General features: G+C 54.2%; 56 protein-coding genes and 1 pseudogene (2 of these 57 running past the window's edge). 38 read left to right on the forward strand and 19 right to left on the reverse strand.

The genetic code is table 11. The features are described 5' to 3' along the window. Positions 1-3,641 carry the 3' portion of a phage tail tip fiber protein gene (locus tag GM298_RS03150; RefSeq protein WP_266153577.1) on the forward strand. Its footprint begins 322 nt before the window's first position, so the window shows 3,641 of its 3,963 coding nt (coding positions 323-3,963); its start codon lies off the left edge, out of view; the stop codon is at positions 3,639-3,641. A gap of 34 nt (positions 3,642-3,675) precedes the next feature. On the opposite strand, the gene GM298_RS03155 is transcribed toward GM298_RS03150, so the two are convergent. After that, positions 3,676-3,945: a hypothetical protein gene (locus tag GM298_RS03155; protein WP_266153578.1), complete on the reverse strand. Its 270-nt coding sequence runs from the start codon at positions 3,943-3,945 to the stop codon at positions 3,676-3,678. Between the two features lie 128 nt (positions 3,946-4,073). On the opposite strand from GM298_RS03155, the gene GM298_RS03160 reads away from it, so the two are divergent. Further along, positions 4,074-5,342 carry a phage tail protein gene (locus GM298_RS03160; RefSeq protein ID WP_266153579.1) on the forward strand — a complete coding sequence of 423 codons (1,269 nt, stop codon included), beginning with the start codon at positions 4,074-4,076 and terminating at the stop codon, positions 5,340-5,342. Here the strand turns inward: GM298_RS03160 and GM298_RS03165 are convergent. Further along, the gene (locus GM298_RS03165; RefSeq protein ID WP_266153580.1) at positions 5,308-6,012 is read right to left on the reverse strand and encodes a hypothetical protein; all 705 of its coding nucleotides are present in this window, start codon (positions 6,010-6,012) and stop codon (positions 5,308-5,310) included. The two genes, GM298_RS03160 and GM298_RS03165, sit on opposite strands and share 35 nt — an antisense overlap. Before the next feature lie 157 nt (positions 6,013-6,169). Here GM298_RS03165 and GM298_RS03170 point away from each other — a divergent pair, with 157 nt between their 5' ends. The 3 genes from GM298_RS03170 to GM298_RS03180 all read left to right on the forward strand — a co-directional run bounded on the left by GM298_RS03170 (position 6,170) and on the right by GM298_RS03180 (position 8,821). Further along, positions 6,170-6,718 carry a recombinase family protein gene (locus GM298_RS03170; RefSeq protein WP_058680218.1) on the forward strand — a complete coding sequence of 183 codons (549 nt, stop codon included), beginning with the start codon at positions 6,170-6,172 and terminating at the stop codon, positions 6,716-6,718. 115 nt (positions 6,719-6,833) lie between these two features. Then, positions 6,834-7,256 carry a hypothetical protein gene (locus tag GM298_RS03175; RefSeq protein WP_045617088.1) on the forward strand — a complete coding sequence of 141 codons (423 nt, stop codon included), beginning with the start codon at positions 6,834-6,836 and terminating at the stop codon, positions 7,254-7,256. A gap of 444 nt (positions 7,257-7,700) precedes the next feature. Beyond that, positions 7,701-8,821 (forward strand): IS3-like element ISSen4 family transposase gene (locus GM298_RS03180; RefSeq protein ID WP_266153581.1). Its coding sequence is split into 2 segments (ribosomal slippage): positions 7,701-7,959 and positions 7,959-8,821, totalling 1,122 coding nucleotides; the frame shifts between segments, so codons are not numbered across the junction. Between the two features lie 61 nt (positions 8,822-8,882). Here GM298_RS03180 and GM298_RS03185 read toward each other — a convergent pair. After that, a complete protein-coding gene (locus GM298_RS03185) occupies positions 8,883-9,122 on the reverse strand; it encodes a DinI family protein (protein ID WP_266153642.1) in 240 nt (79 codons plus the stop codon). 85 nt (positions 9,123-9,207) lie between these two features. Between GM298_RS03185 and GM298_RS03190 the strand changes: the two genes are divergently transcribed. The 3 genes from GM298_RS03190 to GM298_RS03200 all read left to right on the forward strand — a co-directional run bounded on the left by GM298_RS03190 (position 9,208) and on the right by GM298_RS03200 (position 10,977). After that, complete coding sequence (locus tag GM298_RS03190; RefSeq protein WP_058680214.1) at positions 9,208-9,447, forward strand: hypothetical protein; 240 nt, start codon at positions 9,208-9,210, stop codon at positions 9,445-9,447. Then, on the forward strand, positions 9,447-9,767 hold the full coding sequence (locus GM298_RS03195) for a hypothetical protein (protein WP_058680213.1): 321 nt from the start codon (positions 9,447-9,449) through the stop codon (positions 9,765-9,767). Before GM298_RS03190 ends, GM298_RS03195 begins: the two co-directional genes overlap by 1 nt. A gap of 532 nt (positions 9,768-10,299) precedes the next feature. Then, entirely contained in the window at positions 10,300-10,977 is a 678-nt protein-coding gene (locus GM298_RS03200; protein WP_262766038.1) for a DUF2076 domain-containing protein, read from the forward strand. Between the two features lie 118 nt (positions 10,978-11,095). On the opposite strand, the gene GM298_RS03205 is transcribed toward GM298_RS03200, so the two are convergent. The 8 genes from GM298_RS03205 to GM298_RS03240 form a co-directional block, all read right to left on the reverse strand. Next, positions 11,096-11,335: a hypothetical protein gene (locus GM298_RS03205; protein WP_023325544.1), complete on the reverse strand. Its 240-nt coding sequence runs from the start codon at positions 11,333-11,335 to the stop codon at positions 11,096-11,098. After that, on the reverse strand, positions 11,332-11,811 hold the full coding sequence (locus GM298_RS03210) for a DUF2778 domain-containing protein (RefSeq protein WP_047074080.1): 480 nt from the start codon (positions 11,809-11,811) through the stop codon (positions 11,332-11,334). Before GM298_RS03210 ends, GM298_RS03205 begins: the two co-directional genes overlap by 4 nt. Continuing rightward, positions 11,808-12,299: an Hcp family type VI secretion system effector gene (locus GM298_RS03215; protein WP_008500392.1), complete on the reverse strand. Its 492-nt coding sequence runs from the start codon at positions 12,297-12,299 to the stop codon at positions 11,808-11,810. The genes GM298_RS03210 and GM298_RS03215 overlap by 4 nt, the downstream gene beginning before the upstream one ends. Positions 12,300-12,452: 153 nt before the next feature. After that, positions 12,453-13,169, reverse strand: coding sequence for an ABC transporter ATP-binding protein (locus GM298_RS03220; protein WP_266153582.1), 717 nt, complete (start codon positions 13,167-13,169; stop codon positions 12,453-12,455). After that, positions 13,166-14,041: an ABC transporter ATP-binding protein gene (locus GM298_RS03225; protein WP_025760169.1), complete on the reverse strand. Its 876-nt coding sequence runs from the start codon at positions 14,039-14,041 to the stop codon at positions 13,166-13,168. The genes GM298_RS03220 and GM298_RS03225 overlap by 4 nt, the downstream gene beginning before the upstream one ends. Next, positions 14,038-15,312 carry a high-affinity branched-chain amino acid ABC transporter permease LivM gene (gene livM / locus GM298_RS03230; RefSeq protein WP_059385032.1) on the reverse strand — a complete coding sequence of 425 codons (1,275 nt, stop codon included), beginning with the start codon at positions 15,310-15,312 and terminating at the stop codon, positions 14,038-14,040. Before livM ends, GM298_RS03225 begins: the two co-directional genes overlap by 4 nt. An 11-nt stretch (positions 15,313-15,323) precedes the next feature. Beyond that, the gene (locus GM298_RS03235; protein WP_025760171.1) at positions 15,324-16,238 is read right to left on the reverse strand and encodes an ABC transporter permease subunit; all 915 of its coding nucleotides are present in this window, start codon (positions 16,236-16,238) and stop codon (positions 15,324-15,326) included. A 99-nt stretch (positions 16,239-16,337) separates the two neighbouring features. Continuing rightward, entirely contained in the window at positions 16,338-17,459 is a 1,122-nt protein-coding gene (locus tag GM298_RS03240; RefSeq protein ID WP_023312277.1) for a branched-chain amino acid ABC transporter substrate-binding protein, read from the reverse strand. A gap of 425 nt (positions 17,460-17,884) precedes the next feature. On the opposite strand from GM298_RS03240, the gene GM298_RS03245 reads away from it, so the two are divergent. Continuing rightward, positions 17,885-18,553, forward strand: a complete 669-nt coding sequence (locus GM298_RS03245) for a YecA family protein (protein ID WP_266153584.1) — start codon at positions 17,885-17,887, stop codon at positions 18,551-18,553. A gap of 32 nt (positions 18,554-18,585) precedes the next feature. Here the strand turns inward: GM298_RS03245 and tyrP are convergent, their stop codons facing one another. The 3 genes from tyrP to yecR form a co-directional block, all read right to left on the reverse strand. Beyond that, positions 18,586-19,737 carry a tyrosine transporter TyrP gene (tyrP, locus tag GM298_RS03250; RefSeq protein ID WP_323138411.1) on the reverse strand — a complete coding sequence of 384 codons (1,152 nt, stop codon included), beginning with the start codon at positions 19,735-19,737 and terminating at the stop codon, positions 18,586-18,588. A gap of 238 nt (positions 19,738-19,975) precedes the next feature. Next, positions 19,976-20,473 (reverse strand): non-heme ferritin, encoded by a 498-nt coding sequence (gene ftnA / locus GM298_RS03255; protein WP_025760175.1) that lies wholly within the window; start codon positions 20,471-20,473, stop codon positions 19,976-19,978. Between the two features lie 202 nt (positions 20,474-20,675). Beyond that, positions 20,676-21,014, reverse strand: coding sequence for a YecR family lipoprotein (gene yecR / locus GM298_RS03260; RefSeq protein WP_045285646.1), 339 nt, complete (start codon positions 21,012-21,014; stop codon positions 20,676-20,678). A 225-nt stretch (positions 21,015-21,239) separates the two neighbouring features. Between yecR and azuC the strand changes: the two genes are divergently transcribed. Beyond that, complete coding sequence (gene azuC / locus GM298_RS03265) at positions 21,240-21,323, forward strand: stress response protein AzuC (RefSeq protein ID WP_088244265.1); 84 nt, start codon at positions 21,240-21,242, stop codon at positions 21,321-21,323. Positions 21,324-21,420: 97 nt separating this feature from the next. Beyond that, positions 21,421-21,672, forward strand: coding sequence for a DUF2766 family protein (locus GM298_RS03270; protein ID WP_014832436.1), 252 nt, complete (start codon positions 21,421-21,423; stop codon positions 21,670-21,672). A gap of 40 nt (positions 21,673-21,712) precedes the next feature. On the opposite strand, the gene GM298_RS03275 is transcribed toward GM298_RS03270, so the two are convergent. Both GM298_RS03275 and GM298_RS03280 read right to left on the reverse strand, forming a co-directional pair. Beyond that, positions 21,713-23,056, reverse strand: a complete 1,344-nt coding sequence (locus tag GM298_RS03275; RefSeq protein ID WP_266153586.1) for an anaerobic C4-dicarboxylate transporter — start codon at positions 23,054-23,056, stop codon at positions 21,713-21,715. 156 nt (positions 23,057-23,212) lie between these two features. Beyond that, entirely contained in the window at positions 23,213-23,716 is a 504-nt protein-coding gene (locus GM298_RS03280) for a non-heme ferritin-like protein (protein ID WP_266153587.1), read from the reverse strand. A gap of 787 nt (positions 23,717-24,503) precedes the next feature. On the opposite strand from GM298_RS03280, the gene araF reads away from it, so the two are divergent. From araF to otsA, 5 genes are all read left to right on the forward strand, one after another. Then, complete coding sequence (araF, locus tag GM298_RS03285; protein ID WP_014832433.1) at positions 24,504-25,493, forward strand: arabinose ABC transporter substrate-binding protein AraF; 990 nt, start codon at positions 24,504-24,506, stop codon at positions 25,491-25,493. 71 nt (positions 25,494-25,564) lie between these two features. Continuing rightward, entirely contained in the window at positions 25,565-27,079 is a 1,515-nt protein-coding gene (araG, locus tag GM298_RS03290) for an L-arabinose ABC transporter ATP-binding protein AraG (protein WP_025760331.1), read from the forward strand. Between the two features lie 11 nt (positions 27,080-27,090). Then, a complete protein-coding gene (gene araH, locus GM298_RS03295) occupies positions 27,091-28,080 on the forward strand; it encodes an L-arabinose ABC transporter permease AraH (RefSeq protein ID WP_200895910.1) in 990 nt (329 codons plus the stop codon). Between the two features lie 176 nt (positions 28,081-28,256). Continuing rightward, positions 28,257-29,060: a trehalose-phosphatase gene (gene otsB, locus GM298_RS03300; RefSeq protein ID WP_059385026.1), complete on the forward strand. Its 804-nt coding sequence runs from the start codon at positions 28,257-28,259 to the stop codon at positions 29,058-29,060. Then, positions 29,035-30,459 carry an alpha,alpha-trehalose-phosphate synthase gene (gene otsA, locus GM298_RS03305; protein ID WP_266153588.1) on the forward strand — a complete coding sequence of 475 codons (1,425 nt, stop codon included), beginning with the start codon at positions 29,035-29,037 and terminating at the stop codon, positions 30,457-30,459. Before otsB ends, otsA begins: the two co-directional genes overlap by 26 nt. Before the next feature lie 15 nt (positions 30,460-30,474). On the opposite strand, the gene uspC is transcribed toward otsA, so the two are convergent. Beyond that, a complete protein-coding gene (gene uspC, locus GM298_RS03310) occupies positions 30,475-30,903 on the reverse strand; it encodes a universal stress protein UspC (protein WP_025760335.1) in 429 nt (142 codons plus the stop codon). Between the two features lie 795 nt (positions 30,904-31,698). On the opposite strand from uspC, the gene flhD reads away from it, so the two are divergent. The 6 genes from flhD (at position 31,699) to cheW (ending at position 37,131) form a co-directional block, all read left to right on the forward strand. Beyond that, positions 31,699-32,049, forward strand: coding sequence for a flagellar transcriptional regulator FlhD (gene flhD / locus GM298_RS03315; RefSeq protein WP_025760368.1), 351 nt, complete (start codon positions 31,699-31,701; stop codon positions 32,047-32,049). Positions 32,050-32,051: 2 nt separating this feature from the next. Further along, on the forward strand, positions 32,052-32,630 hold the full coding sequence (gene flhC, locus GM298_RS03320) for a flagellar transcriptional regulator FlhC (RefSeq protein WP_013096051.1): 579 nt from the start codon (positions 32,052-32,054) through the stop codon (positions 32,628-32,630). A gap of 123 nt (positions 32,631-32,753) precedes the next feature. Then, a complete protein-coding gene (gene motA / locus GM298_RS03325; protein ID WP_008500417.1) occupies positions 32,754-33,641 on the forward strand; it encodes a flagellar motor stator protein MotA in 888 nt (295 codons plus the stop codon). Continuing rightward, positions 33,638-34,567, forward strand: coding sequence for a flagellar motor protein MotB (gene motB / locus GM298_RS03330; RefSeq protein ID WP_025760369.1), 930 nt, complete (start codon positions 33,638-33,640; stop codon positions 34,565-34,567). Before motA ends, motB begins: the two co-directional genes overlap by 4 nt. Before the next feature lie 4 nt (positions 34,568-34,571). Beyond that, a complete protein-coding gene (gene cheA, locus GM298_RS03335; RefSeq protein ID WP_025760370.1) occupies positions 34,572-36,608 on the forward strand; it encodes a chemotaxis protein CheA in 2,037 nt (678 codons plus the stop codon). Between the two features lie 19 nt (positions 36,609-36,627). Beyond that, positions 36,628-37,131, forward strand: coding sequence for a chemotaxis protein CheW (cheW, locus tag GM298_RS03340; protein ID WP_266153589.1), 504 nt, complete (start codon positions 36,628-36,630; stop codon positions 37,129-37,131). Between the two features lie 539 nt (positions 37,132-37,670). Here the strand turns inward: cheW and GM298_RS03345 are convergent. Further along, entirely contained in the window at positions 37,671-38,930 is a 1,260-nt protein-coding gene (locus tag GM298_RS03345; protein WP_104557111.1) for a dicarboxylate/amino acid:cation symporter, read from the reverse strand. 429 nt (positions 38,931-39,359) lie between these two features. Here GM298_RS03345 and GM298_RS03350 point away from each other — a divergent pair, with 429 nt between their 5' ends. The 14 genes and pseudogenes from GM298_RS03350 (at position 39,360) to flhE (ending at position 54,734) form a co-directional block, all read left to right on the forward strand. Beyond that, positions 39,360-39,932, forward strand: coding sequence for a spore coat U domain-containing protein (locus GM298_RS03350; protein WP_094919678.1), 573 nt, complete (start codon positions 39,360-39,362; stop codon positions 39,930-39,932). A 12-nt stretch (positions 39,933-39,944) separates the two neighbouring features. Beyond that, positions 39,945-40,493, forward strand: coding sequence for a spore coat U domain-containing protein (locus GM298_RS03355; RefSeq protein ID WP_252086710.1), 549 nt, complete (start codon positions 39,945-39,947; stop codon positions 40,491-40,493). Positions 40,494-40,509: 16 nt separating this feature from the next. Then, on the forward strand, positions 40,510-41,265 hold the full coding sequence (locus GM298_RS03360) for a molecular chaperone (protein WP_025756942.1): 756 nt from the start codon (positions 40,510-40,512) through the stop codon (positions 41,263-41,265). After that, positions 41,241-43,620 (forward strand): annotated as a pseudogene (locus GM298_RS03365) (fimbria/pilus outer membrane usher protein). Before GM298_RS03360 ends, GM298_RS03365 begins: the two are co-directional and overlap by 25 nt. Further along, entirely contained in the window at positions 43,617-44,582 is a 966-nt protein-coding gene (locus GM298_RS03370) for a spore coat U domain-containing protein (protein WP_266153591.1), read from the forward strand. The pseudogene GM298_RS03365 and the gene GM298_RS03370 overlap by 4 nt, the downstream one beginning before the upstream one ends. Before the next feature lie 85 nt (positions 44,583-44,667). Then, positions 44,668-46,335, forward strand: a complete 1,668-nt coding sequence (gene tar, locus GM298_RS03375) for a methyl-accepting chemotaxis protein II (RefSeq protein ID WP_025756939.1) — start codon at positions 44,668-44,670, stop codon at positions 46,333-46,335. Positions 46,336-46,379: 44 nt separating this feature from the next. Next, positions 46,380-47,981 carry a methyl-accepting chemotaxis protein IV gene (gene tap / locus GM298_RS03380; protein ID WP_266153592.1) on the forward strand — a complete coding sequence of 534 codons (1,602 nt, stop codon included), beginning with the start codon at positions 46,380-46,382 and terminating at the stop codon, positions 47,979-47,981. A 19-nt stretch (positions 47,982-48,000) separates the two neighbouring features. Continuing rightward, positions 48,001-48,867 carry a protein-glutamate O-methyltransferase CheR gene (cheR, locus tag GM298_RS03385; protein ID WP_008500429.1) on the forward strand — a complete coding sequence of 289 codons (867 nt, stop codon included), beginning with the start codon at positions 48,001-48,003 and terminating at the stop codon, positions 48,865-48,867. Beyond that, on the forward strand, positions 48,864-49,913 hold the full coding sequence (locus GM298_RS03390) for a protein-glutamate methylesterase/protein-glutamine glutaminase (protein ID WP_014884341.1): 1,050 nt from the start codon (positions 48,864-48,866) through the stop codon (positions 49,911-49,913). The genes cheR and GM298_RS03390 overlap by 4 nt, the downstream gene beginning before the upstream one ends. 17 nt (positions 49,914-49,930) lie before the next feature. Next, on the forward strand, positions 49,931-50,320 hold the full coding sequence (gene cheY, locus GM298_RS03395) for a chemotaxis response regulator CheY (RefSeq protein WP_008500431.1): 390 nt from the start codon (positions 49,931-49,933) through the stop codon (positions 50,318-50,320). 10 nt (positions 50,321-50,330) lie between these two features. Beyond that, positions 50,331-50,975, forward strand: coding sequence for a protein phosphatase CheZ (gene cheZ, locus GM298_RS03400; protein WP_008500432.1), 645 nt, complete (start codon positions 50,331-50,333; stop codon positions 50,973-50,975). 147 nt (positions 50,976-51,122) lie between these two features. Continuing rightward, complete coding sequence (gene flhB, locus GM298_RS03405) at positions 51,123-52,271, forward strand: flagellar biosynthesis protein FlhB (protein ID WP_025756937.1); 1,149 nt, start codon at positions 51,123-51,125, stop codon at positions 52,269-52,271. Beyond that, positions 52,264-54,342: a flagellar biosynthesis protein FlhA gene (flhA, locus tag GM298_RS03410; RefSeq protein WP_045285655.1), complete on the forward strand. Its 2,079-nt coding sequence runs from the start codon at positions 52,264-52,266 to the stop codon at positions 54,340-54,342. Before flhB ends, flhA begins: the two co-directional genes overlap by 8 nt. Then, the gene (gene flhE, locus GM298_RS03415) at positions 54,342-54,734 is read left to right on the forward strand and encodes a flagellar protein FlhE (protein WP_025756936.1); all 393 of its coding nucleotides are present in this window, start codon (positions 54,342-54,344) and stop codon (positions 54,732-54,734) included. The genes flhA and flhE overlap by 1 nt, the downstream gene beginning before the upstream one ends. 53 nt (positions 54,735-54,787) lie before the next feature. Here the strand turns inward: flhE and argS are convergent, their stop codons facing one another. Beyond that, positions 54,788-56,521, reverse strand: coding sequence for an arginine--tRNA ligase (gene argS, locus GM298_RS03420; RefSeq protein WP_045285656.1), 1,734 nt, complete (start codon positions 56,519-56,521; stop codon positions 54,788-54,790). Positions 56,522-56,760: 239 nt separating this feature from the next. Here argS and GM298_RS03425 point away from each other — a divergent pair, with 239 nt between their 5' ends. Continuing rightward, positions 56,761-57,321 carry a VOC family protein gene (locus GM298_RS03425; RefSeq protein ID WP_025756934.1) on the forward strand — a complete coding sequence of 187 codons (561 nt, stop codon included), beginning with the start codon at positions 56,761-56,763 and terminating at the stop codon, positions 57,319-57,321. 78 nt (positions 57,322-57,399) lie between these two features. Then, on the forward strand, positions 57,400-57,671 hold the 5' end (the start) of the coding sequence (gene cutC, locus GM298_RS03430; protein WP_266153594.1) for a copper homeostasis protein CutC. It continues 472 nt past the right edge of the window; 272 of the gene's 744 nt are visible here — the first part of the coding sequence; the start codon lies at positions 57,400-57,402; the stop codon falls past the right edge of the window.

The raw sequence follows: 57,671 nt of genomic DNA on the forward strand, positions 1-57,671 counted from the left end.
GGACGCACACCTTTACCAACACGCAGCTGTCAGCCGTTCGCCTGCGCCTGAAATGGCCATCGCTTTTTAAACAGGAGAACGATGGCGATCTGGTTGGCTATTCAATTAACTACGCCATTGATCTGCAGACTGATGGTGGCACCTGGCAGACGGTACTTAATACCAGCGTAACCGGCAAGACAACTTCCGGCTACGAACGCAGCCATCGCATCGACTTACCACAGGCAGGCAGCACATGGACGGTGCGCCTGCGTAAGTTCACGGCGGATGCCAACAGCGCGAAAATTGGCGACACAATGACGCTGCAGAGCTACACAGAGGTTATCGACGCCAAACTGCGTTATCCAAATACCGCGCTGCTCTACATCGAATTTGACTCAAGCCAGTTTAACGGCTCTATCCCGCAAATAGCCTGCGAACCGCGAGGCCGTGTAATCCGCGTTCCGGATACGTATGACCCGGAGACCCGCACCTATAGCGGCACATGGACGGGGGTGTTTAAGTGGGCGTGGACGGATAATCCGGCCTGGATTTTTTACGATCTGGTGGTGAGCGACCGCTTTGGGCTGGGCAATCGCCTGACGGCAGCCAATATTGATAAATGGACGCTTTACCAGGTCGCACAATATTGCGATCAGCCGGTTCCCGATGGTAAAGGCGGTAGCGGCACCGAGCCTCGTTATACCTGCAACGTGTACGTGCAGGAGAGGAATGACGCCTATACCGTGTTACGTGATTTTGCGGCGATATTCCGGGGCATGACGTACTGGGGTGGCGATCAAATCGTTGCGCTTGCGGATATGCCCCGCGATGTGGATTACAGCTACACGCGTGCAAACGTGGTTAATGGCCGCTTTACCTATTCGGGCAGCACCACCAAAACCCGATATACCACGGCACTGGTTTCCTGGTCCGATCCGGGTAATGCCTACGCAGACGCGATGGAGCCGGTTTTTGAACAGGATCTCGTCGCTCGCTTTGGTACAAACCAGCTCGAAATGACAGCCATTGGCTGCACCCGGCAGTCAGAGGCAAACCGGAAGGGGCGCTGGGGTATCCTGACCAATAACAAGGATCGCCTCGTGTCGTTCGATGTGGGTCTGGACGGCAAGATCCCACAGCCTGGCTATATCATCGCGGTTGCCGATGAGCTGCTTTCCGGCAAGGTGATGGGAGGGCGTATCAGCGCGGTTAACGGTCGCGTTATCACGCTTGATCGTGAGTCTGCAGCCGCTCCCGGAAGCCGCCTTATGGTTAACCTTCCGTCCGGCGCATCGCAGAGCAGAACGATACAAAGCGTAAACGGCCGGGCCGTCACCGTGACAACGGCATACAGCGAAACACCTGCAGTGGAATCGGTGTGGATTGTCGAGTCCGAGGAGCTTTATGCGCAGCAATATCGCGTTATCAGCGTCACGGATAATAATGACGGAACGTATTCGATTTCTGGTGCTTTGCACGATCCGGATAAATATGCGCGTATCGATACCGGTGCCATTATCGACCAGCGGCCAATAAGTGTTATTCCGCCAGGTAATCAGTCCCCGCCAGCCAACATCGTCATCAATTCATTCTCTGTGGTTCAGCAGAACGTGAACGTTCAGACCATGCGCGTCAGCTGGGACCAGGCGAAGAACGCCATCTCCTATGAAGCGCAATGGCGCCGCAATGACGGGAACTGGGTTAACGTGCCGCGCAGCTCCACCACGTCATTCGACGTTCCGGGGATTTATGCGGGACGATACCTGGTGCGCGTGCGTGCCATCAATGCCGCTGAAATTTCGTCCGGATGGGGCTATTCAGAAGAGAAAACGCTGACGGGCAAGGACGGGAATCCTCCGAAGCCGGTGGGTTTCATCGCGTCTGAAAACGTGGTGTTCGGTATCGAGCTGAACTGGGGGTTCCCTGCAAATACGGACGATACGCTGAAGACGGAAATTCAGTACAGCCTGACCGGAACAGAGGGCGATGCGATGTTGCTGGCTGATGTGCCATACCCGCAGCGTAAATATCAGCAGATGGGCCTTAAAGCGGGGCAGGTATTCTGGTACCGGGCGCAGCTGGTTGACCGAACCGGTAACGAGTCCGGCTATACCGGCTGGGTTCGTGGGCAGGCCAGTATCGATGTTTCCGATATCACTGATGTGATCCTGGAGGACATCAAAGGGTCTGAGACGTTCAAGGATCTGATTGAGAATGCCGTTGATACAAACGAAAAAATTGCTGGTATGGCTGAAGATATCCTGCAGGCGAATAATGAGCTCGAACAGCAGGCGCTGAAGATAGCCAAAAACGCCCAGGACATCGGGCAGGTTCAGACCGATGTGAAGGAACTTACAAGTAACGTTGGAGATGTGTCGTCATCTCTGTCTCAACTTGAGCAGACCGTAGCAACGGCAGATACCGCCCTTGGCCAGCGAATCGACAGCATCAGCGTGACTATGGACGGCATGACGGGCGGGGTGAAAAACTCGGCCATTGCCATTATTCAGAACGGGCTGGCGCAGGTGGCCGCGCGTAAAACCCTGTCCGCAACGGTCGCCGGTAACAGTGCGCAGCTGCACCGTCTCGACGAAGTGATCGTCAGCGAGAAGGAAGCCACAGCACGTTCATTGCTGAGCCTGCAGACGGACGTTAACGGCAACAAGGCATCCATCAACAGCCTCAACCAGACGTTCTCTGATTACCGGCAGGCGACGGCCACCCAGATAAACGGTATTACGGCAAAAGTCGACGGACATACTGCGGCAATCACCACCAACGCGCAGGCTATCGCGAGCATGGATGGTGATCTCAGTGCCATGTACAACATCAAGGTAGCAGTCGATGCTAACGGTAGGCAATACGCTGCCGGAATGGGGATCGGCGTAGAGAATACGCCAGAGGGCATGCAGTCACAGGTAATGTTCCTGGCTGACCGTTTTGCTGTCATGACCCAGGCAGGCGGTAATGTTACGCTCCCGTTCGTTATCCAGAATGGCCAAACCATTATCAGGGATACGGTCATCGGTGACGGGACAATCGGCAACCTTAAACTCGGTAACTATATCCAGTCCTCAACATGGGACGGAACCGGTAATGTTGGCTGGCATATCAACAAATCGGGTTATGCCGTTTTCAATAACGTAACCGTGAGAGGAACGGTTTACGCCACAAACGGTGAGTTCACCGGGAAGGTAACTGCAACGAGTGGTTCGTTCAAAGGCACAGTGGAGGCTGATAGCTTTGTAGGGGATGTGGTTAACGCTGGCGTTGGTGTGGATAAATCCAAATTAGGGGCAGGTGGTGTAACTACCAGTCTGACCTATACGGATACAACCGGAACAAGCAAACCCAAGACTGCAATAGTGTCGGCTGTAGTGATGATATATGGCGTCTCAGCAGGCGATGCTACTGCACGGATATCTGTGACCATTGACGGCACAACAAAAGATTATCAGTGGGTAACTTGTCCAAGTAGAAACACCACCAATGCTATTGCGGTCCCGGTATTTTTTGCGAAAAGTGGAATTACAAAGCAAGTAGTCACCGCATCAATAAGTGTTAATGATATGTCGGGAGGAACAAATGCCTCAAGGAAAGATATTCTTTCACCTGTATTGCAGATAGCTCGAGGGTCGGGCTCTTTTTCTTCCTCATAAAAATAAAGCCCCTTCAGGGGCTTTATTTGCTTGTTTATTTAAAAGGAGCTTTATATTTTTGGTCCGGGAGTTTTTGTCTCTTGTAAGATGCGCCGCCTACGCATGGCTTAACATGAGAGCCATTGTCGTAAGAAGCGACACTGGACGTGTTTGCGTTTACGCAGGCATCAATCTGACGCTTTTGCGCGGTTCCGCCATTGCCATAACCAGGGTCTGATTTTTGCCCCTGTTCAGAAGCAAAAGATACAGAAGACAGGGTCAGGAAAGTCACGCCAAGTAACACCGATAAATAGTTCTTTTTCATTCTATATATTCCATTTGTTAGTGGGATATCCATATTCACAAATAAACTCCCATTATTCAGATCGTTTATACGAATCAATATTCATTTATTGATCGTTTCTGGCGATCGATAAATTCATGGAGCGCAAAATGCTTTATAACACTGGCACAATCGCTATCAATGGAAATACCGCAACCGGCACTGGAACTAACTGGACAGCACCCGCCAGCCAGGTCCGCGCTGGCCAGACGATTATTGTCATGTCTAACCCGGTTCAGATGTTCCAGATTTCATCCGTGAACAGCGCCACGTCAATGACGGTCACACCTGCTGCATCACCGGCGCTGAGCGGCCAGAAGTATGGAATCCTTGTGTCGGACAATATCTCGGTCGACGGGCTGGCGCAGGCCATGTCACAGCTCATCAAAGAGTATGACGAGAATATTGGTGCCTGGGAGACGTTCGCCACTACCTCGGCAAACCAGAGCATTACCGTTACCATCAACGGCACCCCTGTAATCATTCCTGGCATCGGTAAACTGGCGCAGAAAGGGGCCAACGGTGCGCTCCCGATTGACCAGGGCGGGACCGGGGCAACAACGGCAGAAGGCAGTCGCACAAACCTCGGTTTGGGAAGTAGCGCCACGAGGAACTCACTGGATTCTGAGATTGTTACCAATAGTGATACGAGTCAGATTCCCTCGCTAAAAGCTCTTGGCTTGGGATACGCTCGTCATATTGACAACTTTTCAAACACAAACATGCTTGGATTTGGTCGCTTCACAAGTCAAACAGCTAATAATCCTGCAAATACCAACGGTGTAGGGGTGCAGCTACAATATGATGGTGGTCCATCCACGTCATGGTTCGTTTGGACGAACGATGGACAGGCATATATACAGACAAGCCATATGCAGGGCACTACGTATCTATGGAAAAAGGTTTACACGACTGCAAATACTACAGTTGCATCAGATGGCAGCATTAAAGCAGCATCGCCTGTGGTCAAAGTGTTTACAGATGGCGCATACCAGACCAATGACGAATCTGAAGGCTGCACCGTAACCCGTCTGGCCATCGGTGAATATCTGATTGAAGGATGTGAAGGGCTTAACTCTGACGCTGCATGGGGCGGTATTGACGGCGGTTTTGATATTCCCACCGACCGCAACAAACAGCCCCTGATCTGGCTGGATTATGAGGTTCATGCTGACGGTTCGGTGTTAGTGAAAACCTATCACCGCACACATCCTGCCGCGCCAGAGTTCGCCAGGAATGAACTGCAGGATATTAGCAATGGTGACCCGATAGACATCCCTTCTGACCAATTTGTCTCTGTACGTATTCAGATGCCGCAGGACAGTATCTGGAATCAGCGCAAGGCTATGGCTGAAGTTCCTGATTCATCCGCTGGTTAAACAGCGAATCAGATGGCATATCCAGGCGAACATCGATCCAACTGTTCGCCGGGACATCCATCAGTTCTCCTTTCGTTTTGATGATTTCTCCATCATCACCCAGCATGTATTTGCGCTTAAACAGGCGGATAGTTAGTCCGCCGCTTTCTGTTTGCTCGGCCTCAACCACGCCCAGTTCCCCCATGCCGCCAGGGTCCATTGGGGGCAGCAACTGCCATCCCTCAGAGGCCAGGCCCGCTGAACCACTAAGCGCATAAACGCCGATATCGAGGCGAGAAAGGGTTACTCCCTCCGCCTCAGCGTTCGCTGTGCCGCACCCACACCAGACAAAACCTTCCTCGGCTATATCAGCACGCTGGCACGCATCCTGGCTCGCTACAACCCGGGCAACTGGTGAGGCCGCTTTCAGTGTGCCATCACTGGCTTTGGTGGTATTTGCTGTAGAATATACTTCATACCAGTCGGCCCCCTGATAACTGGCATATGTTCTAAAAAATGCTCTGGGCTTTCCTCCGGCTGCAATTGCCAGGTCTGCCCCATATGAGCCCTGTGGTATATGGAGTAATGCTGCGCCCGTATTACCTGCCGGATTATGCGAAACACCAGCCTGAATTGAAAAAAAACCGGACACTGGGTTACCTGCGGCGTCTAAGTAGGTTGGGGTTTGCATGCCAAGCCCAAAAGCTCCTACCTGCATAACGTTACCGGAAGCCGTTCCAGCGTCCTTTGTAGCGCTACTTCCTAAACCGAGGTTTTATAGATTGCCCTTCGCCAGCCATGCCGATAACTTCACCTGATTTTTTCGTAGCAAAAGGTGGATAAAAAAAATGCAATATGGGTACGCAAGGGTATCAACTTTTGACCAAAATCTTGAATTACAGTTAGAAGCACTTAATCGATTAGAATGTGACCGAATTTTTGAAGATAAAATATCCGGTTCAAAATCAAAACGCCCAGGGCTGGATAAGATGATGAAGCTACTACGACCAGGCGATACCGTTATCGTCTGGAAGCTTGATCGGCTTGGGCGGTCCCTCATTCACCTTGTGGATTTATTGCGTTATTTCCGTGCGAACAAGATTGAATTTGTTTCAATCACTGAAGGGATAAGAATCAGCACTTCAATAGGCCGTTTCGCATACACCATGCTGAGTGCAGCAGCTGAAATGGAAAGGGAAAACATTATTGAAAGAACGCGTGCAGGTTTAGCTGTGGCGAGGGCAAAGGGGAGAATCGGAGGCAGGCGACCAAAGCTTACTCCAGAGCAATGGGCGCAGGCGGGGCGTTTGATCGCAAACGGAGTAGACAGAAAGCAAGTAGCGATTATTTACGACGTTGCGGTGTGCACCTTGTATAAGAAATTTCCGGCGCGGTAGGGGCAGAGGAAAAAATATTGAACATTTAATACAATTTTCGTAATAAAGTATTGAAAGAATGTAATAAAGTTGTTGAAATTTTGGTGAGCGGTGGGGTTGAGCATTGGGGGTATTCATGGCAAAAACAGATTCTATTACACCAGAAGAGTTCAGGGCTATTCACGTTGAATTGTCTAAAATCTCATCAACTTGGGCAGACTTATGGTTAACATTGTTTTCTCTCCGTGCTGAAGGCAGCAGGGTGATTACTATTAGATATTCCGATATCGAAGATGACATGCTGCACTTGGCTGGAACTCCAAAATTTGAGCCACGAACAATTAGATTAAATTTATTGCTTTCTAAGTTAATTGCGTGCAGAAAGGATTGCAATTCTTCTGATATTTATGTTTTCCAGAGTAGATCAAATCGAGTTAAAGGATTAGCTAGGCCTGTGACTGTAATAGCAATGAATAATGCCTTAAAACAAGCATCCAAATATGTAACAAGGAAAAACATCACCATGAAAAGTGCTTTAAGGGTAATCGTAAGGAACTAGTTGGACGGGGGTTCATACACAACATACCCACCTGTGTATGGAAGATTAGGACGATGGTCTATGATCACGTCCTTTATCAAGTCATTATTCTCCCTGATGATTGTCGATTTACTACTCGATTGGATATAAAATATGTACTTGCATAAATCTTGGGAGGGATTTTAAGTAAGTGAAATGAGAACCTGATCAGAATAAATCAAACCGAGCATTGAGTAGAGTAAATAATAAAGCAGCGCATGCAAGATTTAAGAGTATAACAAAACGGGCGGAAACATTCACTGAACAAATCTCCTGATCATGTATTAGACAAAGAATGACTGTAATGTAAAACCATCTTACACACACCTACTAAAAAAGACAGATAAACCAAGGTTGACCTGCTCCCCGTTGATTAGTACACCCCGATGTTAGTAATGTCTTCATAAGCCACATGAGGACATCCCCATGAAGAAGCGTTTTTCCGACGAACAGATCATCAGTATTCTCCGCGAAGCCGAAGCTGGGGTACCCGCCCGTGAACTCTGCCGCAAGCATGCCATTTCCGATGCCACGTTTTACACCTGGCGTAAGAAGTATGGCGGTATGGAGGTGCCTGAAGTTAAGCGCCTGAAGTCGCTTGAGGAAGAGAACGCCAGACTCAAGAAGCTGCTTGCCGAAGCCATGCTGGATAAAGAGGCGCTTCAGGTGGCTTTTGGGCGAAAGTACTGACGACAGACCAGAAGCGGGAAGCCGTGATGTTGATGTGTGATGCGACCGGTCTGTCGCAACGTTGTGCCTGCAGGCTTACAGGTTTATCCCTGTCGACCTGCCGCTATGAGGCTCACCGTCCGGCTGCTGATGCGCATTTATCAGGGCGCATCACTGAGCTGGCACTGGAGGGCAGGCGTTTTGGCTACCGTCGTATTTGGCAGTTGCTGCGCCGTGAAGGGCTTCATGTTAATCATAAGCGCGTGTACCGGCTTTATCACCTCAGTGGCCTGGGCGTAAAACGCAGAAGACGTCGTAAAGGGCTGGCAACAGAACGTCTGCCGCTGCTCCGTCCGGCGGCGCCCAATCTGACCTGGTCGATGGATTTCGTCATGGACGCACTTTCCACCGGTCGCAGGATCAAGTGTCTTACCTGCGTCGATGATTTCACAAAGGAATGCCTGACGGTCACTGTTGCCTTTGGGATTTCAGGCGTTCAGGTCACGCGTATTCTGGACAGCATTGCACTGTTTCGAGGCTATCCGGCGACGATAAGAACTGACCAGGGGCCGGAGTTCACTTGCCGTGCACTGGATCAATGGGCCTTTGAGCATGGTGTTGAGTTGCGCTTAATCCAGCCGGGCAAGCCAACGCAGAACGGATTTATTGAGAGCTTTAACGGGCGATTTCGCGATGAATGTTTGAATGAGCACTGGTTCAGCGATATCGTTCATGCCAGGAAAATTATTAATGACTGGCGGCAGGATTATAACGAATGCCGCCCGCACTCCACGCTGAATTATCAGACACCGTCTGAATTTGCAGCGGGCTGGAGAAAGGGTCATTCTGAGAATGAAGATTCCGACGTTACTAACTGAGTGTTGTATCTAATCGTGGGGGCAGGTCATGTTATCTACGGAACGGTAGATAATCGGTTTGTTAATCTTTGACCAGCCACATATCGGACTCTTCAAACATTTCCTCCAGCATACGGTTCAGCTTTTCCCGATCACCTTTGCTGGCGTCACTGTTTAAGGCGTTTGCCTGCATCGGCTTCACCTTCACTTCAGCGCTAGGGAAAATCTGGTGCACCCGCTTCGTCAGTTCTGCCAGGATAATCTCTCTCGCCCCTTCGAGCCCCTCAACATTACGCTTGTCACAAACCAGTTCAACGAACATCACTCTCCCTCCTGACTGACTTGATCTCTTGATATAAAAATACTACTGTATATGCATACAGTCAATGAGCAAGTGAGGGTGCTGTATGCCTCGCCAATATGATATTCACGCAGCTTTTTTAGCCTCTATAGAACAGAATCCAAAGGGTTACCTTTGTCTCAATACAAACAAATTCATCAATAAATTGCGCGAGAAGAACTGGCATTTCAGCCAGGCAGACGCTAACGCATGGATTGAGAGATACCAGCCAGATTTTGCTGATAAGACGACGGACGGCAGTGATAACCGTTACTGGATCTTGCGTAATATGGGGAGGGTATTCTGATGGGCTTTCCTTCACCAGCTATGGATTACCAGGAACAGCGGTTAACCATAGATCTGTTATGCGGAGTTGATGGGAACTGCAGGGTAATAGAAACGTCTTGCGGTTGGGCTGTCATTAACGTTGCCATGATGCCAGAGCAGGGAGATACGCTACTGGTAAGAATGGATAACAGAAACGAGTTTGCAAAGCTATATGGGGCGGCATTGATAACTGAAGATGGTGAAGCGATAGAAGGCGACGCGCTGGATGACGTGGAGGTTTTTGGCGTGCTAACGCATAGTCTTAACAGAGTAGGTAACGAAGATTGCCCAACCATTTAAGTTAGGGGTTTAACCCCCATTCTCCCTATACCCAATGTCGGTTCGCAGAACGAAAAAGTTTCGCCATTGTGAATTTTTGATATGCGTAAGCTGTTGATTCATTTGATCTAAAAATTATGAATTAATGGCGAAAAATAAACGTATGTATTTGATTATTATAGATAACACGCGTGATTTAAAATCCCTCGGCGTTCGCGCTGTGTGGGTTCAAGTCCCACTCCGGGTACCATGGGAATAAGCAGAATAATCAAAGCAATAAGCAGTGTCGTGAAACCACCGAAAGGTGGTTTTTTTGTGCCTCTGGCTTAGCGCGAAGTGATCATATCTCATCATCAACCCGATCCTGCTCTGCCCGAGAATTCGCTGCCATACCAGAATGTTAAGCCTAACTCTCTAATAACAAGCCCGGAAAGCAGGGCGATTTTCAGCTAACCTGCAACCAATCTTAAACAAACATTTCACTCGCCAGACACAGGTTGCCGCCGCTGATAAACTGGTTGGTATCCACCCCGGAGAGCGGAAGGTTATTGTCATGCAATATGAAGAACAGCAGCTTATCAACGGCCTTTTCGAGCGTCTTAAACAGGCCGGACAACAAAACAGCCAACGGGATGCAGATGCGGAGCGTCAGATCGCTGAATTCGTCAGACAGCAACCTGCGGCCCCCTACTATATGGCGCAGTCGATTTTGATTCAGGAAGCGGCGCTGAAACGTCTGCAGGCCCGAGTTCAGGAGCTTGAAAGCGAATTAGCCGCGCAAAAAAGCAAACCTTCGACGGGCGGCAGTTTCCTCGGCGGCCTGTTTGGTGGCGGAAAAAGTAACCCGCAGCCTGACAACAGCTGGAATGCCCAGCCGCAACAGCCGCCGGCGCAGGATTACTCTCGGGCGCCAGCGCCGGCTACTCGCGGCGGTGGTTTTATGGCTGGCGCGCTCCAGACAGCTGCTGGCGTGGCCGGTGGCATCGCGCTTGGCGAGATGCTTACCAGCATGTTCCATCAGTCGCGGCCGGAAGAGATCGTGAACATCATCGAAGAACCGACAATGCCCGTCGGTGGTGAACCGTTTGTCGGTAATCAATACGGCGACGTTAATAACGTCTCTGACACCCGTTTCCTCAATCAGAACGATCCGTTCGGCAGTAATAACGACGCCTGGCAGAACGACGATGTAGATGACGACTACAGCAATGACGACGACAGTTTTATTTAGCGACGTTATCGTGTCATCATCGAAATGAAGTTAACCCTGAAAGTTGGGTATCCAACTTTCAGGGTTTTGCTTTTCCGGGTCAAAAAAGCCTTCGAGGCTAAGCCTGAAGGCTCATAAATCACATTCTTTTTACTGCTTTTCTTACTAACAAACCTGTAAGAATTGCCGGAAGCAATCCAAACAAAGAGGCGATATCGACTAACGTATCCTCCAGTTCTTCTATCCCGTATGTCCCGAAATGGTCCATCACGGCATAAGCCCATTCGACAGGTATCAAAATAAAAAGCCAGCGCGTATATAAAAGAAAACTGATAAGGCCGATTGCAAGGCTGAAGGTGATTTCTATAAACGTCCTCATGTTACTGTTATTGTCCCGTAAGCTTTAAAGCTCGTGCAAGGTACCGGCATCATAGTTGTTTTCATAAGAGCTTCGTACAAGTAATCAAAGTCACTCAGATGAAGAAGGGTTATACAGCCTTCGCTTAACCCTCTTGGTCCTATCGGATGGAGGCGGAAATGGCCACGCCGGACACCTTCAACAAATACTTGATCATCTATCTGCCAGTCATCTTTGTATAAGGCAAACCATTTTGAGCGATCGGTGCCATAAATATTTTTCAGGGCAAAATCACTTAGTCCTCCGAGCCTGCCTCCGCTCTGTCGGTTCACGATGAAGTAACGTCCTGGCGGGATAGGTCCGATTTCTGGTTTGCTTGCCATAGTCGGATTGTTTCTGCCATAGAGTTGGCCTGAGAATGCCGGAAAGTTTCCTATACCCGGAACGGTAAGAATAGATGACGGTAAGCCATTCAATGCATAGCGAGCAATAATCATGCTGTAACCCGAATATTCCAGCCGTCAGTAAACTGGATATTCCCGTCGCAGTGCTTCCATGTGATTCTCTCATAACGCAGTTCTATCGCCTCAAGGTGATTGTGTTTTTCCATTGAGGGATTTTTTACGTTATGCATTACAGGCGTTATCCCTACGATTTTCACATTTTCTAAAAGCATGTTGAAATACTCAACTTCCTGCCCTGCATCGTTGATACGGTACCATTTGATTTCAGCTGACTTTAGGGTCTGGCCAGTTGCTACAGCCCGGTAAAGGTAAGGCGAGGATGAATCAAACTCTTTTTCGATTGTTAGTGGAGAGTGGACGCGGGTACCGGTTAGTTTCCCCGTATTGCCATCGGTTGGAATGTGTAAACCATGGCCAAACGATAAAACCTCAATGCTACCTTCACGGTGCTGAACATCTACAGAACCTGTAATATTCGCACCTCCGTCATCTTTGAGCCATAAATATGCGGGTATAGCCATTCTGAACGCTCCTTTTCAGTGAGTTTGACGTGATTGTCAAAGACTAATAAATCAACAAACTCAGGCCTTCTCAAGGCATTGCGTGCTATACATTTTGTGAATATCTCATTGTTATTTATATCAAAATATTTTTAAAGGCTTCTTTGTATCAAATCACACCCCACCCAGATACGCCTTCCTCACCTCCTGATTCCCCAACAGCTCCTCGCCGCTGCCGCTCAGACGGATCTGGCCGTTAACCATCACATACCCACGATCAGACAGCTTCAATGCATGGTGTGCATTCTGTTCCACCAGAAAAATGGTCATCCCGCTTTGGGCCAGCTCGCGCAGCGTCTGGAAAATCTGCTTCACGACAATGGGCGCTAAGCCCAGGCTGGGTTCATCCAGCAGCAGCAGTTTCGGACGGCTCATCAGCGCCCGGGCAATGGCTAACATCTGCTGTTCTCCGCCGGACATCGTCATCGCACGCTGTTTACGCCGCTCTTTAAGACGAGGGAAGAGGTCAAACATAGTTTGCATATCGTCAACCGCAAACTGGCTGCCGATGGGGATGGTACCCATCAGCAGATTCTCTTCCACGGTCATATCGGGAAAGACACGTCGCCCCTCAGGTGCCTGGGCAATGCCGCCGGAGGCGACGTAGTGGGCGGATTTATGGCTGATATCTTCACCACCGAACAGGATCTGCCCGCTGCGGATGCGGGGCTGGCCAAAGATGGACATCAGCAGTGTCGATTTTCCGGCGCCGTTTGCGCCAATCAGCGCCACGGTTTCCCCTTTATTTACCTCCAGGGAAACCTGTTTCAGCGCCTGAATGACGCCGTAAAAAACATCCACCTCGCGAAAGGCGAGCAGCGGTTCGCTCATAGGGTGACCTCGCTTTCATCCGTGCCCAGATAGGCGGCAATCACCTTTTCGTCATGCTGGATCTGCGCGGGTTTTCCCCTCGCAATTACATCGCCGTGATCGAGCACAATAATGTCGTCTGAAATCTCCATCACCATCCCCATATCATGCTCAATCAGTAAAACCGTGATGTCATGGCGATCCCGCAGAAAACGAATAATGCTGCTCAGCTTATGCGTTTCAACCGGGTTAAGCCCGGCGGCGGGTTCATCCAGGCAGATCATTTCCGGCCCGGTGCACATGGCGCGCGCAATTTCCAGACGGCGCTGCTGACCGTACGACATCTCTCCCGCCAGGCGATTGGCACACTCCACCAGATCCACCACCTCCAGCCAGTAGAAGGCCCTGTCCAGGGCGTCGTTTTCCGCCCGGCGGTAGGCGGGGGTATTTAAGATACCGGCAAGCAGATTGCGGTTTACGCGCATATGCTGTGCGACCAGCAGATTTTCGACGACTGACATCTCGCGAAAAAGGCGAATGTTTTGAAACGTGCGCGCGAGCCCTGCGCGGTTGACCAGGTGGGTTCCGCCAAACATTTTGTAGAAAAGACGCTGCCCGAACCGGGCAGGGTTAATCCAGTCGCCTGGCTGGAATTTCTGTCCGAGTACCTGAATGACGTTGGTCGTTTTACTGCGGGTATTAAATAAAATGTTGCCGCCTGAGGCTCTGTAGAAGCCCGTCAGGCAGTTAAACACGGTGGTTTTTCCCGCCCCGTTGGGCCCAATAAGGGCAGTTATCGATCCGCGCTGAACGTCCAGATTGACGTCGTTTAACGCCTTAATCCCCCCGAAGTGCATCATCAGATGTTCAACGCGTAATATCGTTTCGTTCATGGCGCGACGCCCTTACGCACGGTATACCCGCTGCGGTTAATGCGGATTAACCCGCGAGGACGCCAGATCATCATCACTACCATCAGCATGCCAAACAGCAGGACACGGTACTCAGCGAAACTGCGCAGCAGCTCTGGCGTCACCGTGAGCACAAAAGCGGCCAGCACTACGCCCAGCGTCGAGCCCATCCCGCCCAGCACGACGATGGCGAGGATCAGCGCGGATTCAAAAAACGTAAATGAGGTCGGATTCACGAACCCCTGGTAGGTGGCGAAGAACACCCCGGCAATGCCCGCGGTCGATGCGCCCAGCGTGAAGGCCGACAGCTTGACCAGCACATGATTCAGCCCCATTGAGCGGCAGGCAATTTCGTCTTCCCGCAGCGCTTCCCACGCCCGGCCGATCGGCATCCGCGTCAGGCGGTGCTTGATATAGAGCACCAGCATCACCACCAGAAACAGCACCGCGTAGATAAAGATAAACTTCATATTCGGGTTGTAGGTCAGGTGGAAAAACTCGTGGAAGGGCACGCCCCCTTCTTTTGCCCGCCGACCAAATTCCAGACCAAAGAAGGTGGGGGGAGGGGCCGATACGCCGTTGGGCCCACCGGTGAACGTCAGCCAGTTGTTCAGTATCAGGCGGATGATCTCCCCGAAACCAAGGGTGACGATGGCCAGATAATCCCCGTGCATGCGCAGCACCGGGAAACCGAGCAGGGCGCCAGCGGCGGCGGCCATGATTGCCGCCAGCGGCAGCATGCTCCAGAAGCCTAAGCCGAGATACTGGTACCCCAGCGCCAGACCGTACGCCCCAATTGCATAGAACGCGACATATCCCAGGTCCAGCAGACCGGCCAGACCCACGACGATGTTCAGCCCCAGACCGAGAAGAACGTAGATCAGCCCGAGGATGGCGACGGTCAGCACATATTTGGTGGCGACAAACGGGAAGCAAATCGCAAGGGTAATGACCAGGGGAATAATCCAGCGCAGGCGGCTTTTGTACTCTGGCGGCCGGACATACACCCCCGCGCTGTCGGCCTCGAAGCGAGACTGGAAACGGGTACCGGCAGGGGTAGCTAAAAACGCGCTTAACAGAAAACGCCCCAGCATCACGATGCCGACCATCCAGGCCAGACGCTGCCCGTCGAAGTTAAAGCTATATCCGTCCAGCACCACGCCCGCAATGGGACCGAAGATAATCAGCGCAATCAGCCCGGAAAAAATTGCGTCCAGAATGCAGCGTTTAAGAGAAAAAGCGTGCGATTCCATTTTATTCTCCCTCACACTTTGGCCACAATCGGGCGGCCAAGCAGCCCCTGGGGACGGAAAATCAGGATCATCACCAGCAGCCCAAACGAGAACACATCCTTATAGTCCGAGTTCACCATGCCGGAGAACTGCGCTTCCGCCACGCCGAGGATCAGACCGCCGAGCATCGCGCCGGGCAGGGAACCGATGCCGCCCAGTACCGCCGCCGTAAAGGCTTTAATGCCAATCACAAACCCGACGTAGAAATCAAAGGTGCCGTAATTCATGGTGATCAGCACGCCTGCCAGGCCAGCCATCGCCGCGCCGATAACAAAGACCAGCGAAATGATCCGGTCGGTATTAATGCCCAGAATGGAGGCCATTTTACGATCCTGCTGCACTGCCCGGCACATTCGCCCCAGCCGGGTATGGTTGATTATCCAGGTGAGCACCAGCATGCCGGTAAACGAGGCGAGCAGAATAAATACCTTGGTGTAGGTTATCTGAACGAACCCATCGCCCAGATGCAGACGAATAACGCCGTCCAGCATGGTAGGAACCCCTTGCTGGCGCGGGCCCTGGCTTAGCTGGGCGTAGTTTTGCAGGATAAGCGACATCCCGATGGCGGAGATCAGCGGGGCCAGGCGCGTGGAGTTACGTAGCGGCTTATAGGCAATGCGCTCGATAGTCCAGCCGTAAACCCCGGTGACCACAATGGTGAACACCAGCGTCCCGAGGATCAGCAGCGGGAACGACTGCAGGCCAAAGAAGGAGAGCAGCGCCAGGCCAATGGCGCAAAGATAGGCGGAAATCATATACACTTCGCCGTGGGCGAAGTTAATCATGCCGATAATGCCGTACACCATGGTGTAACCGATGGCGATTAAGCCGTAGACGGAACCCAGCGTTAAGCCATTGATCAACTGTTGCAGGAAGAATGTACTCATTTTAGCGCGCTCGTTTTATAGGCTGCGCGTGCCGCGCAGCCTGATGTTTATTACGCGCCGGCAGGCGTGCCCGCCGGCGTTGAGCGTGACTCCGTCCCGTTACTGCACTTCCTTATATTTTCCTTTGTCGTCCCACTGGTAAACCACATAGTCAGAGACCTTCAGGTCGCCTTTGCTGTCCCAGGCTTTTTTGCCCATCACCGTGTCGACGGAATTGGCTTTCAGCCACTCGCTGGCTTTCGCAGAGTCTTTGCCGCCGGTGGCCTTGAAGGCCGCCGCTATCGCCTGTACGGAGGCATAAGAGTAAAGGGTGTAACCTTCCGGCTCGAATTTACCGGCGCGGAATTTCTCGATAACCGCTTTACCGTCCGGGATCAGGCGCGGATCTTTCCCGAAAGTCATGTAAATGCCATTGGTGTACTGCGGGCCACCCGCCGCGGTGACCATCTCTTCGTTGACAATACAGTCCCCGGAGAAGAATTTGGCCTGTACGCCCTGTTCACGCATCTGGCGAACCAGCGGGCCGGCTTCCGGGTGACAGCCCCCGAAGAACACCACATCCGGTTTCTGCGCGCCAATCTTGGTCACCAGCGCGTTAAAGTCTTTCTCACCGCGCGAAAGCCCCTCGTACATCACATCCTGAACCCCGCGTTTCGCCAGCGCCGCTTTGGTGGCGTCTGCCAGACCTTGTCCGTAGGTGTCTTTATCGTGAATGATCACCACCCGTTTCGCTTTCAGCTTGTCGATGATGAAGTCGCTGGCTACCTGACCCTGCTGGTCATCGCGGCCGCACATGCGGAACATGTCGCTCATGCCGCGTTCGGTAATCAACGGGTTAGTCGAGCCCGGGGTGATGGCGATGATCCCCGCATCGCTGTAAACCTCGGAGGCGGGCATCGTGGAGGAGGAGCAGAAATGGCCGACCACGGCGTTGACTTTATCCTGGTCAACTAAACGGTTGGCGACGGCCACGGCCTGCTTAGGCTCGCAGGCGTCATCTCCCTGAACCAGTTTGATCTTCTCACCGTTGATACCGCCTGCGGCGTTAATGTCTTCAGCGGCCTGCGTTGCGCCGTGCCAGTACTGATCGCCGTAGGTGGCATTGGGGCCCGTGAACGGCCCGGCCACGCCAATCACGATATCTGCCCTGGCGGAAAACGCCGTCACCAGGCAACCGGCCAACACGAGAGAAAGCGGAGTTCTGATAAATTTCAGCGACATTATTATGTTCCTTAGCAAAGAGGTTTTTGCACCACGGCGTAAACCCGAACGCCCGACGGCGCAGCCAATCCAAAACACGAGCAAGAACAAAATGCACTAAACGAACGAGATACAGACGGCATCCTGCAGAGTACGGCGAGGTTTCCCTGCGCAGCATCGCGCGAAGAACACTAAGCAAAAACGTTGCCAGAATGGTTAACCCATTGACGGGCTTGTGACATGTTTGAGTATAGAGCGCCGCGTTATGCCGCCTTGCGGGACGAGAAGAAATTACAGCGGAGATCACATATCGTTAACAATAAAGCCCATAAGTTGTGCAAAGGTCACGATTTGCACGTTTTTGCGGCAATAAAGACCTAAACTTCAGCCCGGAGAGGCGTGAGAGATGTGTTAGGATCGTTTTCTTTTTATCAGGAGTGTCAGCGATGACGGAAGGCCCATTAAATGAAAGCGAAATGGCGTGGCTTGAAGAGACATTAATGTCTTACGGTCATGATGATGCGTCCGTACTTGACGTGTCTGAACTGGACGGCATGCTTACCGCAGTGCTTTCCGGTCCTGTTGTCGTTGAGCCAGATACCTGGCTGGTGGCGGTATGGGGTGGCGAGAAGTACATTCCGCGCTGGAAAAACGACCGCGAGATGAACCGTTTTGTCGATCTTTGCTTTAAGCATATGAACGATATTGCCGAGCGCCTGAGCGAATATCCGGACCAGTTCGAACCGATGTTTGGCTATAACGACGTTGACGGTGAGACCTATACCGTGGTGGAAGAGTGGTGCTACGGCTACATGCGCGGCGTAGCGCTGACGGACTGGTCAGCCTTGCCGGACGAGTTAAAGGCCGATCTGGATGTGATTGCGCTGCACGGTAGCGAAGAGATCGGCGGCCAGCTTGATGAGCTGACCGAAGAAGAATATGCAGCCAGCATTGAACGTATCCAGCCTGCGGCGCTGCGCTTGTATAACTACTGGGTGAACAACCCGCAGCAGCCGGAAGTGAAGAAGCCGATGGTAAATGGCACGAAGGTGGGGCGTAACGATCCGTGTCCTTGCGGCAGCGGGAAGAAGTTTAAGAGCTGCTGTCTGCACTGACAAAAAAGGGGCTAATGATAGCCCCTTTATCGTTAACCCACTTCCGGCAGCATTCCCGCTGCAATCAATACCTGCACCAGAATAATGACCACCCCACAGCCAAACACAACGCATAGCAGCGGTTTCCCTCCAGCCACGCGGTATCCCTGTTGAGGATGCTGCTGGCGACTCTTCCACGCCAGCAGGGAAGGGAGGATCAGGGCCAGAACCGACAGTGCCACCCCCGCGTACCCTAGCGCCATCACAAACCCACGAGGATAGAAGAGGGCGAAGGCCAGCGGCGGCAGGAAGGTGATTGCCCCGGTCTGTAAGCGTCCGGCAGCGGTATTGCGGCGCTGGAACAGGTCAGCCAGGTAGTCGAACAGGCCGAGCGCCACGCCGAGGAACGAGGTCGCCAGCGCCAGGTCGGCAAACAGATGCACCGCCAGCTCAACGTGCGGGGAGGTGACGACCTCCCGCAGCGCCAGCAGAAAGCCGTTCAGACCCGCATGCTGTGCCATCAGCCCAATAAAGGTTGAAGAGTCAATGCTGCCCAGCGTAACCAGTTGCCAGAAAATGTAGGCAATAAGCGGGATCGCGCTGCCAATCACAAAGACGCGGCGGAGCTTGCGAATATCGCCGTTCATATAGCTGACAATGCTTGGCACGCTGCCGTGGAAGCCAAACGAGGTGAAAATCACCGGGATCGCGGAAAGCGCCAGCCCTTTTTCCAGCGGCAGCGTCAGCAGATTGACCTTATGAACATGCGGTGCCAGCAGGGCCAGCATGACAACCAGAAACAGAATTTTGGCGCTGAACAGGAAACGGTTAAACAGATCAACCAGCGATGTCCCTACGCAGACCACGCCGCCGCCGATGAGGGCAAAGAAGATAGCCCCCGTCGCCGGGGTAATGTCAGAGCCGAACCCGTCGTTAACGCTGGACGCGATCAATTCCCCGGCACCGCTGATGTAGGCGGCGGTCAGGGCGTACATCAGGAACATCATGCTAAAGCCGGTTATCCACTGGCCGTAACGTCCCAGGTAGCGCGACGCCAGAGAACCCAGGCCGGTATCGGCGGGCACGTGCTGGTAAACCTCAAGCAGCAGCAGGGCGGTGTAACACATTAACGCCCACAGGGTGCCCAGCAGCAGCAGGGTCATGCCAAATCCCACGCCAGCGGCGGCCAGTGGCATGGCCAGCATTCCTGCGCCAATTGTCGTTCCGGCGACGATAAAAATACTTCCCAGGGTTCTGTTTTTCACGCTTTCCTCTACAACGACTCTTATTCGCGAATAAATCTGCGGCGCAGAGTAAGGCAAAAGCGGTAATTCGTCAAACCACCGTTACAAGGGGTGTAATGAAAGGTTTACGTATTGCGGTGTGATCAATTCGGGGGGAAGGTCAATAAACGCGGTGCCGGAAAACAGCACCGCGGTGATATTAATTTTGTGTATCGAGGGTGGAGAGTTCTTTATCAATAAAGTAGAGACCTTCGCCGGATTTACCCACCAGAGATAATTTATCCAGTACGGATTTAAACAGCTTCTCTTCTTCGTGCTGTTCTGCAACGTACCACTGCAGGAAATTAAAGGTTGGGTAATCCTGGCTGGTCATTGCCGCATGCACCAGTTCGTTAATTTTCTGCGTGATCAGCTGTTCATGTTCGTAGGTGGCGCGGAACAGTTCATCGAGAGAATTATATTCAGCAAAAGGGGACGTCACGCTTTCAATGCGTGGCAGGCTGCCTGTATCGGTCAGATAATCAAACAGACGCTGCATGTGGGTCATCTCTTCCTGCGCGTGACGACGCAGAAATGCGGCTGCGCCTTCGAAACTGTGGTAGCTGCACCAGGCGCTCATCTGCTGGTAGAGCAGGGACGAAAACAGCTCAAGGTTCATTTGTGCGTTGAGCTTGTCGATCATTTCAGTTTTCAGCATGGTGGCGCTCCGGGTTATTATTTCTGGTTCACAGTGAGCGACACTATAATTTGTTATTTAATTATTTGCAAAACGTAAAATTATTATTTCTTTATTCAAAATACGAATGGGAATAAAACGCATTGACGATTTTGATATTTATTAATGAGAGTTATTTTTGTTCATAATAAAATAAGTTGCCAGCAGACGCTGGCAACGCTGATTAATACCAGGGATTGTTTGACTGAGGGTTAACGGCATAACCCATACATTTATACTGGATTGTCACGCTCTCATTCAGACACAACGAGCCGCTGATGAGGGTGCAGGTTTTGATGGGCTGACCATAGGCTGAGGCGGTGGCATACCCCATGCGCTGACACGCTTTCGCCGCCGTACCGTTATTCACATACTCATCAGAATACGCATTTTGCAGTGCTGCCTGGCCGTAGTCGAGGCGGACGATGCCGTTTGGTGCGTCGAGGCTACTGACTTCAGCCTGGCGGGGGACCGTACACCCCACGAGCAGCAGGATTGCACCAGCTACAATGACTCTTTTCATGGTTCGCTCTGAGTGGATGGAAATACGTTATCGTACCCGCAGATGTCAGCTGCAATGGCTGGAATAGCCGGACAATCTGCCCTCTCTCTTTGCAACGGGTCAGGGATGAATGCATAGGCGCACAAAATCGTGATGCAAATCACAAAAACATTGATTTTTGTGATGATGGTCATATTATAAGCACATTGACAATAAAGTTGTATAACAAGTTAATGGAGCATCATCGTGAAACTGCGCAAAATCCTGAAAAGCATGTGGACCAATTACTGCCGCACGTTTAAAGACGTGCCGCCGGGTGCCATGTTCTGATAAAAAAACCTGCTTCGGCAGGTTTTTTTATCTCTGCGGGAGATGAAAGGGGCCACGTTTTGTTACTATGGCGGCCTTTCAATAAGGAGAAAACCCCATGTCTCAAAACCTGAGCGCCGATCAGGAACTGGTGTCTGACGTTGTCGCGTGCCAGCTGGTTATTAAACAAATCCTCGATGTTCTGGACGTGATTGCGCCGGTTGAAGTGCGCGAGAAGATGTCAACGCAGCTGAAAAATATCGATTTCACCAGCCATCCTGCTGCCGCTGATCCGGTTACGCTTCGGGCGATCCAGAAAGCCATCGCGCTGATTGAACTGCGATTCACGCCGCAGGGTGAGTCTCACTAAAGCGGAAAGGGGCGACGGAACCTGTCGCCCGTTGATACCGTTAAAAGAAGGTCTGAACCAGCAGGTAGCTCGCCGCACACGCGCAGCTAACCCCAATCAGCCCTGGCAGAATAAAGCTGTGGTTGATGATAAATTTACCGATACGGGTGGTGCCTGACCGGTCAAAACCGATGCAGGCCAAATCGCTTGGATAGGTCGGCAGGACGAAATAGCCGTATGAGGCCGGGAAGAAGGCGATCAGCATCTTCGGATCGATACCCAGCATCAGACCCATAGGTGCCACCGCCGTCAGCGCCGCCGCCTGGCTGTTCACCAGTTTTGACACCAGAAACAGCACAATGGCATAGGTCCATGGGTGGCTTTTCACCACCCCTTCCAGCGCCAGTTTTAACTCGTCGAGATGTGCCTGGAAAAAGGTATCACTCATCCACGCCACGCCGAACACCGAAAAGATCGCGACCATACCCGCCTTGAACACCGCGCCGTTAGATATGGCAGCGGCATTGACTTTGCAGGCCATCAGCATCACCGCGCCTGCAATAAGCATCATCATCTGGATGACCAGGTTCATCGACAGCGCAGTCATTTTACCTTTCAGTTCAAAGGCGGGGCGTAATTCAGGGAATGCCCCCAGCAAAACGACCACGGCAATACCGGCAAAGAAAATCCATGTCGACCAGTAGGCTTGTTTGGGGAAACGTTGATTCAGTAACGTCTCCGTTCCGCCATAGATAAACTCGCGCTGCTTTGGATCCTTCAGTTTTTCCTGAAACTCCGCGTCATCAGCCAGCTCTTTCCCGCGGCGTAAACTCCACAGGGCCGCAATGGCCACGCCGAACAGTGACGCGGGAACCGACACGGCGAGGATCTCCAGGATGCCCCACGCGTGGCCGAGCCCATGCTGCGCTGCCAGGATGGAGACCAGCGACACCACGGCAACGGAAACGGGGGAGGCCGTAATCGCCATCTGTGAGGCGACCGATGCCACGGCCATTGGGCGCTCCGGGCGGATCCCTTTTTTCAGGGCGATATCCGCGATAATGGGGAACATGGTGTATACCACGTGCCCGGTACCGCACAGAAAGGTCAGCATCCAGGTGGTAAACGGGGCGAGGAGGGTGATGTGTTGCGGGTGTTTGCGCAGCAAACGTTCAGCAAACTGCATCATAACGTTGAGGCCGCCCGCCGTCTGCAGGGTGGCCGCGCAACCAATCACCGCAAGAATGGTTAGCATGACGTCAACCGGTGGCTTACCCGGCTGCAGACCAAAGACAAAACATAAAATGAACAGACCAATACCGCTTATTAACCCCAGCCCCATCCCGCCGTAACGTGTACCTGTCAGCAGGCAGAGGAGAATGACAACAAACTCAATGGTGATCATACTGCTCCCTCGTCAATGATTATGTAACTAAATAAATCATTACACGTTGTGTGGTTAATCATTGAGAGCGAGATCTGATTTGTTAAATTTCAGCAAAAAGAGGAGGTTGGGGATAAGAAGGGGAACCTGCCCCCGGACGGGAGCAGGTTAAAAGACTCAGTGATGCTGCACCGCCACAATATCGAGCAGATGACGGTCGGTTTGCTCGGGGCATAACCCTGCCTGCTGCGCGTTATGGATCTCATCCGCCAGCGTCTTCAGCAGCATGCCATCCTGCTGCTGCTCTTTGTCCATATCGTGTAAGAATTTAAGCGTAGTAATGTCCTGCTGGGCTTTGGCTTCATCGGCCAGCTTGCTGAGCGTACTACAGCGCTGTTCATACTCGTCGAGCGTTTTCTGAAACAGTTCTTCCAGACAAGAGTAATTTTCGTTGATCCCATCAAGAGCTTTCACAACAGGATTTGCCCCTGCGGCTTTCAGGTAGTTAAAAACACGCATCATGTGCGTGACGTTACTTTGCGCCTGAGAGCGAAAGAATGTGGCAGAGCCCGTGAGACTGTTCTCGGCACACCATGCACTCAGGTGCAGGTGAAGATTAGAGGCATAGAACTCAAGGTTCATCTGCGCGTTAAGTTTTTGCATCATCGTTTGGGTAGCCATACTCATATCCTTATTGACTGTGGGACGTGATGTCCGTTGCTTAACCTGTGTGCCAGGCAAATACGAAGAAAAAAACAGAAATAGTCTTTCTGCAGTGACTAAAGTCGACCGAATTCACTTCCTGTGTTCGATATAAATAAGCATACCCTTGTCTTTGGTCTAAGAAAACTCTTAATTAGGCTGTGTTTACCATACATTACAAAGTTTAATATAGTACAGAAAGTCAATTAGCTCGCCATGAAATAACGTATAGTTAACCTTCTGATAATAATTGTTTTTTGCTCATGTTATGCATTGTTACTCTTCCGAAAATAATTAACTGGAATAATGCTCGGTGAAAAATACAAATACAGCTTAATTATTTTTAATTTATGCTGGCGGCGTAAAATTGAGTTAAATCAAATTTTGCAGAATAACGGTATCTCAGCTTCTCAGTTCTTCATGATCTTAAACCAGTTACCCGTTCGTTAACACGCCATGCGATTTTGCCTCCTAAAGGGCATCAGGGATTTCTTAGCTAATCTTATGGATAATCCTGCTTAACCCTTATTCATTTGTCAGACAAATATGCCCTTTTTTATGTCATTTTTCGCTGAATTTATGTACGCAATTACTGTAATTCTGCGGTGTGATGGGGCTCTCTTATGGATGATTAATTTCCCGCTAAAACTATCACCAGCAATAACGCTTATGACGAGGTAAGCGCTAATGCCTTGTTTTAAGTCCGATTAAATTAGAAGCACGCAAATATTCCCTACAGAAAAGAATGCTAAAGCTGGAGTTTACCATGCACAAATTTACTAAAGCGCTCGCGGCCATCGGTCTGGCTGCCGTTATGTCACAATCCGCTATCGCTGAGAATTTAAAACTCGGTTTTTTGGTAAAACAGCCCGAAGAGCCCTGGTTCCAGACCGAGTGGAAATTCGCTGATAAGGCCGGGAAAGATTTAGGTTTTGAGGTGATTAAAATCGCCGTGCCGGACGGTGAGAAAACCCTGAACGCCATCGACAGCCTGGCGGCCAGCGGTGCGAAAGGTTTCGTTATCTGTACGCCGGATCCCAAGCTCGGTTCGGCCATTGCGGCGAAAGCTCGCGGTTACGACATGAAAGTCATTGCCGTTGACGATCAGTTCGTTAACGCCAAAGGCAAGCCGATGGACAGTGTCCCGCTGGTGATGATGGCGGCGACCAAGATTGGCGAACGTCAGGGCCAGGAACTCTATAAAGAGATGCAAAAGCGTGGCTGGGATGTGAAAGAAACGGCGGTAATGGCGATCACCGCGGATGAACTGGACACGGCGCGTCGTCGTACCACCGGTTCAATGGATGCCCTGAAAGCGGCCGGCTTCCCGGAAAAACAGATCTACAAAGTCCCCACCAAATCCAACGATATCCCGGGCGCTTTCGACGCCGCCAACTCCATGCTGGTTCAGCATCCGGAGGTGAAACACTGGCTGGTGGTCGGCATGAACGACAATACCGTGCTGGGCGGGGTACGCGCGACGGAAGGCCAGGGGTTCAAAGCACCTGATGTGATCGGGATTGGCATCAACGGCGTTGACGCGGTGAGTGAACTCTCTAAAGCGCAGGCCACTGGTTTCTACGGCTCTCTGCTGCCAAGCCCGGACGTTCACGGCTATAAGTCCAGTGAAATGCTCTACAACTGGGTAACCAAAGGGGTTGAGCCGCCGAAATTTACGGAAGTGACCGACGTGGTGTTGATCACCCGCGATAACTTCAAAGAGGAGCTGGCGAAAAAAGGACTGGGCGGTAAGTAATACGCGGTGATTGTGCCCCTCGCGCAGGGTGAGGGGCCTGACGTACACACTACAGGAATCACGGAGACGTTATGCGACAGTCTGATCCGTATCTCTCTTTTCGCGGCATCGGGAAAACATTCCCCGGTGTTAACGCGCTGACCGATATCAGCTTCGACTGCTATGCCGGCCAGGTTCATGCCCTGATGGGGGAAAACGGTGCGGGAAAATCCACACTGTTGAAAATCCTCAGCGGCAACTACACGCCAACGACCGGCACGCTGGCGATTCGCGGTGAAGAGGTGGCGTTTGCCGATACCACTGCGGCGCTAAACGCCGGGGTGGCCATTATCTATCAGGAGCTGCACCTCATCCCCGAGATGACCGTGGCGGAAAATATCTATTTAGGACAGCTTCCGCATAAAGGCGGCGTGGTGAATCGTTCGCTACTTAATTATGAAGCGGGGCTGCAGCTTAAACACCTGGGTCTGGATGTTGATCCCCAGACGCCGCTGAAATATCTCTCCATCGGCCAGTGGCAGATGGTTGAAATTGCCAAGGCGCTGGCGCGTAACGCCAGAATTATCGCCTTTGATGAACCCACCAGTTCGCTCTCTGCGCGTGAAATCGACAATCTGTTCCGCGTGATCCGCGAACTGCGTCAGGAAGGCCGCACGATTTTGTACGTTTCACACCGTATGGAAGAGATTTTTGCCCTGAGCGATGCCATCACCGTGTTTAAAGATGGGCGCTATGTGCGCACCTTTACCGACATGGAGCAGGTCAACCATGACCAGCTTGTTCAGGCGATGGTCGGACGCGAGCTGGGTGATATTTATCACTGGAAACCACGCGAGTACGGGCCTGAACGCCTGCGTCTGGACAATGTGAAAGCGCCGGGCGTGAGAACGCCGGTTTCGTTATCCGTACGCAGCGGTGAAATTGTCGGACTGTTTGGTCTGGTTGGGGCAGGGCGCAGCGAATTAATGAAAGGCTTGTTCGGCGGAACCCGTATCACCGATGGACAGGTTTCCATTGATGGTGAGCGGGTGGATATCCAGAAACCGGCCCATGCAATAAAAGCGGGGATGATGCTCTGTCCGGAAGACCGTAAGGCGGAGGGGATCATTCCGGTGCATTCGGTGCGCGACAACATCAATATCTCCGCCCGCCGTAAGTTTATCCGCGCAGGCTGCCTGATAAACGATAGCTGGGAGTCGAGCAACGCCGACCACCATATTCGCTCACTGAATATCAAAACGCCGGGACCCCAGCAGCTGATCATGAATCTTTCTGGCGGTAACCAGCAGAAGGCCATTTTAGGCCGCTGGCTGTCAGAGGATATGAAGGTCATTTTACTGGATGAGCCGACCCGCGGGATCGATGTGGGGGCAAAACACGAGATATATAACGTGATCTATGAACTGGCAAAACGCGGCGTGGCGGTACTCTTCGCCTCCAGCGATCTGCCGGAGGTGCTTGGCGTGGCCGATCGCATTGTGGTGATGCGTGAAGGCGAAATTGCCGGTGAATTACTTCATGAACAGGCGAATGAACAACAGGCGTTGAACCTCGCCATGCCTAAAGTCAGCCAGGCTGTCGCCTGAGTAAGGAGTTAATGATGTCCTCTGTTACTACATCCGGAGTGCCGAAGTCGAAGTCGGCGTTGAGTGTGGGGCGTATCTGGGATCAGTACGGCATGCTGGTGGTTTTTGCCGTGCTCTTCCTGGCCTGTGCGATCTTCGTTCCTAACTTTGCCACCTTCATTAATATGAAGGGGCTGGGGCTGGCCATTTCCATGTCCGGAATGGTGGCCTGCGGGATGCTGTTCTGTCTGGCCTCCGGCGATTTTGACCTCTCGGTGGCGTCGGTGATTGCCTGTGCCGGCGTCACCACGGCCGTGGTGATCAACATGACGGAGAGTCTGTGGATTGGCGTGCTGGCCGGTCTGTTACTTGGCGTTATCAGTGGTCTGGTGAACGGTTTTGTTATCGCACGTCTGAAGATTAACGCCCTGATCACCACCCTTGCGACGATGCAAATTGTCCGCGGGCTGGCCTATATCATCTCCGACGGTAAAGCGGTGGGGATTGAAGACGAGCGCTTCTTTACCCTGGGTTATGCGAACTGGCTGGGCCTGCCTGCGCCTATCTGGCTGACCGTCGCCTGCCTGATCCTGTTCGGCTTCCTGCTTAACCGGACCACCTTTGGCCGTAACACCCTGGCAATTGGCGGTAATGAAGAAGCGGCTCGTCTGGCTGGGGTGCCGGTGGTACGCACCAAGATTATTATCTTTGTGCTCTCAGGGCTGGTTTCTGCCGCCGCGGGGATTATCCTGGCGTCGCGTATGACCAGCGGCCAGCCAATGACCTCCATCGGTTATGAGCTGATCGTCATCTCCGCCTGCGTTTTAGGGGGCGTTTCCCTCAAAGGCGGCATCGGAAAAATCTCATATGTGGTGGCCGGTATCCTGATTCTGGGGACGGTAGAGAACGCCATGAACCTGCTGAATATTTCGCCGTTCTCTCAGTACGTGGTGCGGGGTCTGATCCTGCTGGCAGCCGTGATTTTCGACCGTTACAAGCAAAAAGCGAAGCGAACTGTCTGACCCTTTTTTCTCTCTTTTATTGCTCAACTAATAACCATAGTTGACCCCTTAACCGGCCCGCCAGTTTTACTGGCGGGCCGGTTGTCAAATGGCGAGCGACGTCACACTGTCTATACTTACATGGCTATGAAAGAGGTAAAGGCGTTTACCTCTCGTAAACCGTAAGGAGGAAAAGGGTGGCTGACTCGTTAACCGCACCGCCTGTACTGCCCGGACATTATGCTTTCTTTTTCGATCTCGACGGCACGCTCGCCGGGATAAAACCGCACCCCGATCAGGTGTCTATTCCGGAGGCGGTGTTACAGGATTTGCATCAGCTCTCGCGCATGAATGAGGGAGCACTGGCATTGATATCAGGGCGCTCAATGGCCGAGCTGGACATGCTCGCCAGTCCATACCACTTTCCGCTGGCCGGTGTACACGGAGCGGAGCGCCGCGACATCCATGATCAAACGCATATCGTTTCACTCCCCGACGCACTCACGCAAACGCTCCAGAAGCAGCTCTCTGCTGCGCTGGCTGACCTGCCTGGCACCGAGCTGGAAGCCAAAGGCATGGCCTTCGCCCTGCATTATCGCCAGGCACCGCAGCATGAAGAGGCTGTACTGGCCCTGGCTCAGTCGGTTGCGGATGCGCATCCGCAGCTGGCACTGCAGCCCGGTAAATGCGTCGTGGAGTTAAAACCGAAAGGGATCAATAAAGGTGCGGCCATTGCCGCGTTTATGGCGACACCGCCTTTCAAAGGGCGGACGCCCGTTTTCATAGGGGATGACCTGACCGACGAGGCCGGGTTTCGTGTGGTAAATCAGGCCGGAGGGATCGCCGTCAAGGTGGGGCCTGGTGACACTGTCGCCGAATGGCGGCTGGCGGATGTCGCCAGCGTCTGGCAGTGGATATCTGACATCGCTAACCAGCAACAACAACAAATAGCGCAAAACAAAGGGGGAAACCATTATGGGTCGCTTAGTCGTCGTCTCTAACCGAATTGCACCGCCTGATGATAAAAAAGCCAGTGCAGGTGGCCTGGCGGTAGGGGTATTAGGTGCCTTAAAAGCTGCTGGCGGGCTGTGGTTTGGCTGGAGTGGTGAAATCAGTGAAGAAGAGAAACCGCTAAAAAAGGTCACGCGCGGAAACATCACGTGGGCTTCATTCGCCCTGAAAGAGAAAGATTACGACGAGTACTACTCGCAGTTCTCCAATGCCGTCCTGTGGCCCGCGTTTCACTATCGTCTTGACCTGGTGAAATTCCAGCGTGAATCCTTCGAAGGCTACTCGCGCGTGAATGCGCTGCTGGCGGATAAACTGCTGCCATTAATCGAAGAAGACGATATTTTATGGATCCACGATTATCACCTGCTGCCCTTCGCCAGAGAGCTGCGAAAAAGAGGGGTAAATAACCGGATTGGCTTCTTCCTGCACATCCCGTTCCCGACGCCGGAAATTTTTACCGCGCTCCCGCCGCATGAAGAATTGCTGGAGGCGCTGTGTGATTATGATTTACTGGGCTTCCAGACTGAAAATGACCGTCTGGCGTTCCTTGACTCGGTGTCAGGTAAAGCGCGTCTGGTGACCAAAGGGGGCAAGACCCATACGGCGTGGGGTAAAACCTTCCATACCGAAGTCTATCCGATAGGGATAGAACCTGACGAAATCGCAGAGCAGGCCGCCGGTCCGCTGCCGCCTAAGCTGGCGCAGCTTAAGAATGAACTTAAGCACGTCAAAAATATCTTCTCGGTCGAGCGTCTTGATTATTCCAAAGGGCTGCCGGAACGTTTCCTGGCGTATGAAACGCTGCTGGATAAATACCCGCAGCATCACGGTAAAATTCGCTATACCCAGATAGCGCCAACCTCGCGCGGTGAGGTTCAGGCCTATCAGGACATTCGTCATCAGCTGGAGACTGAAGCAGGGCGTATTAATGGGCGCTACGGCCAGCTGGGCTGGACGCCGCTCTTTTATCTGAATCAGCATTTTGATCGCAAGATCCTGATGAAGGTCTTCCGCTATGCGGATGTCGGTCTCGTCACGCCGCTGCGGGACGGGATGAACCTGGTCGCGAAGGAGTATGTGGCGGCGCAGAACCCTGCCGATCCTGGGGTGCTGGTGCTTTCCCAGTTTGCCGGGGCTGCAAATGAACTCACCTCAGCGCTGATTGTAAACCCTTACGATCGGGATGATGTGGCAAACGCGCTGAATCGTGCCCTGACGATGCCGCTCACGGAACGTATTTCCCGCCATGCTGAAATGATGGAGACGATCCGTAAGAACGATATTAATCACTGGCAGGCGCGCTTTATTCAGGATTTGCGTGATATCGCCCCGCAAAGCCATGAAGGCTACCTGCAAAAAAAGATCGCGACTTTCCCTAAACTCGCCTGATTTTATACCGGGGGGTTAACGCCCCCCAAGCGGCACTAACAACACATCAACCTGGCTTGAGGCGACAATAGATTTTGCCGCACAGGCCGCGCGCGATAAAAAGCTGTGGTTGTGATTTCCGCATATCACTAAATCAATATTCTGTTTACGACACATATCCAGAATATGGGCATTAAGTTCGCCTGTCGCTATAACGGTTTCATAAACAGGATATTGTGCCTTTTCGACCAGCTCACGCAGAAATTGCTGCGTTTCCTCCTGCAGAACCTCACGAATATCCTCCAGCATCGGGGCTGCCAGCTGATTGTACATCTCGGGCTCGGCCGCCAGTGTTATAAGACTGATACGCGCATTGTGGGGTCTGGCAATCGAAACGGCCCGGGCGAGGAGTTGATGGCTTTCGGGAGAAACAGCAACAGAAACAAGAAGATGGGAGTAACTCATGGCGCACTCCTTAGGTGTCTGACAGACAGCGTGTGATCACCATTACCGCGATTTGCCTGGATCTGCAAGAGCGGATTACGACATTAGTGTGAACCTTATCATAATTATTCATTAATTATTCTTATAAGAAGAATAACTGAAAAATGGCCCTAAATGAAAAAAATTAACAACTTAACGTAAATCACACAAATGCACCTTTTCTCTGTTTAATCGTTCTTACCCGTTACAAAATCATTTCGAATAGTTTCTGTATGAAACGGTGTTTTTAAGCCGTTTGTATAACTCTATGTTTTTTCACGGTAAGAAAAATGTATCACGCAGAGGTGTCTGGCGAGAATGTTTCAGACAGACGCCCGGGACAGAGTAAGCACGTTACGTGCCAGTTCTTTTAAGCCTTCTGCATGAGTATTCGTCATTAAAGAATACAAAATAGTTCCAAATGGTCAATAAATGAACAAATTACAAGTCATACTGATGGATTTATGGGGCAAATTCACTTAAATTGTGTGACGCAGATCACATTTTTTTTAAATTTGAGGGTGGCTGGATTGTATGTGGCAAAACTGACGAGTAGAGTTTGCGTCGAATTAGGAAAAATCTTAGTTATTTGTAAGAAATGATAAAACACGTAAGGGACGCATTCGCGATTTCTCTCTTACGCGTTTCAGTGAATACAAACCTAAATTCAACTATGCATTTAGCCTTTTCTTTTTTATACCGGGTGATTTCCCGGCGACATCACGGGGTGCGGTCTTTCCGCATAAAAATAATAGTTGGTTATTCGGGATGGGAACAATGCATACATCCGAGTTGCTAAAACATATCTATGACATCAATTTGTCGTATTTACTGCTCGCGCAGCGTTTGATTAGTCAGGACAAAGCGTCCGCGATGTTTCGTCTGGGTATTAACGAAGAAATGGCAACCATGCTGGGTGGTTTAACCCTCCCACAGATGGTTAAACTGGCTGAAACGAATCAACTGGTTTGCCAGTTCCGTTTCGACGATGCGCAGACCATCACGCGTCTGACCCAGGAGTCCCGCGTTGACGATCTTCAGCAGATCCATACCGGTATTCTTCTTTCCACGCGCTTGCTTAACGAAATCAGCCAGCCTGATGACGTAGCCCGTAAGAAAAGGGCCTAGCAATGAGCGAGAAAAGCATTGTTCAGGAAGCGCGTGACATACAGCTGGCGATGGAGCTGATTACACTGGGTGCTCGTTTACAAATGCTTGAAAGCGAGACTCAGCTCAGCCGTGGTCGTCTCATCAAGCTGTACAAAGAGTTACGTGGTAGTCCCCCGCCAAAAGGCATGCTGCCGTTTTCTACCGACTGGTTTATGACATGGGAGCAGAATATTCACGCGTCCATGTTCTGTAACGCCTGGCAGTATCTTCTCAAAACCGGTTTGTGTAGCGGCGTTGACGCCGTGATCAAAGCGTACAAACTTTACCTTGAACAATGCCCACAGCAGGAAGAAGGCCCTCTGCTGGCGCTGACCCGCGCATGGACGCTGGTGCGTTTTGTTGAGAGCGGAATGCTTGAACTGTCGCGCTGCAACTGCTGCGATGGCAATTTTATTACCCATGCTCATCAGCCTGCAGGCAGCTTCGCCTGTAGTTTATGTCAGCCTCCATCCCGCGCAGTAAAAAGACGTAAACTTTCCCGGGATGCTGCCGATATTATTCCACAACTGCTGGATGAACAGATCGAACAAGCTGTTTAACCCGAACGTGTGGGAAAGATTCCAGCAGCGGTAAGCAATTACCGCTGCTTTTTTTTACCCCGCAAACGGTAAACGCTGCGAGCTGGACGTCCTTGCCATAGTCACTAGCGGAAGGATGATGTCGTGCTTATCTTATTAGGTTACCTGGTAGTTCTCGGTACAGTTTTCGGCGGTTACATGATGACCGGCGGGCACCTTGGAGCACTCTATCAACCGGCTGAACTTATTATCATCGGCGGTGCAGGGGTAGGGGCTTTTATCGTTGGTAACAACGGTAAATCGATCAAGGGGACGCTGAAAGCTATTCCATTGCTGTTCCGTCGTTCGAAATACACCAAAAGCATGTATATGGACCTGCTGGCACTGCTCTATCGCCTGATGGCGAAGTCGCGTCAGCAGGGGATGTTCTCGCTTGAACGGGATATCGAAAACCCGAAAGAGAGCGAAATTTTTGCCAGCTATCCGCGTATTCTTGCAGACGCCATGATGCTGGATTTCATCGTCGATTATCTGCGACTCATCATCAGCGGCAACATGAACACCTTTGAAATCGAAGCGCTGATGGATGAAGAGATTGAAACCCACGAAAGTGAATCTGAAGTGCCGGCCAACAGCCTGGCGCTGGTGGGCGACTCCCTGCCGGCATTCGGTATCGTTGCTGCGGTCATGGGGGTGGTTCACGCCCTGGCGTCGGCAGACCGCCCGGCAGCCGAACTGGGTGCGCTGATTGCCCACGCGATGGTGGGCACCTTCCTCGGTATCTTGCTGGCGTACGGCTTCATCTCTCCACTGGCCAGCGTCCTGCGCCAGAAGAGCGCGGAAACCACCAAAATGATGCAGTGCGTGAAGATCACGCTGCTCTCTAACCTCAACGGTTATGCGCCACCGATCGCGGTTGAATTTGGCCGTAAAACGCTTTATTCCAGCGAGCGTCCGTCGTTTATCGAGCTTGAAGAACACGTGCGTGCGGTGAAAAACCCAAACCAACAGACGACAACTGAGGACGCATGAAAAACCAGTCCCATCCGATTGTCATCGTAAAAAAACGCAAGCACAAGGGCGGGGGGCATGGCGCACACGGCTCCTGGAAAATCGCGTACGCTGACTTTATGACCGCAATGATGGCATTCTTTCTGGTGATGTGGCTCATCTCCATCTCCAGCCCGAAAGAACTGATCCAGATTGCCGAATATTTCCGAACGCCGCTGGCGACGGCGGTGACCGGTGGCCCGCGTATCTCTAACAGCGAAAGCCCAATCCCCGGTGGGGGCGATGATTACACCCAGCAAAAGGGTGAGGTGAAAAAAGAGCCGAACATCGACGAGCTGAAAAGAAAGATGGAGCAGGCGCGGCTGAAGAAACTGCGTGGCGATCTCGATCAGCTGATTGAAGCGGATCCGAAGCTGCGCGCATTGCGCCCGCACCTGAAAATCGATCTGGTGCAGGAAGGGCTGCGTATTCAGATTATTGATAGCCAGAACCGCCCGATGTTCAAAACCGGGAGCGCGGAAGTTGAACCGTACATGCGCGATATTCTGCGGGCCATTGCTCCGGTGCTGAACGGCATTCCTAACCGCATCAGCCTGTCAGGACACACGGATGATTTCCCGTACGCCAGTGGGGAGAAGGGATACAGCAACTGGGAGCTTTCTGCCGATCGTGCCAACGCCTCGCGTCGCGAGCTGGTGGCCGGTGGGCTTGATGATGGCAAGGTACTGCGCGTGGTCGGCATGGCAGCAACCATGCGCGTTTCCGACCGCGGGCCGGATGACGCCATCAACCGTCGTATCAGTCTTTTAGTGCTGAACCAGCAGGCGGAGCAGGCCATCCTGCATGAAAACGCCGAAAGTCAGAATGAGTCACTGGACGATTTAAAACAGCCTGGGGCCGTTCCTTCGGCTGCCGTTCCAACATCGCCACCAGCCAATCCGAGGTGATAGCGTGAGCATGGATATTAGCGATTTTTACCAGACATTCTTTGATGAAGCCGACGAATTGTTGGCCGATATGGAGCAACACTTACTCGATCTGGTGCCCGAAGCACCGGACTCCGAGCAGCTCAATGCCATCTTCCGTGCGGCGCATTCCATTAAAGGCGGAGCCGGAACGTTTGGATTTACCATCCTGCAGGAGACCACCCATTTAATGGAGAACCTGCTTGATGAAGCACGACGCGGTGAGATGCAGCTCAATACCGACATTATCAACCTGTTTTTGGAAACCAAAGATATTATGCAGGAACAGCTCGACGCCTATAAAAGTTCGGCAGAGCCTGATGCCGCCAGCTTTGAATACATCTGCAATGCGCTGCGCCAGCTCGCGCTGGAAGCGAAAGGTGAGGTTGCCGCAGCCGTGGTGCCGGCCGCAAAGCTGAGCGTTGTCGATGCGGTTGCCGCACCTGCGTCTGCCCCTGCCGACGCACCGGCGGGCAAACTGCGCGTGGTGCTGTCACGCCTGAAAGAAAATGAAGTCAACCTGCTGGAAGAAGAGCTGGGTAACCTGGCGAAATTAAGCAACGTGGTAAAAGGCAAAGACAGCCTGGCTGCGACGCTGGATGACGGTATCAGTCAGGACGACATCGTGGCGGTGCTGTGCTTTGTGATTGAAGCCGACCAGATTGCCTTTGAAACCGAAACCGCTGCGGTTGAAGCCCCAGCTGCAACGGAAGAGGTGGCGGTCGTCCCTCAGGCAGCGGCCCCGGCTGTTGCGCCTGCGGCCCCGGCATTAAAAGCGGTGCCAAAAGAGACTGCCGCGCCGGGCCGTGGTGAAAAACCTGCCGCGCGTGCCAGCGAGTCAACCAGTATCCGCGTTGCGGTTGAGAAGGTCGATCAGCTGATTAACCTGGTGGGCGAGCTGGTTATCACGCAGTCGATGCTGGCGCAGCGTTCCAACGAACTGGACCCGGTTACGCACGGCGACCTGATTACCAGCATGGGTCAGTTGCAGCGTAACGCCCGCGATCTGCAGGAATCAGTGATGTCCATCCGTATGATGCCGATGGAATATGTCTTCAGCCGCTTCCCGCGTCTGGTCCGCGATCTGGCCAGCAAGCTGAATAAACAGATTGAACTGACCCTGATGGGCAGCTCAACCGAACTCGATAAGAGCCTGATCGAACGCATCATTGACCCGTTAACGCACCTGGTGCGTAACAGCCTCGACCACGGTATTGAACTGCCGGAAAACCGCATTGCTGCCGGGAAATCCCCGGTCGGGAATCTGATCCTCTCTGCGGAGCATCAGGGCGGAAACATCTGCATTGAAGTGACCGATGACGGCGCGGGCCTTAATCGCGAGCGCATCCTGGCAAAAGCGATTTCGCAGGGGATGGCGGTTAGCGAGAACATGACTGATGAAGAAGTGGGGATGCTGATCTTTGCCCCGGGCTTCTCTACCGCAGAGCAGGTGACCGACGTCTCCGGGCGCGGCGTCGGCATGGACGTGGTGAAACGTAACATTCAGGAGATGGGCGGCCACGTTGAGATCCAGTCTAAACAGGGTTCCGGCACCACCATTCGCATCCTGCTGCCGCTGACGCTGGCGATCCTGGACGGCATGTCGGTCAAAGTGGCGGACGAGGTCTTTATCCTGCCGCTGAACGCCGTGATGGAATCCCTGCAGCCGCGTGAGGAAGATCTGCATCCGCTGGCGGGCGGCGAGCGCGTTCTCGAAGTGCGCGGTGAGTATCTGCCGCTGGTGGAATTGTGGAAAGTATTTGAAGTGGACGGGGCGAAGACAGAGGCCACGCAGGGTATCGTTGTGATCCTGCAAAGTGCGGGCCGCCGCTACGCGCTGCTGGTTGATCAGCTGATTGGTCAGCACCAGGTGGTGGTGAAGAACCTCGAAAGCAACTACCGCAAAGTGCCGGGTATTTCTGCCGCCACCATTCTGGGTGATGGTAGCGTGGCGCTGATCGTCGATGTGTCGGCGCTTCAGGGATTAAATCGTGAACAACGTGTGGCGTACACAGCCGCCTGATTAAGTAGAAGGTAATAACATGACCGGTATGAGTAATGTAACGAAACTGGCGGGCGAGCCATCAGGGCAGGAATTCCTGGTATTCACTTTAGGCGATGAGGAGTACGGCATCGATATCCTGAAAGTGCAGGAAATCCGTGGTTATGATCAGGTTACCCGCATCGCTAACACGCCTGCTTTTATTAAAGGTGTCACCAACCTGCGCGGTGTGATTGTGCCTATCGTTGATCTGCGCGTGAAGTTCAGCCAGGGCGACGTTGACTACAACGACAACACCGTGGTGATCGTCCTGAACCTGGGGCAGCGCGTGGTGGGTATTGTGGTGGACGGCGTCTCTGATGTGCTCTCCCTGACGTCGGAGCAAATCCGCCCTGCGCCGGAGTTTGCAGTCACGCTGTCGACCGAATATCTGACCGGTCTGGGTGCGCTGGGTGAGCGTATGCTGATTCTGGTGAATATTGAGAAGCTGCTGAACAGTGAAGAGATGGCGCTGCTGGATATCGCGGCGAACCATGTAGCGTAAGTAAATGCAAAACGGCAACCCAGGTTGCCGTTTTTTGTGTTTGCTTCCTCTCCCTTCGGGGTGAGGGAGCAAACACAAAATAATGTCTGCTCCGACGACCCCCTCTCCCTTGAGGGAGAGGGCTGGGGTGAGGGGGAACATACGGCTCTGGTGGACATTCCGTTCACTTTATGTTCAATGCTACTCTGTAACAACATGACCAGTGAACGTGCCAGGGCGGCTCAATCGCCACCGCCCTGGCGACCCGGGCTCCCGGCGGTAAATCGCCGCTTCGCGGTACCCTCAGCTTATTCCTCCAGGCTATCGGGTCGGGCATGAGCCTGCATCCCTGCAGGCCACGCCCTCTCGGCGCATCCCTGCGCCTCGCCCCGGCCTTACGGAAACGCTTCGGCGATTTACAGCCGGACCAGGGCATCGCTGTAAGTCATTAATTTTGCTGAAGCAACATTCATCGCTTCAGGTAAAAAATTGCTGGGGATCCCTCAGCCCTCGGGAGAGGGCTGAGGTGAGAGCATCAGGCCTCACCCTTTTTTATGCCATTATACTTCCTGCTCCACCAGCTCAGCTTCCGCGTCCCGCGCGCCTTCATTCTGCGACAGCATCGCGGTCGCTATACCATTCCCCAGCACGTTAATCGCCGAACGGCCCATATCCAGGAAGTGGTCAATCCCCATCAGCAGCAGAATACCGGCCACCGGAATGTTAAAGCTTGGGATCGTCGCGGCCAGCACCACCAGCGAAGAGCGCGGTACGCCCGCAATCCCTTTTGAAGCCAGCATCAGGGTCAACATCAGAACGGTAACTTCCGAGAAGCTCAGATGAATATTGTACGCCTGCGCGATAAACATCGAGGCGAACGAGCAGTACACCATCGAACCCACCAGGTTGAAGGAGTAGCCAATCGGCAGCACGAAAGAGGCAATGTTGCGTGAACAGCCAAAACGCTCCAGCTGTTCCAGCGTTTTTGGATAGGCGGCTTCAGAACTGCTGGTGGTAAACGCCACCAGTACCGGGTCTTTCAGCATGCTGACCAGACGGAACACCTCTTTTTTCAACACCATGTAACCCACGGCCAGCAGCACCATGCAGGTGAGAAGAATGGCAACATAATAGCCGCCAATAAAGGAGGCATAATTCAACAGAATGCCAAGACCCTGCGTGGCAATCACGGAAGAAATCGCCGCGAAAATTGCCAGCGGGGCAACGTACATCACGTAGCCCGTCACCTTCAGCATGATATGGGAAACCACATCCAGCGCGGCCACCAGCGGTGCGTTGAATTTCTGCCCCAGCGACGCGCCGCCAATGCCGAAGAACATTGAAAACACCACAATCTGCAGGATCTCGTTGTTCGACATCGCCCCAGCGATACTGGTCGGAATGGTGTGAGAGAGGAACGCCTTCAGCGTCATGCCGCCCACGGCCAGGCCAGTATCAACCGCCTCGGTAGGGATAGTCAGGTTCAGGCCGCTCCCCGGATGCTCCAGGGTGACGATAAACAGGCCGACCAGAATCGAGAGCACGGATGAGCTGATAAACCACACCATCGCTTTGCCCCCAACCCGACCAATCGTGGAGGTTTCGCCCAGTTTCATAATGCCGACGGTCAGCGTGCTGAAGACCAGGGGGGCAATGACCATTTTGATCAGACGAAGGAAGATATCGGTCAGAAGGGTAATGTTATCCGACCAGGCTTTGATGGCATCCGCAGATGCATACTCATGAATTGCTGCCCCTGAAAGAATACCCGCCAGCATGAATATCACGATGAAGAGTGTGAGTTTGTTTGCACTTGCCACGAAAAAAGACCCTCTATGCGCTTCTGATGGAGTCCGCGTCGATACATATAAATTTTTTATTACAACGCGGGAAATTATTCGGCACATAAATTGACGCAAACGGTAGGGGGTTACAACTCCTTTTTAAGTTTTATTAATTTTGTTGTTAATGTGCTGACGATATATTGTGACGCTTATCACATTTTTGCGGATATATCCTCCGTAAAAGCGGCAAAATATTTCTGCTTTTCAATTTAAGGTTCTGTTTTTTATAAATAAACTGTGTCAATAAGACATTGGTGTGTCCTGCCATGCGCCGGGTGGTCGAAGCGATATCCGTAAACTAAATTCTCAATAACCCCCTCAGAGGAACGTTAAGCGGGGCTAACATCTTGAACACTCGAAATAAAAAGTGGCATGGGAACGGAAATGTCTTCTGGAGGGTGGTAAATGAAAAGAAAACGCCTTTTGATCTGCGCAGGCACTTTACTGATGGCAACAACCGTCCACCAGGCGTTGGCCGTGACCAGCAGCGGCACCATTGGGGCCACGCTGACGCTGACAAATGGGTGTCTGATCAACGGATCGCCCACGCAAAATGGGATTAATTTCGGTACGCTGGATTTCGGCACCCATCCTGCAACGTTTTCCACCCTGACCACACAATTAACCGGAGCCAGCGGCGGAAACACCTTCACCATCCAGTGCACCACCGCCAGCTATTCGGTGGCGATCACCGGCAACGCCAACTCCACCGCACCCGGTACCGTGGTCGGGACACCAGGCACCCCTGCGCGTTATCTGGTCAATACGGCCAATGCGGCGCAGGGCGTGGCGTACAGCCTGTATAGCGACAGCGGATTTAACTCCGTGATCGCCAATAACACCGCGTTGTCGGCCGCCTCTACGGCGGGTGGCGTCGACAGTTACACCCTTTACGGGCGTATTACCGGCGGCGGTAACAGCGTAACGGTCGTACCGGGCACGTACACCGACACGATAAACGTCAGCGTAACCTATTAGTTCAGCACGGCCATGACGGCATCTCTTAGAGGTCTGCGCAAATGCGCAGAGGGACACGTGCAGCCATTTTTCGCGCTGATGGTCGGATTGCTCATGCTGCCCACGGCGGAGGCGGTGACATCACAGTCCTTTAAGGTTAGCGCCACCATTGTACCGGGCTGCGCGGTGGCCACCGGCAGCGGAGGCCTTTTCGGTACGCTGGATTTTGGCAGCCATAACGGTGTCGAGAGCGCGCCGGTAAGCACCAGCTTTGTACCAAACGGCGCATTGTCCATTGCCTGTACGCCTGGCGTGGCGCTGAGCATGAGCATAAATGGCGGTCAAAATTACGCCTCCCTTCGACGTATGAAACGGACCAATGGCCCGGAAATGGTGGGATACCGGCTCTACAGCAGCAGTTCGCTGGCTGCCAACAGCGAAATAGGCGTCAACCAGGCGATACCGGTGACCTATACCAATAGCAATAATATCGCGCTGCCGCTTTTTGGCGTGGCGCTACTGACCGGGTTTAGCCCGGCAGGAACCTATTCCGATCAGCTCACCGTGACCTTGTCATGGTAATAAAGGGAGAGTGTCGATGAAGCCATTTTTCAGACGTTTTGGTCTGGCGGGGGCATGGGTTCTGGCGGTAACAGGCCAGGTACAGGCGGCCGCCACCATACTGTTATGGCCTATCGATCCGTGGCTTGCGGCAGACGCTAAGGCTACGGAGCTGTGGATCCAGAACCAGGGAAACAGCGCGACGACGATGCAGGTGCGCATTGTGCGCTGGAAGCAGGAGGACGGGCACGAACGTTATACCGCGCAGCAGGATGTGGTCGCCAGCCCGCCCATCGTCACGATTGCCGCCGGCAGTAAACAGCTTATTCGCCTGATCAAACAGGCCTCCGTTCCTGCGGGCGTCGAGCAAGCTTACCGCATTATTGTGGATGAAATCCCTCAGGCTGACGTTAAAGCCGAACCCGCCATCGGCCTCAAGTTACAGATGCGTTATTCCATTCCGCTGTTTGTTTATGGCCAGGGGATCCCGACCATAAAAGAGGGCGCGCATCACGCGGTGGTGGAGACCCGAAATCTGAGCTGGCGGGTCACGCAGGCGGGCGGACAACCGGCCCTGGAGGTGCAGAATCGGGGGGATGTCCATGTCAGGCTGAGTCAGGTCGCGCTGGAGCAGGGAGGACAGAAACGCACGATTGCGGAGGGATTACTGGGTTATGTCCTGCCGGGCAGCAGCCGCAGCTGGCCAATACCCGCAGGCGTACGTCAGCCAGAGCGGATGAGCGCGCAGATTAATGCCAGGGACGCACAATGGCAGTCGACGCCCGTCAACTGACGCCGGTCATGATGATTCTGCTTTGCGTCAGTTCCGCGACCTGGGCTGAGCCCGGCGACGATGCTCTCCCGCCTCCTCCCCAGGCGCAGGCGATCAATGATGAGGCCGTCTTTCAGCTTGCCCTCGTGCTGAACCATTACGATACCGGCCTGGTCGTGCCGGTGACGCAACGTAAAGGCGCGTTCTTTATCTCCAGCGCCGATTTGCTGCGCGCAGGGCTGCCCCCGGAGCATGTTCCCACCGGCGAGGTGAATCTCTCCTCGCTTTCCCGGGTGAGGGTGGAGTACGACAGTGCCGCCCAGCGCCTGCTGCTGACCGTTCCCCGCGACTGGGTTACTGCCCGCGTGACCCCCTTCGGTGCGCAAACGGCGCAGACCAAACCGCACTTTGGCCGCGGTGCGCTGCTCAATTACGATCTCTACACCAACCACACGGAACACATCGGCGGTCAGGCCTCGCTCTGGCACGAGTTTCGCTACTTCAACGAGAACGGCTCGTTTTCCTCCACCGGCTACGCGCGGGAAAATTTCACCGGTAACGACGGTCAGCAGGAAGGGTATGTCCGCTATGACACGACCCTGCTGTTCACAAACGAAGACGATGCCATAAGCTGGAGCGTGGGCGATGTGATCAGCGACGCCCTGACCTGGAGCTCCAGCGTGCGTATGGGCGGGATCAGCGTCGGGCGGGATTTCTCCCTGCGCCCAGACCTGGTGACATGGCCGCTGCCCGAGTTCTCGGGGGACGCCGCGGTACCCACCTCGGTCGATCTCTTTATCAATGGCTATCGCTCCGGCTCAACCCAGCTTCAGCCGGGTCCCTTCACGCTGACCAATCTGCCCTATATAAACGGCGCCGGGGATGCGGTGCTGGTCACCACCGATGCGCTGGGGCGCCAGGTGAGCACCACGCTACCGTTTTATGTCACCAGCGATCTGCTGAAACAAGGTCTAAGCGACGGTGCCGTGACCCTGGGCAGCCTGCGGCGCAATTACGGCATTAAGAATTTCGACTATGGCTCTGCGGCAGGCAGCGGCTCGTATCGCTATGGGGTAACGGACTGGCTGACGCTGGAAGGCCACGCGGAAGGGGCGCAGGCGCTGGCGCTGGGTGGGGACGGTGCTTAAGCTCGGCCAGTTTGGCGTGGTGAATACCGCTTACACGCAAAGCCGCATGGGCGGGGATGCCGGCGGGCAGGTCAACTGGGGTTACCAGTACAGCACCAGCGAGTTTAGCGTGGCCACCCAGCACTCGCGCCGCGACCGTGGCTTTGGCAATCTCGCCCTCTACGACCAGCCGACGGTCTATGACGAAAACGACAGGCCCATCGCCAGCTTTAGCCGTAATACGGACCAGTACTCGCTGACCTTCAATCTGGGACAGTACGGCAACATTGGGGCGGCATGGATCGGTGTGGAGAGCTTTGACAGTCAAAAAACGGAGCTGCTGAACCTCTCCTGGAGCCGTAATTTGTGGGGCGCGAGCAGTATCTATCTCGCCGCGAGCCGGGACCAGCAGCAGGGAGACTGGACGGTCGCACTGTCGCTGCAGGTCCCGCTGGGCGCTCTCGACAGCGCCGCCGTCACCGTTGAACATACCCCGCAAGCAGGCAGCACCCAGCGCATTAACTACAACCACTCCATGCCCTCCGACGGCGGGTTTAGCTGGAACATGGCGTGGGCCAACCAGTCGAAAGCCAGTGATTACCAGCAGGGCACGCTGGGCTGGCGCAACAACACGATTGAGCTGCAGGGCGGTGGCTATGGCGAAAGGGAGATGATGACCTGGTGGGGCGAGGCGATGGGCGCGATTGTCCTGATGGACGGCGAGCTGTTTGCGGCGAACAAGATCAACGACGCGTTTGTGGTCATCAGCACTGACGGCCACCCGGATGTTCCCGTCAGCTATGAGAACCAGCCCGTTGGGAAAACCAATCGCAACGGTTACCTGCTGGTCAGCGGGGTGTCGGCCTATTACCCGGCAAGCTACCGCATTGATACCCTGAATCTGCCGGCAGATACCCGACTAAAAGAGACCGAGCGGCGGATCGCTATCCGGCGTCACAGTGGCTATCTGGTGGATTTCCCCATGGAGCAGGAGCGGGTGGCGAGCGTGATCCTGCACGACGCGCACGGGCAGGCGCTTCCGGTGGGCAGTCAGGTCCGACGCGCCTCGCGCAGCAATGCGGTGGTGGGGTATGACGGCATCGCCTGGCTGGAAAACCTTAACGATGTGAACCCGCTGGAGGTGATCGCACCTGACGGAAAACGCTGCACGACAACCCTGACCATGGGGGCGAATCCCGAGCATAAGCTGCAAACCTACGGCCCGCTGATTTGTCGGGAGAGGCCATGAGGCGCCTGCTATGTATGCTTCTGCTGCTGGTGACCAGCGGCAGCTGGGCTGACTGTCGGGTCAGTACGGTCAACGCCGCGTTTGGGAGTGTGACCTCATTCGCGCTGAGTGGATCTGGCGAAGTGGCCACTACCGGTACGCTGGTCGTGGCCTGTGATGCGCTGTTGAACTTGCTGACCGGGGACACCATCACGCTGAATTTTGTCTCAGCAACCGTATCGGCCAATGGTCGGGCGACCATGAAGCGTACCGATAACGCGACCATCACGGATGTGATCCCGACGCGTCTGTGCGGGCAGTCGGGCTGCGCTAACAACAGCGAAGTGCAAACCAGTAAAACCTATACCTGGGACAGCAGTACCTTGTTAAACCTGATCGGCGGCAAACAATACAATATCCCTCTCTATTTCCGGACGGTCCCGGGGCAAAATGTGACCGCCGGTCCTTATCAGGTGACGCTTAACTTTGACATCACTTATAGCGTCTGCTCGGTGGGCGTACTCAACGCCTGTCTGTCGGGGCTTCAGACCGGAACGAAAGGGACCAGCATCACGTTGGATATGACCGTTACCAACGACTGCAGCGCCATGACCACGCCGGATGTTAACTTTAACAGCGCGCCGCTGGTGCAAAGTTTCCCGACCGTCTCGCAGGCGATTGCCGTGACCTGTACCAAAGGCAGTACCTATACCATCGGCATTAACAATGGTGCCAACGCGCTGAATAACGTGCGCCGGATGGTGAGCGGCAGTAACTCTCTGAGTTATGACATCTATAAAGAAGCCACGACTAACCGCTGGGGCAGCAGCGGCAGCGAGCGCTGGACCAGCGCAACCTCATCGCAGGTCAGCGCTGACGGTTTACTGCGCACCTATAACTACACCGCCAAAGTCCTGACCAGCCAGACCACGCCACCCGCCGGAACCTACACCGACACGCTGATTGTCGACGTGGCGTTTTAACCCCCGCGCTTTTCCCTTTCGCAAATGTAAAGTTCCTGTGGGCTGTGCCGATAACACCGTTAATAAATCTATGAGAAGGTGTTGTATGTTGAACCGTATCCGCGTTGTCACAATGCTCATGATGGTGCTGGTCATTTTCGCACTTCTTCAGCTCATCTCCGGCGGGCTTTTTTTCTCGTCATTAAAACAGAACCAGGACAGCTTTGCGGCCTCGAACGATCTCCGCCTGCAGCAGAGTGAACTCACCTCCACGTGGGATCTGATGCTGCAAACGCGTATTAACCTGAGCCGCTCGTCCGCGCGCATGATGATGGATCCCAACAATCAGCAGAGCAGCGCGAAAACCGATCTGTTAAAGAATGCCCGCGCCACGCTCGCTGACGCCGCTAAACACTACGACGCCTTTAAAAAGATCACCCCGCAGCCTGCGATGGAGCAGGTGAGCCAGAATATTGATGAAAAATACAACGCCTACTATGCCGGTCTGACGGAGCTGATTCAGTTCCTGGAGAGCGGCAACATGGACGCCTATTTCGCGCAGCCTACGCAAGGGATGCAAAACGCGCTCGGCGCGGCGCTGGGAGAGTATGCCAAAGCCAGCGGGGATCTCTATCACTCGGCCTTTACTGAAAGCCAGAATGACTACCGCTTTGCAAAATGGCAGATGGCGGTGATGGCGCTGGCGCTGGTCATTGTGCTGGTCGCGGTCTGGTACGGCATTCGTCATATCCTGCTAAACCCGCTCGGTCGCGTTATTGCTCACATTCGTGAGATTGCCGGCGGCGACCTGACCAAAACGCTGACCGTGTCCGGGCGCAATGAGATCACCGAACTGGCCAACAGCGTTGACCATATGCAGCGTTCACTTATCGATACCGTTGCCAACGTGCGTAGCGGCACCGATGCCATCTATACCGGCACCAGCGAAATTGCGATGGGGAATAACGACCTCTCTTCCCGCACTGAACAGCAGGCATCGGCGCTGGAAGAGACGGCGGCCAGCATGGAGCAGCTCACCGCGACCGTGAAGCAGAACGCCGATAACGCCCGCCAGGCGTCTCAGCTGGCTGAAAGTGCCTCCGAGACCGCGCAGCGCGGCGGTCGCGTGGTGGACGGCGTGGTGAAGACCATGCATGAAATCGCCGACAGCTCGAAGAAAATTGCCGACATCATCAGCGTAATTGACGGTATTGCCTTCCAGACCAACATCCTGGCCCTGAACGCCGCCGTGGAAGCCGCGCGTGCGGGCGAGCAGGGGCGCGGGTTTGCCGTGGTGGCCGGGGAAGTTCGCAACCTGGCCAGCCGCAGCGCCAATGCGGCAAAAGAGATCAAATCGCTGATTGAAGATTCCGTTTCCCGCGTAGATACCGGCTCCGTGCTGGTGGAGAGCGCCGGGGAGACCATGAATGACATCGTGAATGCCGTTACCCGCGTGACGGACATCATGGGTGAAATCGCCTCTGCGTCTGATGAGCAGAGTCGTGGTATCGACCAGGTCGCCCTGGCGGTATCGGAAATGGATCGCGTGACACAACAAAACGCCGCGCTGGTGCAGGAGTCCGCTGCGGCGGCCGCTGCTCTGGAAGACCAGGCGAGCCGTCTGAAGATGGCCGTCTCGGCGTTTCGTCTCGCTTCACTGGCTGGAAATACGGTCACCCCGCAGGCGACGTATCGCGCACCCGCCGCTGTATCGGCGGCAAACCGTACGCGTTCTGCAACGACCGGACAAGATGAAAACTGGGAAACATTTTGACTGACATTTAAACCGCGGCTGCTTGCCGCTTATTGGGAGCGTGGATGTTAAATCGTATTCGTATCTCGACCACACTGTTTTTGATTCTGATCCTTTGCGGTGTGTTGCAGGTTGGCAGTAACGGGTTGTCTTTTTGGGCGTTTCGCGATGGCTATCAGAATTTGCAGGATGTTGAGGCGAGTAATCAGCAGCGCTCCGCACTGGCACAAACCCGTGCCGTGCTGTTGCAGGCAAGCACTGCGCTGAATAAGGCGGGAACCTTAACCGCGCTGAGTTATCCGCCGGATGATATCAAAGCGCTGATGGCCACCGCGCGCGACAGCCTGAAGCAGGCTGACGCACAGTTTAAAACCTTTACGGCACAGGCCGCCGACAGCGAGAAAGCGAAAGCGCTGAAGGCCGCCATGAAGAAGAACTTTGAACAGTGGTACAGCGATCTGGACCACCAGGCGACCTGGCTTGAAAACAACCAGCTGTCGGACTTTATGACCGCGCCGGTCCAGGCCTCTCAGGCGGCGTTTGACAACAGCTTTAACGCCTGGCAGCAGGATATCAACCAGTTTGTTCAGCGTGCCGGCGAAGACAGCCGTAAAAGCTATCACATGTCGGGCGTGATCTTTGCCGTGGTGGTGATTCTGGCAGGGTTGCTGACCGGCGCCGCGCTGCTCTGGTCGCGCAAAATGATTGTGCAGCCGCTGGCGATCATCAGCAGCCACTTCGACAGCATTGCGAAGGGGGACCTGGCGCGCCCGGTGGCGGTGTTCGGTAAGAACGAAATTTCGGCGATCTTTGCCAGCCTGAAGGCGATGCAGGGCGCTCTGCGGGAAACGGTATCCGATGTACGTCAGGGCAGTTATGCCATGCATACCGGCATCTCAGAGATTGCGGCAGGCAATAACGATCTCTCCTCCCGTACCGAGCAGCAGGCGGCCTCCCTGGCGCAGACGGCGGCCAGTATGGAGCAACTGACCGCGACGGTAAGCCAGAACGCCGATAACGCGCGTCAGGCGTCTGACCTGTCAAAACAGGCGGCCATGACGGCGAAGAAGGGCGGCGATCAGGCCTCTCATGTCGCCAGCACCATGCAGGAGATTGCCGCCAGCTCGCAGAAAATTGGTGACATCATCAGCGTAATTGACGGTATCGCGTTCCAGACCAACATTCTGGCGCTGAATGCCGCGGTGGAAGCGGCGCGTGCCGGTGAGCAGGGACGCGGGTTTGCTGTGGTGGCGGGAGAAGTGCGTAACCTGGCGAGCCGCAGCGCCAACGCGGCGAAAGAAATTAAGGGCCTGATTGAAGAGTCGGTGTCACGCGTTCAGCAAGGCTCCGCCCTGGTGGATACGGCGGCGCAAACCATGCATGAGATCGTCACCTCCGTCACGCGGGTAAACGACATCATGGGCGAAATTGCCTCTGCGTCGGATGAACAGCGTCGCGGCATTGAACAGGTCGCACAGGCGGTCAGCCAGATGGATCAGGTGACGCAACAGAACGCCTCGTTAGTTGAGGAAGCGGCAGCGGCAACGGAACAGCTCGCCAGTCAGGCGGATCACCTGACCGGGCTGGTCGCGGTATTTAATGTCAAAGAGCACGTTGAAGCAGTAACAGAAGTCGGGCGGTCGCAGGCCGTGCCAGTTGTATCCTGAATGTAATTAAGAAGGCGCTATGACATCACCAATGCCTCCTGGGCAAACGTCATTATTGTTGCAGATGACACAGCGCCTCGCGCTGTCCGACGCGCATTTTCGTCGGATATGTCAGTTAATCTACCAGCGTGCGGGGATCGTGCTTGCGGATCATAAGCGAGACATGGTCTACAACCGACTGGTGCGGCGCTTGCGTACGCTGGGGCTGGATGATTTTGGTCGCTATCTGAGCATGCTCGAAGCGAACCAGAACAGCGCTGAGTGGCAGGCTTTTATTAACTCCTTAACCACTAACCTGACGGCGTTTTTCCGCGAAGCTCACCACTTCCCGGTACTGGCCGAGCACGCACGCCGTCGCACCGGGGAGTATCGCGTCTGGAGTGCGGCCGCTTCGACGGGGGAAGAGCCTTATTCGCTGGCGATCACCCTTGCCGACACGCTGGGAATGGCCCCCGGACGCTGGAAAGTCTACGCCAGCGATATCGATACCGAGGTGCTGGAGAAGGCGCGTAACGGGGTTTATCGCCAGGATGAACTGAAAACACTCTCTCCGCAGCAGCTGCAGCGGTATTTCATGCGCGGCACCGGCCCGCATGAAGGCCTGGTACGCGTACGCCAGGAGCTGGCGAACTGCGTCGAATTCGCCCCCGTTAACCTGCTGGATAAGCAGTACAACGTGCCGGGGCCGTTCGACGCCATTTTTTGCCGTAACGTCATGATTTATTTTGATAAAACGACGCAACAGGACATATTGCGTCGGTTTGTTCCGTTGCTCAAGCCTGACGGTTTACTGTTTGCCGGGCACTCGGAAAACTTCAGCAACCTCGTGCGTGAGTTTAGCCTGCGTGGGCAAACGGTATATGCGCTGAGTAAGGAAAAAGCATGAGTAAAATCAGGGTATTGTCTGTCGATGATTCAGCGCTGATGCGTCAGATCATGACTGAAATTATCAATAGCCACAGCGACATGGAGATGGTGGCTACTGCGCCTGACCCACTGGTAGCGCGGGATTTAATTAAAAAATATAACCCCGACGTGCTCACGCTGGATGTCGAGATGCCGCGCATGGATGGCATAGATTTCCTCGAAAAATTAATGCGACTGCGGCCAATGCCGGTGGTGATGGTCTCTTCCCTGACCGGGAAAGGATCGGAAATCACCCTGCGTGCGCTGGAGCTGGGGGCGGTGGATTTTGTCACCAAACCGCAGCTTGGCATTCGTGAGGGGATGCTGGCGTACAGCGAAATGATTGCCGAGAAGATCCGCACCGCGTCGCGGGCGAAGCTTGCCGCGCATAAGCCGATGGCCGCACCGGCGACCTTAAAAGCCGGTCCGTTACTCAGCTCGGAAAAATTGCTGGTCATTGGCGCGTCAACCGGAGGAACAGAGGCAATTCGTCATGTACTCCAGCCATTGCCGCTGTCGAGTCCGGGTATTCTGATCACTCAGCATATGCCGCCAGGCTTTACCCGTTCGTTCGCCGAGCGTCTCAACAAGCTGTGCCAGATCAGCGTGAAAGAGGCGGAAGACGGCGAGCGCGTGCTGCCGGGACATGCGTATATCGCCCCGGGCGACAAGCATATGGAGCTGGCGCGCAGCGGCGCTAACTATCAGATCAAAATTCATGACGGACCGCCGGTTAACCGGCACCGTCCGTCGGTGGATGTGCTGTTTCATTCGGTGGCGAAACATGCGGGGCGCAACGCCGTTGGGGTGATCCTGACGGGGATGGGCAACGATGGTGCCGCCGGAATGCTTGCAATGCACCAGGCTGGCGCCTGGACGATTGCGCAGAATGAAGCAAGTTGTGTGGTGTTCGGCATGCCGCGCGAGGCCATCAATATGGGTGGCGTGAGCGAAGTGGTCGATCTTAGCCAGGTAAGCCAGCAGATGCTGGCGAAAATCAGTGCCGGACAGGCAATACGTATTTGACTCAGGAGTATTATTTTATGGCGGATAAAGAGCTTAAGTTTTTGGTTGTGGATGACTTTTCCACCATGCGTCGCATCGTGCGCAACCTGCTGAAAGAGCTGGGCTTCAACAACGTTGAAGAAGCAGAAGACGGCGTTGACGCGCTGAACAAACTGCAGGCGGGCGGGTTTGGTTTTGTTATCTCCGACTGGAACATGCCAAACATGGACGGTCTGGAACTGCTGAAAACCATTCGTGCGGACGCGGGAATGGCCTCTATGCCGGTTCTGATGGTCACTGCAGAAGCGAAAAAAGAGAACATCATTGCCGCTGCACAGGCGGGCGCAAGCGGCTACGTGGTGAAGCCATTCACCGCGGCGACCCTGGAAGAGAAGCTCGGTAAGATCTTCGAGAAACTCGGCATGTGAGGTGTTGGTCATGATGCAACCTGCTATGAAACCCGTTGAAGAACACTCGCCGAGCGACATCATCGTACGCATCGGCAGCCTGACGCGCATGCTGCGTGACAGCCTGCGTGAGCTGGGACTGGATCAGGCAATTGCCGAAGCGGCGGAAGCGATCCCTGATGCCCGCGACCGCCTGGACTACGTCGTTCAGATGACCGCCCAGGCCGCGGAACGTGCGCTGAACAGCGTTGAAGCGTCACAACCGCACCAGGATGCGATGGAAAAGGGGGCGAAAGCACTGACCAAACGCTGGGATGAGTGGTTTGAGAACCCGATTGAGCTGGCGGATGCCCGCGAACTGGTGACCGATACCCGTCAATTCCTGGGGGATGTGCCGGGCCATACCAGCTTCACCAACGCCCAGCTGCTCGACATCATGATGGCGCAGGATTTCCAGGACCTCACCGGTCAGGTGATCAAGCGCATGATGGATGTGATCCAGGAGATTGAGCGTCAGCTGCTGATGGTGCTGCTGGAGAACATTCCGGAACCGGCTGCCCGTCCAAAACGCGAGAACGAAAGCCTGCTTAATGGTCCACAGCTCGACGCCAGCAAGGCGGGCGTGGTGGCAAGCCAGGATCAGGTCGACGATCTGCTGGACAGCCTCGGCTTCTGATGGTTCGTTCCGCCTCAGGAGGTTACGCCGCCTGAGGCGGTTTACGCCAGAATCACCGAAAAGAGCCCGAATAAACGGGCTTTTCCCGCCATTGGATTTCCGCTGCGCTGGCATGATACCCGTGACGTAATGGGCTGAGCATGCACTGTGGCAGAAGAGAACGACGACAAAACGGAAGCCCCCACACCCCACCGACTAGAAAAGGCGCGTGAGGAAGGGCAGATCCCCCGATCCCGAGAATTAACGTCCCTGCTGATCCTTATCGTAGGGGTGTGCATCATCTGGTGGGGTGGGGAGTCGCTCGCCCGCAAGCTGGCGGGAATGCTCTCAACCGGCTTACGTTTTGACCACAGTATGGTCAACGACCCGAATCTGATCCTCAGCCAGATTATTCAGCTGATAAAAGGGGCGATGGTCGCGTTGCTGCCGCTGATTACCGGGGTCGTGCTGGTTGCGCTGGTCTCTCCGGTCATGCTTGGCGGTCTGGTCTTTAGCGCCAAATCGCTGCAACCGAAATTTTCCAAGCTAAACCCGCTGCCGGGCATTGCGAAAATGTTCTCTGCGCAAACCGGGGCTGAGCTGCTTAAAGCCATTCTCAAATCGGTACTGATGGGCAGTTCCGCGGGGTTTTACCTCTGGTACCACTGGCCGGAAATGATGCGCCTTATCAGCGAATCGCCTCTCACCGCGATGAGCAATGCGCTGAACCTGGTTGGACTCTGCGCGCTGCTGGTGGTGCTCAGCATTATCCCGATGGTGGGTTTTGACGTGATTTTCCAGCTGTATAGCCACTTCAAGAAACTGCGGATGTCACGTCAGGATATCCGTGACGAATACAAGCAGATGGAAGGTGACCCGCACGTGAAAGGGCGTATCCGCCAGATGCAGCGTGCCGCCGCCCGTCGCCGGATGATGGACGACGTGCCGAAGGCCGACGTCATCGTCACCAACCCGACACACTACTCCGTTGCGCTGCGCTATGACGAAAACAAAATGAGCGCGCCGAAAGTGGTGGCGAAAGGGGCGGGGCTGATCGCGCTGCGTATTCGTGAAATTGGCACTGAACACCGTGTGCCGATCCTCGAAGCCCCACCGCTGGCGCGTGCCCTGTACCGTCATGCGGATATTGGACAACAGATCCCGGGACAACTCTACGCCGCCGTGGCGGAAGTGCTGGCCTGGGTATGGCAGTTGAAGCGCTGGCGTCTGGCCGGTGGTCAACGGCCTGTGAAACCTGAGAACCTTCCGGTGCCTGCCGCGCTGGATTTTATGAACGAGAAGGACACTGATGGCTAATCTGGTGGCAATGTTGCGCCTGCCCGGCAACCTGAAATCGACCCAATGGCAGATCCTTGCCGGGCCGATTCTGATCCTGCTAATTCTGTCGATGATGGTATTGCCGCTCCCGGCATTCATCCTCGATCTGCTTTTCACTTTCAATATTGCGCTGTCCATTATGGTGCTGCTGGTGGCGATGTTCACCCAGCGTACCCTGGAGTTCGCCGCGTTCCCGACCATTCTGCTGTTTACCACCTTGCTCCGCCTGGCGCTGAACGTGGCGTCCACGCGTATTATCCTGATGGAAGGCCACACCGGTGCGGCAGCGGCAGGTAAAGTGGTGGAAGCGTTCGGCCACTTCCTGGTGGGCGGTAATTTCGCTATCGGGATCGTGGTGTTCGTTATCCTCGTTATCATCAACTTTATGGTTATCACCAAAGGTGCGGGGCGTATCGCGGAAGTGGGCGCGCGTTTCGTGCTGGACGGGATGCCGGGCAAGCAGATGGCGATCGACGCCGACCTGAACGCCGGGCTTATCGCCGAAGATGAAGCCAAAAAACGCCGTGCGGAAGTGACCCAGGAGGCGGACTTCTACGGCTCGATGGACGGTGCGAGTAAGTTTGTGCGCGGTGACGCCATCGCCGGCATTCTGATCATGGTGATTAACGTGGTCGGCGGTCTGCTGGTGGGGGTACTGCAGCACGGGATGGACATGGGCCACGCGGCGGAAAGCTATACGCTGCTGACCATTGGTGACGGTCTGGTCGCACAGATCCCGGCGCTGGTGATCTCCACCGCCGCGGGTGTGATTGTCACCCGCGTGAGTACCGATCAGGACGTTGGCGAGCAGATGGTGGGCCAGCTGTTCAGCAACCCGCGCGTCATGCTGCTGGCTGCGGCGGTTCTCGGGTTACTCGGTCTGGTGCCGGGGATGCCAAACCTCGTCTTCCTGCTGTTTACGGCAGCTCTGCTGGGGCTTGCCTGGTGGATGCGCGGCCGTGAAACCAAACCGTCGGCGGAACCTGTTCCGGTCAAGATGCCGGAGAACACCCAGGCCGTCGAAGCCACCTGGAACGATGTGCAGCTGGAAGATTCCCTGGGCATGGAGGTGGGGTATCGCCTGATCCCGATGGTCGATTTCCAGCAGGATGGCGAGCTGCTTGGCCGAATTCGCAGTATCCGTAAAAAATTCGCCCAGGATATGGGCTTCCTGCCGCCGGTGGTACACATCCGGGACAATATGGATCTTCCGCCTGCGCGCTACCGCATTCTGATGAAAGGTGTCGAAATTGGCAGCGGCGATGCCTATCCAGGCCGCTGGCTGGCGATTAACCCGGGCACTGCCGCAGGCACGCTGCCGGGGGAACAAACGACCGATCCGGCCTTTGGTCTGGCCGCTATCTGGATTGAAAGCGCCCTGAAAGAGCAGGCGCAGATCCAGGGGTATACGGTGGTAGAAGCCAGTACCGTGGTGGCGACCCATCTTAACCACCTGATTGGACAATTCTCGGCGGAGCTGTTTGGCCGTCAGGAAGCGCAGCAGTTGCTGGACCGCGTGACCCAGGAGATGCCGAAGCTGACCGAAGATCTGGTCCCGGGCGTGCTGACGTTAACCACGCTGCACAAGGTGCTGCAAAATCTGCTCGACGAAAAAGTACCGATCCGCGATATGCGTACCATTCTGGAAACCCTGGCCGAGCATGCGCCGTTACAAAGCGATCCGCACGAGCTGACGGCGGTGGTGCGTGTGGCGCTGGGTCGGGCGATCACCCAGCAGTGGTTCCCGGGAACCGGGGAAGTGCAGGTTATTGGCCTCGATACGCCGCTTGAGCGTCTGCTGCTGCAGGCCCTGCAGGGCGGCGGCGGGCTGGAGCCGGGTCTGGCGGATCGTCTGCTGGCGCAAACGCAGGAGGCGCTGGCGCGTCAGGAGATGCTGGGAGCGCCACCGGTGCTGCTGGTGAATCATGCGCTGCGTCCGCTGCTGTCGCGCTTCCTGCGTCGTAGCCTGAATCAGCTGGTGGTGCTGTCGAATCTGGAATTGTCGGATAACCGTCATATCCGCATGACAGCCACGATTGGAGGAAAATAATGCGCAAATGGTTATGGGTTTTGTTCTTCCCGCTGGCGGCACAGGCTGCCGGGGGAGGCACCTGGCAGGCAAGCAGCATGGGTGTGACGCTCAGCAACCGGGGCGTCGCCATGTCGTCTAACCCGCTGTCGCCGTCTGAAGCGGTTTCCGGTCTGATGGGGCTGGTGGTCTGGAACTACAGGCTGATTGGCCCCACACCTGCCGGGCTGCAGGTGCGTCTCTGCTCTCAGACGCGCTGTACGGAAATCGATGGCGAAAGTGGTACGACCCAGGCGTTTAACGGCGTGCCGGCAATCGAACCTTTACGTTTTATCTGGGAAGTTCCGGGCGGTGGACGTTTGATCCCGGCGCTGAAAGTGCAGAGTAATTCCGTTATCGTGAACTACCGCTGACGGTCGCACCGTCAGGGCATAAAAGAAACCCGGCGATTGCCGGGTTTCTTTTTTTACATACGCTCTACGGTTTCGATACCGAGGGTATCCAGACCCAGCTTCAGGGTCTTCGCCGTCAGCTGCGCCAGCTTCAGGCGGCTGTTACGGACCGCTTCATTTTCCGCAGACAGAATAGGGCAGTGCTCGTAGAAGCCGGAGAACAGGCCCGCCAGATCGTACAGGTAAGCACACATCACGTGCGGTGTGCCGTCACGCGCGACAACCGTCAGCGTCTCTTCGAACTGCAGCAGACGCGCCGCCAGCTGCGCTTCACGATCTTCGGTGATGGTCACTGTCGCATTCGCCAGCACGCTTTCGTCAATATTGGCTTTACGGAATACGGACAGCACGCGGGTGTAAGCGTACTGCATGTATGGCGCGGTATTGCCTTCAAAGGCCAGCATGTTATCCCAGTCGAAGATATAGTCGGTGGTACGGTTCTTGGAAAGATCCGCGTATTTCACCGCACCGATACCCACGGCGTTGGCCAGTTTTTCCAGCTCATCGGCAGGCATATCCGGGTTCTTCTCGGCCACCAGACGGCGGGCGCGTTCCAGCGCTTCGTCCAGCAGATCGGAGAGTTTCACGGTACCGCCCGCGCGGGTTTTGAACGGCTTGCCGTCTTTACCCAGCATCATGCCGAACATGTGGTGCTCCAGCGGCACGCTATCCGGTACGTAACCGGCTTTACGTACAATCGTCCACGCCTGCATCAGGTGCTGGTGCTGACGGGAATCGATGTAGTACAGCACGCGGTCGGCGTGCAGCGTTTCGTAACGGTATTTCGCGCAGGCGATATCGGTAGTGGTGTAGAGGTAGCCGCCATCCTTTTTCTGGATGATCACACCCATCGGTTCGCCTTCCTTATTTTTGTACTCATCAAGGAACACAACCGTTGCGCCTTCGCTCTCAACCGCCAGGTTTTTCGCTTTCAGATCAGCCACAATACCCGGCAGCATTGGGTTGTACAGGCTTTCACCCATCACGTCGTCACGGGTCAGGGTGACGTTAAGACGGTTATAGGTGAGCTGGTTCTGAGACATGGTAATGTCAACCAGCTTGCGCCACATCTCGAGGAAGTATTGATCGCCGCCCTGCAGTTTTACCACGTAGCTGCGCGCGCGTTCGGCAAAGGCTTCGTCTTCGTCGTAGTGTTTTTTGGCTTCGCGATAGAACCCTTCCAGGTCCGCCAGCGCCATTTCACCCGCGTTTTCCTGCTGCTGTTTTTCCAGGTAAGCAATCAGCATACCGAACTGCGTACCCCAGTCGCCCACGTGGTTCGCACGGATCACCTTGTGACCAAGGAATTCGAGCGTACGCACCGCGGCATCACCGATGATGGTGGAGCGCAGGTGGCCAACGTGCATCTCTTTCGCCACGTTCGGGGCGGAGTAGTCGATGACCACGGTCTGCGCCTGTGGCCGGGAAACACCCAGACGGTCAGATTTCAGTGCCGCGTCAACGTGGCTTGCCAGGAACGCAGGATCCAGGAAAATATTAATGAAGCCCGGGCCGGCAATTTCAGTTTTGCTGGCAATGCCGGAGAGATCCAGATGCGTCAGTACCTGCTCAGCGAGTTGTCGCGGCGGCATGCCCAGTTTTTTAGCCACTGCCATCACGCCATTAGCCTGATAGTCGCCAAACTGTACTTTTGCTGACTGACGAACCTGCGGTTCGCAATCCGCAGGCGCGCCTGCGGCAATCAGTGCCTGACTGACTTTTTCGGAGAGAAGAGCCTGAATATTCACCTGGATACCTTACGTTTTTGATGCGGGCCTACAACCGCCCGCGCCAGTTAAAGAATTTAGGGCGGGAGTATACTGCAAATGCCCTCTGGCGTCAGCATCGCGGGGGCCGAAGATTGCTCAGAATCCAGGCTAAGAAGGTGTGCATAATCATGCAGTCATAAAAAGCCGTATTCAGCGGTTGGTCAAAACAGGGCAACAGAGTAAATTAGCGGCTTTGCGACACGATAAGAGACTGACTTATGGCGAACTGGCAATCCATTGACGAACTGCATGATATTTCCGCAGATTTACCGCGCTTCACCCAGGCGTTCACAGAACTTGCCACCCGTCTTGGTCTGGATATCGCGCCGCTTGAGGCCGATCACATCTCTTTGCGCTGCCATCAGAATGCGACCGCCGAGCGCTGGCGTCGCGGGTTCGAACAGTGTGGCGAGTTACTCTCTGAGAACATCATCAATGGCCGTCCGATTTGCCTGTTCAAACTGCACCAGCCGGTCTGCGTGGCGCACTGGCAATTTACCGTGGTTGAACTGCCGTGGCCGGGCGAGAAACGCTATCCGCACGAAGGCTGGGAACACATCGAAATTGTCCTGCCGGGTGAGCCTGAAACACTGAACGCGCGCGCGTTGGCGCTGTTATCTGACGAAGGCTTAAGCCAGCCGGGGATTTATGTGAAAACGAGCTCCCCCAAAGGCGAACGCGAGCGGTTACCTAACCCGACGCTTGCCGTCACTGACGGACAGGTCACGGTGAAGTTTCATCCGTGGACCATTGAGCAGATTGTTGCCAGTGAAGCGTAAGAGATGTGAGTTCACGCCGGGACTGAAAACGGCCGGCGTGTCATGATGATTCGTTAAGTGGGATTTCAGGAGGATTAAATGGCGCTGCTGGAGATTTGTTGTTACAGCGTGGAGTGTGCCGTGACCGCGCAAAAACACGGAGCTGACCGCATCGAACTGTGCGCAGCCCCCAAAGAGGGCGGGCTGACGCCCTCGTACGGCGTGTTGACGTCTGCCCGTGAGGCCATCACCGTTCCCGTTCACCCGATTATTCGTCCTCGCGGCGGCGATTTTTGTTACACGCCGGGTGAGTTCGGCGCCATGCTTGACGATATCGCCCTCGTGCGCGATCTGGGGTTCCCCGGTCTGGT

The organism is Enterobacter sp. HSTU-ASh6 (assembly GCF_026319105.1).
Lineage (GTDB): Bacteria > Pseudomonadota > Gammaproteobacteria > Enterobacterales > Enterobacteriaceae > Enterobacter > Enterobacter sichuanensis.

Coding starts and splice junctions, on each gene's coding strand:
- GM298_RS03200 (WP_262766038.1), top strand. CDS start 10,300: ATGCAATATGAAGAACAGCAGCTTATCAACGGCCTTTTCGAGCGTCTT.
- GM298_RS03190 (WP_058680214.1), top strand. CDS start 9,208: ATGCCTCGCCAATATGATATTCACGCAGCTTTTTTAGCCTCTATAGAA.
- GM298_RS03165 (WP_266153580.1), bottom strand. CDS start 6,012: ATGCAAACCCCAACCTACTTAGACGCCGCAGGTAACCCAGTGTCCGGT.
- GM298_RS03355 (WP_252086710.1), top strand. CDS start 39,945: ATGACGGCATCTCTTAGAGGTCTGCGCAAATGCGCAGAGGGACACGTG.
- GM298_RS03425 (WP_025756934.1), top strand. CDS start 56,761: ATGGCGAACTGGCAATCCATTGACGAACTGCATGATATTTCCGCAGAT.
- motB (WP_025760369.1), top strand. CDS start 33,638: ATGAAAAACCAGTCCCATCCGATTGTCATCGTAAAAAAACGCAAGCAC.
- cheR (WP_008500429.1), top strand. CDS start 48,001: ATGACATCACCAATGCCTCCTGGGCAAACGTCATTATTGTTGCAGATG.
- cheY (WP_008500431.1), top strand. CDS start 49,931: ATGGCGGATAAAGAGCTTAAGTTTTTGGTTGTGGATGACTTTTCCACC.
- GM298_RS03155 (WP_266153578.1), bottom strand. CDS start 3,945: ATGAAAAAGAACTATTTATCGGTGTTACTTGGCGTGACTTTCCTGACC.
- ftnA (WP_025760175.1), bottom strand. CDS start 20,473: ATGCTGAAAACTGAAATGATCGACAAGCTCAACGCACAAATGAACCTT.
- tar (WP_025756939.1), top strand. CDS start 44,668: ATGTTGAACCGTATCCGCGTTGTCACAATGCTCATGATGGTGCTGGTC.
- GM298_RS03170 (WP_058680218.1), top strand. CDS start 6,170: ATGCAATATGGGTACGCAAGGGTATCAACTTTTGACCAAAATCTTGAA.
- araG (WP_025760331.1), top strand. CDS start 25,565: ATGCGACAGTCTGATCCGTATCTCTCTTTTCGCGGCATCGGGAAAACA.
- yecR (WP_045285646.1), bottom strand. CDS start 21,014: ATGAAAAGAGTCATTGTAGCTGGTGCAATCCTGCTGCTCGTGGGGTGT.
- otsA (WP_266153588.1), top strand. CDS start 29,035: ATGGGTCGCTTAGTCGTCGTCTCTAACCGAATTGCACCGCCTGATGAT.
- flhC (WP_013096051.1), top strand. CDS start 32,052: ATGAGCGAGAAAAGCATTGTTCAGGAAGCGCGTGACATACAGCTGGCG.
- GM298_RS03270 (WP_014832436.1), top strand. CDS start 21,421: ATGTCTCAAAACCTGAGCGCCGATCAGGAACTGGTGTCTGACGTTGTC.
- GM298_RS03215 (WP_008500392.1), bottom strand. CDS start 12,299: ATGGCTATACCCGCATATTTATGGCTCAAAGATGACGGAGGTGCGAAT.
- GM298_RS03220 (WP_266153582.1), bottom strand. CDS start 13,169: ATGAGCGAACCGCTGCTCGCCTTTCGCGAGGTGGATGTTTTTTACGGC.
- GM298_RS03195 (WP_058680213.1), top strand. CDS start 9,447: ATGGGCTTTCCTTCACCAGCTATGGATTACCAGGAACAGCGGTTAACC.
- GM298_RS03390 (WP_014884341.1), top strand. CDS start 48,864: ATGAGTAAAATCAGGGTATTGTCTGTCGATGATTCAGCGCTGATGCGT.
- GM298_RS03275 (WP_266153586.1), bottom strand. CDS start 23,056: ATGATCACCATTGAGTTTGTTGTCATTCTCCTCTGCCTGCTGACAGGT.
- uspC (WP_025760335.1), bottom strand. CDS start 30,903: ATGAGTTACTCCCATCTTCTTGTTTCTGTTGCTGTTTCTCCCGAAAGC.
- araH (WP_200895910.1), top strand. CDS start 27,091: ATGATGTCCTCTGTTACTACATCCGGAGTGCCGAAGTCGAAGTCGGCG.
- GM298_RS03160 (WP_266153579.1), top strand. CDS start 4,074: ATGCTTTATAACACTGGCACAATCGCTATCAATGGAAATACCGCAACC.
- flhD (WP_025760368.1), top strand. CDS start 31,699: ATGCATACATCCGAGTTGCTAAAACATATCTATGACATCAATTTGTCG.
- GM298_RS03185 (WP_266153642.1), bottom strand. CDS start 9,122: ATGTTCGTTGAACTGGTTTGTGACAAGCGTAATGTTGAGGGGCTCGAA.
- livM (WP_059385032.1), bottom strand. CDS start 15,312: ATGGAATCGCACGCTTTTTCTCTTAAACGCTGCATTCTGGACGCAATT.
- GM298_RS03205 (WP_023325544.1), bottom strand. CDS start 11,335: ATGAGGACGTTTATAGAAATCACCTTCAGCCTTGCAATCGGCCTTATC.
- GM298_RS03235 (WP_025760171.1), bottom strand. CDS start 16,238: ATGAGTACATTCTTCCTGCAACAGTTGATCAATGGCTTAACGCTGGGT.
- flhE (WP_025756936.1), top strand. CDS start 54,342: ATGCGCAAATGGTTATGGGTTTTGTTCTTCCCGCTGGCGGCACAGGCT.
- GM298_RS03240 (WP_023312277.1), bottom strand. CDS start 17,459: ATGTCGCTGAAATTTATCAGAACTCCGCTTTCTCTCGTGTTGGCCGGT.
- flhA (WP_045285655.1), top strand. CDS start 52,264: ATGGCTAATCTGGTGGCAATGTTGCGCCTGCCCGGCAACCTGAAATCG.
- GM298_RS03360 (WP_025756942.1), top strand. CDS start 40,510: ATGAAGCCATTTTTCAGACGTTTTGGTCTGGCGGGGGCATGGGTTCTG.
- araF (WP_014832433.1), top strand. CDS start 24,504: ATGCACAAATTTACTAAAGCGCTCGCGGCCATCGGTCTGGCTGCCGTT.
- cheW (WP_266153589.1), top strand. CDS start 36,628: ATGACCGGTATGAGTAATGTAACGAAACTGGCGGGCGAGCCATCAGGG.
- tyrP (WP_323138411.1), bottom strand. CDS start 19,737: ATGCTGGCCATGCCACTGGCCGCCGCTGGCGTGGGATTTGGCATGACC.
- GM298_RS03350 (WP_094919678.1), top strand. CDS start 39,360: ATGAAAAGAAAACGCCTTTTGATCTGCGCAGGCACTTTACTGATGGCA.
- GM298_RS03280 (WP_266153587.1), bottom strand. CDS start 23,716: ATGGCTACCCAAACGATGATGCAAAAACTTAACGCGCAGATGAACCTT.
- cheZ (WP_008500432.1), top strand. CDS start 50,331: ATGATGCAACCTGCTATGAAACCCGTTGAAGAACACTCGCCGAGCGAC.
- GM298_RS03245 (WP_266153584.1), top strand. CDS start 17,885: ATGACGGAAGGCCCATTAAATGAAAGCGAAATGGCGTGGCTTGAAGAG.
- GM298_RS03210 (WP_047074080.1), bottom strand. CDS start 11,811: ATGATTATTGCTCGCTATGCATTGAATGGCTTACCGTCATCTATTCTT.
- GM298_RS03175 (WP_045617088.1), top strand. CDS start 6,834: ATGGCAAAAACAGATTCTATTACACCAGAAGAGTTCAGGGCTATTCAC.
- GM298_RS03370 (WP_266153591.1), top strand. CDS start 43,617: ATGAGGCGCCTGCTATGTATGCTTCTGCTGCTGGTGACCAGCGGCAGC.
- GM298_RS03225 (WP_025760169.1), bottom strand. CDS start 14,041: ATGAACGAAACGATATTACGCGTTGAACATCTGATGATGCACTTCGGG.
- tap (WP_266153592.1), top strand. CDS start 46,380: ATGTTAAATCGTATTCGTATCTCGACCACACTGTTTTTGATTCTGATC.